This is a genomic window from Faecalibacterium sp. An192, from assembly GCF_002160175.1.
Classification (GTDB): Bacteria; Bacillota; Clostridia; order Oscillospirales; family Ruminococcaceae; genus Faecalibacterium.
Genome location: NZ_NFKB01000027.1, coordinates 1 through 47,758, shown reverse-complemented (window position 1 = coordinate 47,758; position 47,758 = coordinate 1). Strand labels below are relative to the sequence as shown.

Below are 47,758 nucleotides of genomic sequence, written 5' to 3'. Positions count from 1 at the left end.
AGACTGGCCTGGCTCCGCTCTCGCTTCGCCAGGCCAGTCTTTGATTCGCTTGTTCTACCCCTTGCAGGCCTCTTTTTTGTACTGTCCGCACAATATGGGGCGGTTCACAGCGGCCCGGACGGGGGCGTTTTTTGTCTGGATTTCCCGGCGGGGGCCGGACGCTGAAAGAGGTGCAGGCCGCTTCACAAAGAAACACCCCCGGAAACCTGGGGGTGAAAAGCGGCTGAGAACCTGTATACAAAATGTTATATTACAATCTGTTATAGAGGCCGGAGCTCCAGGCCTTCCTTTTCAGCCAGCTTGCGGCCCATCAGGACGCCCATGACGCTGGCCATCATCAGGCCGCGGGTCCAGCCCGAGCTGTCGCCCAGGCAGTGGAGGCCCTGGATGTTGGTGTCCAGGTTTTTGTCCATCTTGACCTTGTTGGAGTAGAACTTCAGCTCAGGGCTGTACAGCAGGGTCTCGTAGGCGGCGAAGCCGGGCACCACCATGTCCAGCATCTTGATGAACTCAATGATGTTGGTCATGGCCCGGTAGGGCATGGCGGCGGTGATGTCGCCGGCCACTGCGTCGGGCAGGGTGGGCCGGACGTTGCTGCGGGCCAGTTCCTCGGGCCAGGTGCGCTTGCCGTCCAGGATGTCGCCGTAGCGCTGGACCAGAATGTGGCCGGCGCCCAGCATATTGGTCAGCTCACCCACCTTCTGGGCGTAGGAAATGGGCTGGTTGAAGGGCTCGGTGAAGTTGTGGGACACCAGAATGGCCAGGTTGGTGTTCTCGCTCTTCTTCTCCTTGTAGCTGTGGCCGTTGACCACCGCCAGGTCGTTGTCGTAGTTCTCCTGGGCCACAAAGCCGCCCGGGTTCTGGCAGAAGGTGCGGACCTTGTTCTTCCAGGGGCGGGGGTAGCCGATCAGCTTGGACTCGTACAGCACCCGGTTGACCTTTTCCATCACCTCGTTGCGGCACTCCACACGGACGCCGATGTCCACGGTGCCGGGCTTGTGGGCGATGTGATGCTCAGCACAGAGCTTTTCCAGCCAGTCGGCGCCCCGGCGGCCGGTGCCGATGACCACCGTGTCGGCGTAGATGGGGCGGGATTCGCCGTTCTTTTCCCGCACCAGGACGCCGCGGCAGACGTCCCCGTCCAGCAGGATGTTCTCACACTCGGTGGAGAACAGCATCTCCACGCCGCCGGCCTGCAGGTGTTTTTCCACCGCCAGATACAGCTGATGGGCCTTTTCGGTGCCCAGATGGCGGATGGGGCAGTCCACCAGCTTGAGGCCGGCCTTGATGGCGTTTTTGCGGATTTCGCGGATGTCCTCGCCGGTGTAGATGCCCTCCACATGGGGGTCTGCGCCGAAGTCCAGATAAATCTTGTCGGTGTAGTCGATGAGCTGCTGGGCGAAGTTTTCGCCGATGAGGGAGGGCAGGTCGCCGCCCACCTCATAGGACAGGCTCAGTTTGCCGTCCGAGAAGGCGCCGGCGCCCGAAAAGCCGGTGGTGATGGCGCAGGTGGGCCGGCAGTTGACGCAGTAGCCCAGCTCGGCCTTGGGGCAGCGGCGCTGCTCCACCGATTTGCCCTTCTCTACCAGAAGGATCTTCTTTTTGCTGCCGTGGCGCAGCAGCTCGACTGCGGTGAAGATGCCGGCAGGGCCTGCGCCCACAATAATCAGGTCGTATTTTTCCATGGTCGTGTTTCCCTTTCTATGCTACTGCCGCGTCTGCAGCAGAAAAACGGGGTTATTCCTGGTTCACTTCGGCGCTCTCGTCCACCGTGTCCAGCTCCCGGGCGGTGGAGATGGTGTCGGTGGAGGCATAGTCGGCCCCCACCACCCCGTCGCCGTTCAGGTCCATGCCGGTGACCGACTCCAGCATGGACTGGGTCTCAGGATGAAGCTTGTTGAACCGGCGGATGGCCAGGGCCGTATAGATGGCGCCGCCCAGGTTGAAGGCGCCCTCGATGAGGAGGATGATGCCGATGCCCATGACCAGAGTTTCCATGGCGCCGAAGGGGTCAAAGATCATGATGCCGCCCAGAACCACGCTGAGCAGGGCCAGCAGGATGAACCATTTCCAGCTGGGATAGCCGCAGCGGCGCAGTTCCAGGGCGTTTTGGATCCGGCCCAGGCTGTCGAACAAAACGAACAGGCCGAACACCACCGGCAGAATCCGCACCACAATGTCGCTGCGCAGGATCAGAAAACCGCCCAGGCCCAGGCAGACCAGGCCCGAAATCAGGGTGAACTGGCTCTGAAAGACCTTGTGTTCCGCGGTGAAATACCGGATCAGCTGGACGGCGGCGCAGGCCAGCACCACGCCTCCCAGGGCGTAGCAGACGATGTTCAGGGCCAGGCCGGGCACGGCCAGCAGGAAGATGCCCAGAGCCAGATACAGCAGGCTCATCAGGATCAGGTTCCATTTGAGATTTTTCATAGTCGGATGCCTCCTTTGGGCGGGTCCCTTTTTCAGTATTCCACGCGGGAACGTCTTTTGCACACCGCGTCTGTACACAAAAGATGGGCAGAATGCACCCGCACCCTGCCCATTGTGCAGACAGCTTTCCGGCGTCAGCCCAGCTGCTTTTCCTTGGCTTCCACTGCGGCCAGAATCATCTGGACACAGGCGTCCTTGCCCAGGGCAGCGTTGACGCTCAGGTCATAGTTGTGGACGTCGCCCCAGCGGTTCTGGGTGTAGTAGTTGTAGTAGGCGGCGCGCTGACGGTCGGTCTTGTCGATCTCGTCCCGGATGCCTTTTTCGGTGGTGGCCTTGACGATGGGGTTGGTCTTGGCGTAGACGCGGCGCCACTCCACCGGGGCGTGGACAAAGACGTGGAGCACGTCGGTCCGCTCCCGCAGGACATAGTCGGCGCACCGGCCCAGAATCACGCAGGGGCCTTCATCGGCCAGCTTCTTGATGATCCGGCTCTGCAGGATGAACACCTGGTCGCTCAGGGGCAGGTCGGTGCCCATGGTGTACAGGCTGTACAGCAGGCTGTGGGTGTGGCGCTTTTCGCTGGCCGCGACAGCTTCCTCCGACAGGCCGGAGTCCTTGGCTGCCATGGTGATCAGCTCTTTGTCGTAGAGCTTGATGCCCAGCGCGTCGGCGACGTCCTGTGCGATATAGCGCCCGCCCGTGCAGTACTCACGGCTCAAAGTGATGATCGTTTTTGCCATAATTGTTCCTCCCATCTTGTTGGGGCGGACCCGGAAAGCGTCTTTGCGCCTGCCTCTGGGCCGGACAGTCCGGGCCGGGGGCAGACAGGACAGTCTTTTTTGGATTCACCCTGGAACCGCCGCCCTGCCGCAGCCGCAGAGCCGCATGGGAGCAGCGCTTCCGTTAAACAGTCGGGCGCGGGGCCCGGCTGCTGTGTTTCAACGCTTGGCCGGCCGGTCAGCCGGCGGAGGCGGCCGTGTGGGGCGGCAGAACCATCTCGGCTACCCGCATGGTGCCGGTCTGATCCACCGCATAGATGCAGCAGCGCCCCTCGGCGCCGGCCAGATCGGCGGGGAACCGCACCCCGCCCGCTGCCGTCCGCTCCATCCGGTGAAAGGTCTTGTGGGCGGTGGTGGCGTGGGCCACTCCGTCGTAGATGGTGCAGGCGATCCAGCCGCTGAAGGAATCGGGCAGGAGGTCCCGCCCGCCCTTTTGGGTAAAGAACCACTCCCCGTCGCCGCCGGCTTCCAGCCCGCAGCGGATGCGGCGGGGCCGGGTGGTGGCGATGGTGCGGGGCTTGGGCCGCAGAATGATGGCCCGCCCGGTGAAATAACGCTGAAAATCCGCCACCGACATGGTGCGGGCTACGCTGCCGCTGTCGGCGGTGGGGTCGTTGAGCAGGACAAAGTTGGCCATGACGTCGTCGTCATGCCCAAAGCCCCGCAGGGCCATCCACACCCGCACCGGCTCTTTCTGGCCGGCCAGGCGGGTTTCCATCTCGACGCCTACCGAGCAGCCGTCGTGGATCTGGGCCCGCAGGTCTTTCAGGTCCAGCCAGCCCAGCCAGCTGGGATAGCCGCAGCAGGCCGCGGCCGCCACCGCATAGGCGGCGTTGTGGACGCTGGTGGTGGCCCCGTCCAGCATGGTGTAGGCCACTTCCTCGGGCAGAATATCCTCGCCCCACCGGTTCATCAGGGACGCCATCACCAGGGACAGGTCCATCTCCCGGCCAAAGCTGGGGTCGCGGCCTTCCAGGCTGTATTCCGGCAGGTAGAGCCGGTGGTTGGAGACGGCGCCGTCCTGCCGGTCCCAGGCCAGGGGCCGGACGGCGGCAGCCAGCAGGCGGACCGCCGGGGTCACCTTGCTGTCGTTGGAGGAGAGGTTCACCTGGAGCTGGATGCCCACCGCTCCGCCGGGGGCGGCCACCGTGACGGTGTCCCCCATCAGAAAGACCAGGCCGTCCTCGCTCTGGGTGTGAACGCTGCGCCGGGGATAATCGGGAGCCCACTTGCCGAAGCTCATCCAGCTGGTCCAGTCCCCGTTGGCATACACCCGGCAGCGGACCTCCAGCATGGTGTTGTCGGGGGCCAGCGCGTTCCAGCTGACGTTCAGGTTGCAGAAGGCCGGCATGGCCAGCTCCGGGGAGGTATAGCTGCCGTAGGGCAGATACCGGCCGGCCGAGCTGTCCAGCACCAGACAGCCGTTTTCCAGGGCCACGTTGTCCAGCGCGCCCCGGGAAAAGGTCTCGGTCCCCTGCAGAATCAGGTTGTTTTTCTGTTCCATCCTGCGCCCTGCCTCTCTGCGGCGCTCATTCGCCGCTGCCGCTGCCGTCGGACGAAGGGTCCTCGTCCTCTGCATAGTCGGCGGCGAGGGCGGCGGACAGCTCGGCGTCCTTCTTGGCGCGGATCTGCTCCTCCACGTGGAACACCCGCTCCAGATCGCCGCTGACAATCTGGCAGCAGATCTCACAGGTGAACCAGAAGCCAAAGACGATCATCAGCAGCAGGCCCAGGGGCATGCACAGGATCACCAGGCCCCAGAACAAAATCTGGACGATGGATGCCGCCAGAGCATGGGGCAGGAAGGCCAGCATGCAGCGGATGCTGTTGGCCAGAGTCTGGTGGAAAGGCTGGTCCAGCAGGACCACCTGGGGCCACATATAGGCGAACAGCATGTGAAAGACCACCAGGTTCAAAACCGCGGCCACCCACATGCCGGTGCCCACGTTGACCCCCTGGGCCAGCATGCTGAAGCAGAAATAGACGATGAAAATCTGCAGGGTTACCACCGCGCAGTAGAGGATGCCGGGCAGGATGCTGGCCTTGAAGTTCTGGCGGAACGCCCGGCGGTAGGTGGTCCACCAGTAGCCCGGCTCATCCCGCAGAGCCCGCAGGACGGTGTCGTACATGCCCGCCAGCACCGGGCCGGCCAGCACGCCGCCCACCACGGCGCTCACCACCATCACCGGCAGGCTGTTCATCAGAAAGCCGATGTACACCAGGCAGATCACCGGGATAAAGCCCAGGCAGGTCAGCAGGTTGGCCAGGAACATGCCGTTCATGTCCCGACCCACCAGCTCGAAGAAACGGCCCAGACCGGTCTTGCGGGGCGTGTCCTTGTCTACGCCGCGGCCGTCCTTGAAGTCATTTGCGCTCGGAAAAAGTCCCATTTGTCTGTTCCCTCTCTCGGGTCTCTGTGCAAAACGCCCAGTCCCCGAAACATATTTCCTTTATTCATCTTACATAATACCCGTATTTGGTGGATTTTGCAAGACCTTGGACCCCGCGCTTTTGTAAAAAAAGTGTTTCGATCTCCCATTTTGCCCCAATCTGTGTTACAATACAAATAAAATCATCAAAAATACAACAAACCAACTGGGAGGGGACCTCGTTGCAGATTCTTTATATTCTGCGAACCATCGCAATGTATGTGTACATGTTTGGCTATATGCTGCTGTTTTACGGCACCCTGCGCCGGGCCGAAAAGGCTGCCGCCGCCGGCGACCGCGAGACGGTGCGCCAGATTGTCAACTACCACATTCCCCGCTGGTGCCAGGGGCTTTTGCGGGTGGCCGGCGTCAAGATGACGGTGGAGGGGGTGGAGAACATCCCCGCCTCGGGCCCGGTGGTCTTTGTGGGCAACCACCGCAGCTATTTTGATATCCCCATCATGCTGGTGGCGCTGGACCATCCCCATGGCATCCTGGCCAAGGAGGAGCTGGCCAACATTCCCCTGCTGAGCCGCTGGATGAACCTGCTGGGCTGCGTCTATGTCAAGCGGGAGGACGTCCGGGGTTCGCTGCAGGCCCTGAAAGACGCCGCCGACGTGGTCAAAAACGGCGAGAGCTTCACCATTTTCCCCGAGGGCACCCGGTATAAAGGGGTGGAAGGCGGCGCAGGCGAGTTCAAGGCCGGCGCCTTCCGCATCGCCATCAAGACCGGCGCCCCGGTGGTGCCGGTGGCCATCAGCGGGGCCCGGGCCCTGTATGAGGACCATAGCTGCATCGTACGCCCGGGCAGCGTCCGCGTCACCATTCTGCCGGCCATCCGTACCGCCGGCATGAAGAAGGAAGAACAGACCCAGCTGCCCCAGGCGGTGCGCCAGAACATTCTGGCGGCCATGAGCCGGTTGGAACAGACCATTTTGTGACGGCGCCGCGCCGCGAGGGAGAGAAACACCTATGGCAAGCTACCGCTATGAACGCGACATCAAAGAGGAGGATATCCGCCCCCTGAAGGAGCGCCAGTACACCCGCAGGGAGCGGTGGAACAACTGGTGGGACTATAACCTGAAATGGGTGATCCTGGGCGCCATCGTGGTGGGGTTTGTGGGGTACTGCTTCATCGGACAGTACTTCTTCACCGTCCACCCCGACTACAACGTGGCGGTGGTGGCCCCCTACTACCTGCCCGAGGACACGGTGGAGGCCCTGCAGCGGGAGCTGGCGGCCTTTGGCGACGACCTGAACGAGGACGGCGAAGTGGTGGTGACGGTAAACGTCTACACCCTGGACTACAGTGAGAACGACGACGCCTATATGACCATGGCGGGCACCACCCGCCTGGCCGCCGACGTGCAGGGGTCTCTCAGCTCCATTTATATCTTGTACGACCCGGCCAACTTTGAGGAGTCCACCGGCGCCCTGCGCTACCTGGACGGCAGCCTGCCCCAGGGAGATTCAGACGATGACTGGTGGAATATGGTCTATCGCTGGACCGACTGCCCGGTTCTCACCGGCCTGGACCTGGGCAGCTACGGCCCCGACGCCACCCAGTCCAACACCGGCGACAGCCAGGAATATATGAGCTCCTTCTATGTGGGCTTCCGGGGCGCGTGGAACAGCGCCTCGGCGGAGAGCATCGCCCCCGGGGAACCCATGTGGGAACAGCTGACCGCCGGAGCCGTCTCGACGGCGGCGGAGGAGCCGTGAAAGGGGCCCGGCTGCGGGTGGTGCGCCGGTGGAAAAAGCCGGCGGCGCGGCCCAGGACGGCCGCCTGTCCCCCGCCCCGCCCCGCCGACCTGGACAATCCCTACAGCCCCTGCTATACCCGGGCCCGCTCCTTTGCGGAGCTGACGCCCCGCCGCAAACCCAAAAGGTGACCAAATGTCCTGTGCGCAGTCTGCGCACAGGACATTTTTTCTTGTGGATTTTTCCGTATTTTGACCCGAAAAGAGGCCTGAAAACTGATTCTCCCGCGATTGTGCACCGGTCCCGTTTATGGTATACTGATGGTGACAAGAAATCAGATGACATTTGAAAAAAATTTGATTTGAAAGGGAGTGATCCGCGATGGATCAGCTGGAACAGGCCCGGCGGGAAATCGACGAAGTGGACGCACAGCTGGCGGCGCTGTTTGAGCGGCGGATGCGGGCGGTGGTGCAGGTGGCCCAATATAAAAAGGAACACGGCCTGCCCATCCATGACCCCGCCCGGGAGGAACAGGTGCTGGAGCGGTCGGCCCAGCGGATTGAGGACCCGGCCCTGCGGCCTTATTATCTGGATCATGTCCGGAACCGGATGGCGGTGGCCCGCCAGTATGAGGCGCTGCTGCTGGGGCAGAACCGGGTGGCCTATCAGGGGGTGGAGGGGGCTTTTGCCCACATCGCCCTGAAAAACCTGTTCCCCCACGCCGAAGCGGTGAGCTGCCCCACCTGGGACGAGGTGTTCAGCCGGGTTTCGGAGGGAGACGCCGCCTATGGCGTGGTGCCCTTTGAGAACAGCCACGCCGGGGACGTGTCGGCGGTGCTGGATTTGTGCTACAACCACCCGGAACTGTGGGTGGTGCAGGTGTACGACCTGCCGGTGCGGCAGAACCTGCTGGTGCTGCCGGGGGTGACCCTGCCCGAGATCCGGCACGTCTACAGCCATCAGCAGGCCATCTCCCAGAGCGAGACCTTCCTGAAACAGATGCGGCTCCCCTGCACCGCCATGGCCAACACCGCCATGGCCGCGAAATACGTGGCCGAGAGCGGCGACCGGACCCTGGCGGCCATCGCCAGCCGGGAGACCGCCGACCTCTACGGCCTGGAGGTGCTGGTGCCCGACATCAACACCGACGGAGACAACACCACCCGCTTTATTGTCATCAGCCGGGAAAAACCCACCCGGGGCAACCGGTTTTCCCTGCTGTTCACGGTGGACAACAAGCCCGGCAAGCTGGCGGCGGTGATCCAGAAGATCGGCGCTTCGGGCTTCAATATGGAGTCCATCAAGAGCCGGCCCATGCCCCGCATGCCCTTTGAATATTATTTTTACGCCGAGCTGGTGGGCGATCCCGCCGGGGCCGAGAGTGAAGCCCTGCTGCGGGACCTCGACAGCACCTGCCGGACCGTACGCATGTTAGGAGTGTATACAAAATGAGTGAAGCGTTTCTCGGCACCAAACTGACCATGAACCTGGGCTCCCGCAGCTATGAGATCATCCTGCGCCGGGGCGCCCTGCAGAACCTCTATCAGTTCGCCAACCTCAACCGCCGGGTGGCGGTGGTCACCGACAGCGGCGTGCCGGAGATCTATGCCCGGCAGGTGGCCGACCAGTGCCGCGAGTCGGTCATCATCACGGTGCCCCAGGGCGAGGCCAGCAAGAGCATGAAAACCCTGGAATCGGTCCTGAACCAGATGCTGGCCTTTGGGATGGGCCGCGGGGACCTGGTGATCGCCGTGGGCGGCGGCGTGGTGGGCGACCTGGCCGGCTTTGCGGCGGCCATCTATATGCGGGGCATCGACTTCATCAACTGCCCCACCACCACCCTGTCCATGATTGATTCCTCCATCGGCGGCAAGACCGCCGTGGACCTGGGGGACACCAAGAACATTGTGGGCGCCTTCTGGCAGCCCAAGCTGGTGATTGTGGACGCCGACACCCTGTCCACCCTGCCCCGCCGCCACTATATCAACGGCCTGGCCGAGGCCGTGAAGGCCGGCCTGCTGGCCGATCCCGAGCTGTTCGGCATCTTTGAAAACGGCGACATCGACGCCGATATCGATACCATCATCTACCGCAGCCTGAAATTCAAGAAGGGCATCGTGGAGCAGGACGAGACCGAGCGGGGCGCCCGCCGGGCTCTGAATTTCGGCCATACCATCGGCCACGGCATCGAGGCGGTGAAGGGCATCAAGGGCCGTCGGACCACCGGCCTGTACCACGGGGAATGCGTGGCTCTGGGCATGCTGCCCATGATCGAGAGCAACGCCCTGCGCAAGCGGACCCGGGCGGTGTACCGGCGTCTGGGCCTGCCCACCCGCGCCGGCTTTGACAAGGAAAAAGTCTACGCCGAAATGCTCCACGACAAGAAGGCCCAGGGCGGCCAGATCACCGTCATCAAGGTGCCGGGTCTGGGCTGCTGGCGGGCTGAGAGCATCCCGGTGGAGGGCCTGCGCGCCCTGCTGGGTCTGGAGGAATAAGGGATGAAAAACACCTTTGGCTCCAGCCTGAGCCTGACCATTTTCGGGGAGAGCCACGGCGCCGCCGTGGGTGCAGTGCTGGACGGCATGGCCGCCGGGGTTCCGGTGGACGAGGCCGCCCTGGCTGCCCTGATGGATCAGCGCCGGGCCCGGGGGGATGGCCTGTCCACCGCCCGGGTGGAGGCGGACGCGGTCCGCATCCTGTCCGGCGTGGTGCAGGGCCACACCACCGGCACCCCCATCACCCTGATGATTGAAAATCAGAACACCCGCAGCGGCGACTATGCCGCCACCGCGGCCCTGCTCCGGCCCGGCCACGCGGATTATACCGCCTACGCCCGGTATCGGGGCTTTCAGGACGCCCGGGGCGGCGGTCACTTCTCGGGCCGGATCACCGCTGGTCTGGTGGCGGGGGGTGGAATCGTCCTGGGGGCCCTGGAACGGGCCGGGGTCCGGATCGTGACCCACATCGCCCAGTGCGCCGGCATCAGCGACACCCCCTTTGACCGGGACCACCCGGAGGTTCTGGCCGCCCAGGCCGATGCCCTGGCCGGGCGGGGCGCAGGCTTTGCCCTGCTGGACCCGGCGGCGGAAGCTCCCATGCAGGCGGCCATCCGGGCCGCCGGCGCCGAGGGGGACAGCGTGGGCGGCATCCTGGAAACCGCCATTCTGGGCCTGCCCGCCGGGGTGGGCGAACCCTTCTTCGACAGCGTGGAGAGCCAGCTGGCCCATCTGGCCTTTTCGGTGCCCGCCGTCAAGGGCATTGAATTCGGGGAGGGCTTCGGCTTTGCGGCCCTGCGGGGCAGCCAGGCCAACGACCCTCTGCGGATGGAGTCGGGCCGTGTGGTCACCGAGACCAACCGCAACGCCGGGATCAACGGCGGCCTGACCAACGGAATGCCGGTGGTGTTCCGCACCGTGGTCAAGCCCACCCCCAGCATCTATAAAGAACAGCGCACCGTGGATTATACCGCAGGGGAAAACGCCCTGCTGTCCATTAAGGGCCGCCACGACCCCTGCATTGTGCCCCGGGCGGCGGTGGTGCAGACCTGTGCCGCCGCAGTGGCCATCGGGGACCTGATGACCGCCCGCTATGGGGAAACCTGGATGGTGCGGCCGGAGGATTTCCGGGCTGAGGAGGGCTGCTGAGATGGAATACGGTCTGATCGGCTCCAAGCTGGGCCACTCCTACTCCAAGATCATCCATGAGCGGCTGTGCGGCTATAAGTATGAGCTGCATCCCCTGCCCACCGAGGCCGAGGCCCGGGCCTTTCTGGAAGCCCGGCCGTTCCGGGCCATCAACGTCACCATCCCCTACAAGCGGCTGGTGATGGAATATTGCGACCAGATCGACCCCCGTGCCGCCGCCATCGGCGCGGTGAATACGGTGGTCCATCGGGACGGCAAACTGTACGGCTACAACACCGACTACATGGGCTTTGCCTGGCTGTGCAGCAGCCGCGGGGTGGAGTTTCAGGGTCGGACGGTGCTGATTCTGGGCACCGGCGGCACCCACAACACCGCCGCCGCTGTGGCCAGGGACCAGGGCGCGGCCCGGGTCCTGACGGTGAGCCGCCATCCCGACCCGGCCAAAGGAGAGCTGTCCTATGAGGAAGCGGCCCGGTCGGGGGCACAAATTGTCATCAACACCACCCCGGCGGGGATGTATCCCGACGTGGGAGTCTGTCCGCTGGACGTGGCCGCCATGACTGGCCTGGAAGCGGTGGTGGACGTGGTGTATAACCCGGCCCGCACCGAGCTGCTGCTCCGGGCGGAGGAGGCCGGGGTCCCGGTGACCGCCTGCGGCCTGGAAATGCTGGTGGCCCAGGCGGTGTACGCCGCGGAATATTTCTTGGACACCCCCTTTGCCGACCGCGCCGGGGAAATCCGCCGGGGTTCGGCGGACCTGCGGGCGGAGATTCTGAATATTTCCCTGGTGGGTATGCCCTCCTGCGGCAAGACCACCCTGGGCCGGGCTCTGGCCCAAAAGCTGGGCCGCACCTTTGTGGACCTGGACGAGGAAATCGTCCGGGCGGCGGGGTGCAGCATCCCGGAGATCTTTGAGGCTCAGGGCGAGGAGGGGTTCCGGGCCCTGGAAGCTGCACAGGCCGCCCGCTTTGGCAAAGAGAGCCGCCTGCTGATTTCCTGCGGCGGCGGAGCCGTCAAGCGGGCCGAAAACGTCCGGGCCCTGCGCCAGAACGGCGTGATTCTGTTCATTGACCGGCCGCTGGAGGCGTTGACGGTGGGGGGCGGACGGCCCCTGTCCTCCAGCCCCGAGGCCCTGCGGACCATGGAAGCCCAGCGCCGGCCCCTCTATGAGGCGGCAGCGGACGCCGTTGTCCGGAATGACGGCACGGTGGAGCAGGCGGTGAGCCGGGCTCTGGCCGCTCTGGACAACCTGTTTGGATAAATCCTTCCTCTGCGGCGCTGGACCGGGCAGACGGATTCAGTGGGAAAGTAGACAAGGCTGAGAGGGAAGCGCCCCAGCCGCCGCCGGGAAGCGATGAATATGACAAAGAAAGGAACGATTCCCCATGATTATTTCCACCAAAAAAGGCACTCCCCAGGAAGAACTGGACAAGATTGTCGACAAGTTCGAGAAACAGGGCCTGTCGGTGACCCTCATCACCGGTACCGACTACAACGTCTTTGGCCTGGTGGGCGACACCACCAAGCTGGACGAGCGGGATATTCTGGCCAACCCCTGGGTGGATAACGTCACCCGTGTGTCGGCCCCCTATAAGCGGGCCAATCGCCTGTTCCATCCCGCCGACTCGGTCATCGACTGCGGCGGCATCAAGATTGGCGGCCATGAGAAGATCGCCGTCATGGCCGGTCCCTGCAGCATTGAGAGCGAGGAGCAGGCCAAGCGGATCGCCGCCGGCGTCAAGGCAGGCGGCGCCACCCTGTTCCGCGGCGGCGCCTATAAGCCCCGCACCTCTCCCTATGCCTTCCAGGGCCTGGAGACCGAGGGCATTCTGGACATGGTGAAGGCCCGGGAGGCCACCGGCCTGCCCATCGTCTCCGAGCTGATGAGCGAGGACCGGATTCCCGAGTTTGAGGAATACGTGGACGTGGTCCAGATCGGCGCCCGGAATATGCAGAACTTCCAGCTGCTGAAGGCAGTGGGCAAGATGCACAAGCCGGTTCTGCTCAAGCGGGGCCTGTGCAACACCATCGAGGAGTGGATCATGAGCGCCGAGTACATCATGGCCGGCGGCAATGAGAACGTCATCCTCTGCGAGCGCGGCATCCGCACCTTTGAGAAGTACACCCGCAATACCCTGGACCTGTCGGCTGTGCCCATCATCCACGAAAAGACCCACCTGCCCGTGGTGGTGGACCCCAGCCACGCCACCGGCAAGGCCAACCTGGTGGAGCCCATGATGATCGCGGCGGTGGCCGCCGGCGCCGATGGCCTGGAGGTGGAGGTCCACTATGACCCCCGCCACGCCTGGAGCGACGGCGCCCAGTGCCTGACTCCCGATGCCTTTGCCCAGGCCATGGCCAAGTGCCGCCAGGTTGCCTGGGCCATCGGCCGGGATATGTAAGGGGTGCGGGCCCAGATCAGGCCGGGGCCGGCTCCGGCCGGGGTCCTGGCTGCCCCGCCCAGCAAGAGCATGGCCCACCGGGCGGTGCTCTGTGCGGCTCTGGCGGAAGGAACCTCCCGCCTGTCCAACCTGGCCCACAGCCAGGACATTGACGCTACCCTGGCCGCCGCGGCCGCCTTTGGGGCGGCGGTGGAGCCGGGGGAGCATCAGGCCCGCATCACCGGCGTGGGTTTTCCCCGCCCGGCGGCCGGGCCGGTGGACTGCTGCGAGAGCGGCAGCACCCTCCGTTTCTTGATTCCGATGGCGGCCCTCACCGGGGCGCCGGTGACCTTCACCGGCCGGGGCCGTCTGATGCAGCGCCCCCAGAGCGTCTATCAGGAGCTGTTTGCCCGGCAGGGCCTCCGCTTTGAACCGGCGGGGGATGCCCTGACGGTGGCGGGCCCCCTGCAGGCCGGCCGGTTTGAGCTGGCGGGGGATGTGTCCAGCCAGTTTGTCAGCGGGCTGCTGTTTGCTCTGCCCCTGCTGGCGGGGGACAGCACCCTCTGCCTGCGCCCGCCGGTGGAAAGCCGCAGCTACATCCAGATGACCCGGGCGGCCCAGGCCGCCTTTGGGGTGGAAAGCCGCTGGCTGGACCAAAACACCCTGCTGGTGCCGGGAAACCAGCGCTATACCGCCCGGGATGCCGCCATTGAGGGCGACTGGAGCCAGGCAGCCTTTCCGGCGGTGCTGGGGGCTCTGGCCGGGGACGTGACCGTCACCGGCCTGGACCCCGACACCCTCCAGGGGGACGCCGTCATTCGGGAGATCCTCCGGGACTGCGGCGCAGAGATTCATCCGGCGGCGGACGGGGTCCGCTTTGTCAAACGTCCCCTGCATGGGGTGGAGATCGACCTGGCCGACTGCCCCGACCTGGGGCCCATCCTGATGGTTCTGGGCCTGTTCTGCAGCGGGAAAACTGTCATCCGCAACGCCGGCCGCCTCCGGCTCAAGGAGAGCGACCGGATTGCGGCCATGGAGCAGGAATTGCGGAAGTTCGGCGGCAAGATCGAGAGCGAGGGGGGCACCATCACGATTTGGGAGAGTGCCCTCCATGCCCCGCAGGAACCTCTGGACGGCCACAACGACCACCGGGTGGTCATGAGCCTGACGGTGCTGGCTGCGGCAGCGGGACTGCCCGCCGTCATCGAGGGGGCCGATGCGGTCCGCAAGAGCTGGCCCGATTTCTTTGCCGCCGTGCGGCAGCTGGGTGTGGAGGTGGAATACCATGCTTGACCGATCCAAACGCTATCTCGTGGTGGGTCTGGGCCTGCTGGGGGGCAAATATGCCCTGGAGCTGACCCGGGCCGGCTTTGTGGTGGACGGCATCAACCGCAGCGAAAAGCATTTGCAGTATGCCCTGGACAAGGGCTACATCCGCAGCGGCAAGACCCGGGACTTTGAGGACCTGGTGTCGGGGGCCGACCACATCATTTTTGGCCTGTACCCCACCACTTTGCTGGAGTGGTTCGAGACCTACGGGCATCTCATCAAGCCCGGCTGCATCTTTACCGATGTCTCGGGCGTCAAGACCGGTCTGGTGGACCGGATTCAGGACATGTGCCCGCCGGGGGTGGAGTTCATTGCCAGCCATCCCATGGCGGGCCGGGAGACCTCCAGCGTGGAGCACGCCGCCGAGGTGAACTTTGCCCCGGCCAACTTCATCATCACCCCCACCGCCCGAAATACCCCCAAAGCCATTGTCTGGGCCACCGAGCTGGCCCAGGTTCTGGGGTTTGAGCACATTTCCACCCTGACGGTGGAGGAGCACGACCGGATGATCGGCTATGTCAGCCAGCTGTGCCATGCCATTGCGGTGAGCCTGATGTGCGCCAACGACAACACCGCCCTGTGCGAGTATACGGGCGATTCCTTCCGGGATCTGACCCGCATCGCCAAAATCAACGAGACCATGTGGTCGGAGCTGTTTTTGTGGAACAAGGACAACCTGATTGCAGAGATCGACCAGTTTGATGCGGCGCTGGCCCAGATGCGGGCCGCGCTGGCAGCCGGGGACCGGGAAGGGCTGGAGGAAATGTTCCGGCTGTCCACCCGGCGGCGGGCCATGTTCGACAAAAAGACACCCGGCTGAACCTGGAAAGGAGGGTCCGCCCGTGGCCAGACAGGAAAAGCAGAAGCACAAGCTGCTTGCCCTCGCGCGCATTTTTGAGACAGAAACCGACGAAAACCACCGTCTGACGGTGCCGCAGCTGGCCCAGATGCTGGAGGCCCAGGGGATTCCCTGTGAGCGCAAGAGCATCTACACCGACATCGACGCCCTGCGGGAGATCGGCTACGACATTGTCCTGCAGCGGGGCCGGGGCGGCGGATACTGGCTGGCCCACCGGGCCTTTGAGCTGGCCGAGCTCAAGCTGCTGGTGGACGCAGTCCAGAGCTGCCGGTTTATTCCCCAGGAAAAGACCGGCGCCCTCATCAGCAAGCTGGAACAGCTGGCCTCCCATCATGAGGCGGCTCAGCTGCAGCGTCAGGTGTATGTGGCGGGGCGGCCCCGCAGCCAGAATCCCCAGGTCCTCTACACCATCGACGCCCTTCACGAGGCCATCAACACCGGGCGGCAGGTGTCCTTTCACTATGCCAACGGCAAGGACCACACCGTCAGTCCCTGGCAGATGGCCTGGGACGGCGGCAGCTATTATCTGATCGCCTACCAGGACTACAGCCAGCCGGCGGGCATCCGGCATTACCGGGTGGACCGGATGAGCCATGTGAAGGTTCTGCAGGATCAGCCCTGCTGCGGCAAAGCCCTCTACGATCAGTTCAGCCTGCCGGTGTATTTGAAAAAGCACTTTAATATGTATGGGGGCCCGGAATACCGGGTGACCATCCGGTGCACGCCGGATCTCCGGGAGACCATGATCGACCGGTTTGGCCGGGACGTCATTTACATCGACGAGGCGGACGGATTTTTCCATTTCACCACCCCGGTCTGCGTCAGCGGGCCTTTCCTGGGCTGGGTCTGCGGTTTTGAGGGCAAGGTCACCATCGTGGCCCCCGCCGAAGTCCAGGCCCGTCTGGCCGCCCTGGGCCGCACCCTCTCCTCCACCTACTTTTTCGAGAAAAAGTAGGCAAAAAGCTTTTCACCTGGTACCATTGGCTGCTGTGGTCCTCACAAGGCCCTGCCGGCGGTGGGGTTTCAGCCGCTTTATGAGGTTCCCGGGCTGCGCCCCGGTGAGTCCAAGGTTTTGTGCGGTTTAATCCATCTTTTGTTCCGGTGTGTAATGCCTCGGACGCCAAAAAGCTCTATTAAAGACAAAATCCTCGCTTCTGCTTATTGCAGGGGCGGGGATTTTTTGGTTTTAAAGTTCAGTTTTAGCTATTTTTCTGCCGTTCGGGATCATATTGCTCTTTGCGAATTTGCTGCCGCAAATTTTTGAATCAGAGGGCAGAATCGGGGAAATCTCCTCCGCCCCTCCCGTCCTCAAAACAGCTTGTATCCAAGGTGGGTCTTTCCCGACTATATAAAATTAAGCAAAAATGGGAAAATTTGAAATCGGGTCTTGACACCGGGGGGGGGTATGATATTATAGGCACACAAAGGAAAGGACCTTCCTTTGAAACCTGTTTTGGGTCTCTATCTTTTTACACCATTAAGGAGGAAAAATTCATTATGAAACTCAAGAAGATTGCTTCTCTGATGCTCGCTGGCGTTATGGCCATCAGCATGCTGGCTGGCTGCGCTACCACTACCCCTGAGCAGCCCGAGCAGCCCGAGACTCCCGCTACTTCCAATGCTGCTGATATGCTGTACAGCGAGCTGACTGGTTCCGCTAAGGGCAAGGTCTCTGCTGTTGCTAACGCTGATCTGGACGAAGCTCTGGAGAACGCTGTTGACAAATACTTCGACTACACTTCTATCGTTGATGATGTGTACGGCTACAACTATCTGACTGAAATCAGCAACTCCAAGCTTGGCACTAGCGTCAACAGCGCTATGAAGGCAAGCTATGCTCCTGGCATTAAGTTCTCTGGCATCAATAGCGCTAATGACGACAGCGACAAGGTTGCTGTTGCTGTTTACGCAATCAATGCTAGCACCAGCGATGCTTACGTTATGGAGCAGATCGCTGGCCAGCTGGATAGCTACCTGAGCAAGCTGCCCACTAGTGGCGACTTCGATGCTGACCGCGTTGCTAACTGCAACTACACCTACAGCGTCTCTGCTAGCGTCACTACTCGTACCGTGAACTTCGCAGGTGTTGACACCGGTGTGAAGTACGTTGCAGTTGCTCTGACCAAGACTGTTGCCGAGAAGGGCTAATCCGAGCTCTATCTAAAAAATAATACTTATAACACCCCCGGCAGCACCATGGCCAGGAGTGATGTAAGGGATCTTGGGCAAGAGACCGCCTGAGATTCGGGTAAATAACCCATCCGATGTGGCGACAAAGGGGAATGTCTAACCAATATTCCTTCTGTTGTTGATCGCACCAAAACAAAAGAACTTTTGCGTCACGAAAGATAGGGTCCCTCTGCGAGGGCCGGCTCTCACGAGCTGGCCCTCGCATTGTTTGTTATGAGGGAAACGTACAGAATAGAGAATGTACCCTGTGTCTAGAGCCCCGCCAGGGCGGCGGCACAGCCGCGGGGGAAGTAAAAATCCCCGCTCCTTTTGCAGGAACGGGGAGTTGTGATTTTATAGAGCTTTTCTGCGGGTCAGAAAATCAGGCGATGAGGCAGTTTGCATCGTACCGGGGCACAGCCCCAAACGCCGGGAACGAGCCTAAACGTAACGGCTCCGCGGAACTGCCGGAGACCCGGAAAGTGTATGGTACCCAGTAAAGCTTTTTGCCAAGCTTTTTCTCGAAAAAGCGGGAGGTTATTGGAAGGCGCCGGTGATGCTGCTGATGAAACCGCCGGTGCCGGATGTGCCGCGGGCCACCTGAATGCGGAAATTAAAGGCGGGGCTTTTCTCCGCATCCTTGTTGTCAAACAGGATGTTGTGGCCTTCCCGGACGGCGGCGGTGGCGTCCTGCCAGACGGGTTCGGGGTCCAGGGCGTTGTTGGTGACCTCCACCCTGTAATCGGCGTCGGCCGGGATGGTTCCGCCCACCGTGAGGGCGGCCACCGAAATGGGCGAGGATGCCACTATGGGCTGGACCATGGTCAGGCTGGCCGAAGTGGCCGCCCGGGTAAACAGCAGGGACAGGGAACTGGAGGCCATCCCGTCGCTGGCGGTGACTTTCAGGGTGTGAGAGCCGTTGGCCAGCTGCAGAAAGGTTTTGCTGTCGTTGACGGCGCCGAAATGCTGCGGCGCGCCGGAGGCCGCCGTCAGGGTGCGGGTGGTCTGGGTGTCCAGCTGTTCGGTCAGGGTGACGTCGGCGCCCTCGGGATCGGTGGCGGTGTATTCCAGCACAAAGGGCGTATTACGGATGCCCAGATTGGTGCCGTTGGTCCCGCTGGGACTGGTGATGGTGGGGGCGGTATTGGGCTGGAGGTTGCCGCTGTCGTCCACCAGCAGCGAGGAGGGGAGGATAAGGATCGGCCGGATGCCGTAGCTGCTGGATGCTTCACGGTAGGTACAGTCGCCCGAGGTGCTGGAAACAATCCAGACGCTTTTGCTCTCCTCGGCGTAGGGCGAACGGGTCCAGTACCAGGTGGGGGTGCCGTTCAGGCTGGCGATGCGGCGGGTGTCGGCGGTGCTGAACCCCTCAAAGTATTTCAGGCACTTGCCGTCGGCGGTCATGCCGGTTTTGTCCTCGGAGGTCCAGCCCAGCTCGTAGGCCGAGAGCAGAAAAATCCGGGTTTCCAGGCCGTCGGCGGCGCTGTGAAGGACGGCGTCCTCCAGATAGGGGATTTTCACCGTCTTGACCTGGGCCTGGACGGTGCTGTCCAGAAGGGGCAGAAAATTCTCGTTCAGCCAGGTATGGATGCCTGAGGACCCGTACTTGTTGGAGCTGCCCCAGAGCCGTTTGGTGTGCAGGTCTTTCATCATCAGCCAGGTGCCGTCGCAGCTGGCGTCGTAGAGGGCGGAATCGGGGTTGCCCTGGTGCACAATGATGAATTCCTGGGCGGTGCCGTCTACCTTTAAAGAAATGGTGCTGCCCACAGAGAGGGCAGACAGAATGGATGCCATAGCAGAAACTCCTCCTTTCAGAATTCGATGCGGGCTTCATCGGCGTTCCAGATGCCGGTGACCGTCAGGTTGTCCAGGGTGCGCAGATCCGCCGTAAAGGCGTGCTCGGTCACAATGGTGTCGTATTTCAGCTCCAGAGTTTCCACCCGCTGGCTCAGGCTCTCCATGCTCTGTTTCAGAGCATCCAGGGCGGCGGTGTGGGCGGCGCCCAGGGTGGAGCGGGCCGCAGCCCGGTCCTCGTCGGTCCAGGCGGCCCCCTCCCAGAGGGTGGCCAGGGCCAGCTTGACCGCCAGAGGCACCAGACTGGGAGTCAGGGGCGCCCAGCCGTTCTCCATGGCAGCCAGCTGCTGGCTGGTGGCGGGGGTCAGGCGGAGTTCGCCCTGGGCGGTGAGGGTCAGGCCATAGCCGGACCCCAGTTTGATGGGACCGGCCTCCTGGGCGGTGGGCTTGTCGGTACGGCGGACAAAGCTGGTGAGGTCGGATTCGGGGATGGTCTCGGTGGTGACGTCGCCGGTCTCGCTGTCGATGGCCTGGATGCGCAGCAGGCACCCGGCGGCAGGGGCGGCGGGCAGGGGCAGGGCTCCCACGTCGCCGGCGTCCAGCTGAACCCGTCCGCCCTTGCCGTTGACGCTGATAACAGAGCCCTCCCCGGGGGCGACGGCTTCCGCCCGCTGGGCGGCTGCCTCGGCCCGGTCGGCGCTGGCACTGGCCGCCTGGGCCTGGGCGGCGGCCGCCTCAACCTGTTCGCCTGCGGCGGACACAGAGGCCTCGGCCTGCCCGGCGGCATCGCCGGCTTTCTGGGCGCTCTGGGCCGCGGCCTGGGAGAAGTTTTGGGCCTCCTCGGCGCTGGCCATGACCTGGGCCACGAACTGTTCGTACAGGGAGGAAGAAGGCGGCTCGGCGTCGCCGTCGGTGGGGAGGGTTTCCCAGGTGTCGTAGCTGCCGGGCTGGGTGTAGGCGGTGTAGCCTGCGCCGTCGGTGGCGGTGAGCATCCACCGGCCCGACCGGGCCGCCGTCAGCCGCCGGTCCACCTTCACCTGGCCGGAGCCGTCCAGCAGCAGGGGAGCCGGCAGGGCGCCGTCGGCCTGTTCAATGTGGAGGGAAACGCTCTTGCCGGCCCATTCCTCCGGCAGGGTGAAGGCCAGGGTATCCACCCCTTCGGCGTTCTGGCTGCCCAGATGGAGCCGCGCGGGGCAGGGGATGAAATCGGTACAGCCCGAGAGCTGCCGGACTGTGATCTCAATGTGCATCATGTTGGGTGTGATCCTTCCTTTCCCGGGGCGCGGCGGGCGCGCCCCGCTTGGTGGGTGTTGAGGGGGAGAAGAACCGGCCGGTCCGAAATCGCCGCCCGCTGGTTTCGGAGGAGGAAAACCGGGCGGAATACAGCCGGCCTGCCCCTATTGTAACGGCCCGCCGCCCGGAGGGACAGCGTGTCCTTTTGGCGGGCAAAAGCTGCGCGAAAAAGTGGATTTTTTTGCCGCTGGCAGGGCCTCCCATGGGAAAAATTGCATCCAAATGGAAAAATAAATGTTAAATTTCTGTTACAGTATTGCGGGGGCTTTTCGATCGAAAATCGGAGGATGGAGACGGAAAAACCAAAGTTGTGAGAAAAAGATTGTATAAATTGCACGAAAAAGAACGTCAAAAAACTAACGATTTGCCGATGGCCGATTTGACAAATCGCGGCTCGTCTGCTAAGATAGGACAGCTGCCTTGATGTGTCCAACGCACGATGCAGCGAATAAAACAGACAAAGAGAGATGTTAAGCGCCGTCCTTTTGGCGGCGGCGCCCGGCGGCGTTCCGGGACATTAAACCGGCCAACAGCGGGCGGAGGAAGCAGCCCGCAAACAAAGCCAAACTGTAAAAAGAGAGGAGTTGTTTCGTATCACTTCCGAATGTAAGCGTGAAAAGAGACCGACGGCCCGTCACCGTATGTTTGCCCTGGGCATCCTGAGCCTCGGCCTTGCACTGACGCTGATCCTGACCACGGTCAGCATCCGCGTAACCTATGTAACCGATTCCAATGGAGCCAGCCAGCTGCTTCTGACCAGCGAGAGCGACCCCACCCGTCTGATGAGCCTCTCCGGCATCGAAGCCGCCGAGGGCGACCGCGTCTACTATACCGCTTTCGGCGACAGCCTGGCGACCCTGAATATTGAGCGTGCCTTCACCGTCACCGTGGAGGCCGATGGACAGGAGATCCCTGTCAAAATGGTCTACGGTACCGTGGCCGAAGCCCTGGAAAAGGCCGGCATCACCCTGGGACCCGATGACTACACCGTCCCCGAGCAGGATTCCCTGGTGGGCATCGGCAGCCGCATTGAGGTCCACCGTGTCCGCTATGAGGAGACAGTGGAGTACCAGACCATCCCCTACGAGACCGAGTACGTCTACACCAGCCTGTACTTCCGTGACACCGACCGTGTCACCACCATCCAGGCCGGCTCCAACGGCCAGTGCGCCATCACCACCCGCCATCGCTGGGTGGACGGCGAGCTGGAGAACAGCATCGTCACCGACGTGACCACCACTGTGGAGCCCCAGGACGCCCTGCTCAAGACCTATGGCGCAGGTGCGCCCGTCTCTCCCGTCACCGGCCCCGACGGCACCACCAACCCGCCCTCCAGCTACAGCAAAGTGCTGAACGGCAAGGCCACCGGCTATTATTCCCGCACCGGCAATGGTGCTTCGGGCCTGGGCCTGGGCTACGGCACCGTGGCCGTGGACCCCGATGTGATCCCCTACGGCACCCTGCTGTATATCACTTCCACCGACGGCCGGTTTGTCTACGGCTATGCGGTGGCCACCGACACCGGCATCGCCCTGCAGGACGGCCACGTCCTGGTGGACCTGTTCTATGAGACGTACGCTGAGTCGGTCATCAACGGCGCCATCAATGTCAACGTCTACGTCGTTGGCTGAAGCTTCTGAATAAATATTCCATAAAAACCCTGTTCCTTTTTTGTGAAAAGAGGAACGGGGTTTTTCGCGTTTGGGGAAAAGCTATGTCAGGTTTGCATAGAAAAAAAGTCAAAATTTGTGCTATCTGTCTATTTCCGGTTTTTTCAGCGAAAAGATTATGGCGGATTTTATGAAAAAGGCCTTGAAAAATCCCCTTGAATTATTTAATATAGTAATGTAGAGACAACCGGGGCCCTGAACTGCGCCGCAGCAGGGCCTGTGGAGTTTTACAGAAAATGCGGGCTGGCGTCAGTCTGCGCCAGGGAGGAGCTGCACATATTATGAAACAGACCGATGAATTGAAACAGACCACTGAACAGATGATCCAGGCAGCGGAGAAACCGGCGGCAGAAAAGCCGGCCGAGGAGACAGCGCGCAACCCGGAGGACGATCTGCCGGTCTATCTGTATAAGCAAGGCAACAACTACGAGGCCCAGCGCTTCTTTGGCTCGCACCTGACCGAACAGGGCGGCGAAAAGGGCGTTCTTTTCCGCGTGTGGGCGCCCCACGCCACCGCTGTGAGCGTGGTGGGCGACTTCAACAGCTGGAAGCCGGGCAGCCACCCCATGAAAAAGACCGACGGCGCCTCCATCTGGGAGCTGTTTATCCCCGGGATGAAGGAATTCGACGTCTATAAATATTGCGTCACCACCCGGGCCGGGGATCTGGTCTTTAAGGCCGACCCCTACGCCCTCCACGCCGAGACCCGGCCCTCCAACGGCAGCAAGGTCTATGACCTGTCCGGCTTCGGCTGGACCGACAACGAGTGGATGGACGCCCAGAAGGCCAAAGACAGCATCAATGGCCCCATGAACATCTACGAGATGCACGCCGGCAGCTGGAAGATGAAACAGGATGGGGAGAACTACATCTCCTACAACTACTCCGAGCTGGCCGACCTGCTGATCCCCTACCTGACCGACATGGGCTACACCCATGTGGAGCTGCTGCCCATCATGGAGTATCCCTTCGACGGCAGCTGGGGCTATCAGGTGAGCGGTTATTTCGCACCCACCAGCCGCTACGGCACCCCCAAGGACCTGATGGCCTTTGTGGACAAGATGCACAGAGCCGGCATCGGCGTCATCATGGACTGGGTGCCCGCCCACTTCCCCAAAGACCAGTTCGGCCTGTACATGTTTGACGGCGAACCCTGCTATGAGGACCCCAACCCCCGCCGCGGCGAGCACAAAGAGTGGGGCACCATGGTCTTCAACTTCGGCATGAAGGAAGTCCAGAGCTTCCTGATCTCCAGCGCCCTGTACTGGCTGGAGCAGTATCATATCGACGGCCTGCGGGTGGACGCGGTGGCGTCCATGCTGTACCTGGACTACAACCGCCGGGACGGCGAGTGGGAGCAGAACGTCAACGGCGGCAAGGAAAACCTGGAAGCCATTGAGTTCCTGCGCAAGCTCAACACCGCCATCCTGACCCGTCACCCCGAAAAATACATGATCGCAGAGGAGTCCACGGCCTGGCCCAACGTCACCAAGCCCGCCGCGGACGGCGGCCTCGGCTTCAACTTCAAGTGGAACATGGGCTGGATGAACGACATGCTCAGCTACATGAAGACCGATCCCCTGTTCCGCTCCTACAACCACAACAAGGTGACTTTCAGCTTCTTCTACGCATTCAGCGAGAATTTTGTGCTGCCCATCAGCCACGACGAGGTGGTCCACGGCAAGTGCAGCCTCATCAACAAGATGCCGGGCGAGTACGACGACAAGTTCGCCAACCTGCGCACCTTCTACGGCTACATGATGGCGCACCCCGGCAAAAAGCTGCTGTTCATGGGCCAGGAGTTCGGCCAGTTCAACGAGTGGTACGAGGCACGGCCTCTGGACTGGATGCTGCTGGACTACGACAAGCACAAGGAGCTGCAGAATTACGTCAAGACCCTCAACCAGTTCTACAAGAACACCCCCGCTTTCTGGCAGGTGGACTACAGCTGGGAGGGCTTCCAGTGGATTGTCCCGGACGACTATCAGCAGAGCATCGTGGCTTTCCTGCGCAAGGACGCCGCGGGCAAGCAGATCCTGATCGTCTGCAACTTCACCCCCATCCTGCGTGAGGGCTACATCATGGGCGCGCCGGTGTCCGGCAGCTACAAGGAGATCCTCAACAGCGACGATGCGGCATTCGGCGGCTCGGGCCAGCACCACAACAAGAATATCCGCTCCAAGAAGGTTCCGATGCACGGATTTGACCAGAGCATCACCCTCACCCTGCCTCCTCTGAGCACCCTCTACTTCGAGGTGCCCGCCAAGAAGGAGACCAAGCCCAAGACCACCCGCACCACCAAGGCCGCGGCGGAAAAGGGCGAGGAAAAGACCACCGCCAAAAAGACCACTACCCGCAAGACGGCCGCCGCCGGTGAGAAAAAGACCACCACCCGGCGCACCACCAAGTCCAAGGTAGAGAAGGGCGCGCCCGCCAAGGAAACCAAGGCGGAAAAGGCTGAAAAAGAGGCCAAGGCTGAGAAGAAGCCCGCCGCCAAGCGCACCCGCAAGCCGAAGGCGGAGAAGGCTGCCGAAGAATAAGGCGGCCAGCCCGGCCGCCAGGCTCCGGGCCTGAGAGGCTGGTTCTGAATTGTTGATTTTCGCCCCTGACCGACAGGGGCGCAAAGCAAAAGGGGAGAATAAAGTTATGGCAAAAGAAATCGTGGCAATGATCCTTGCCGGCGGACGTGGCTCGCGTTTGTACGCGCTGACACAGAAAACGGCAAAACCTGCGGTGTCCTTCGGCGGCAAGTACCGCATCGTGGACTTCCCGCTGTCCAACTGCGTCAATTCCCGCATCGATACCGTCGGTATCGCAACTCAGTATCAGCCCCAGAAGCTGAATGAGTACATCGGCAACGGCCAGCCCTGGGACCTGGACCGCCTGTACGGCGGCGTCCACACCCTGCCTCCGTACGAGCAGGCCAAGGGCACCGACTGGTACAAGGGCACCGCCAACGCCATCTACCAGAACATCAGCTTCATCGAGACCTATGATCCCAAGTACGTCATCATCCTGTCCGGCGACCAGATCTGCAAGCAGGATTATGCCGACTTCCTGCGCTTCCACAAGGAAAAGGGCGCCGACTTCTCGGTGGCCGTCATGGAAGTGGACTGGAAGGAAGCTTCCCGCTTCGGCCTGATGGTGGCGGGCGAGGACGACCGCATCACCGAGTTCCAGGAGAAGCCCCCCGTACCCAAGTCCAACCTGGCTTCCATGGGCATTTACATCTTCAACTGGGATATCCTGAAGAAGTACCTGGAGGAGGACGAAGCTGACCCCAACTCCAAGAACGACTTCGGCATGAACATCATTCCCGCCCTGCTGCGCGACGGCCGCAAGATGTACGCCTACCACTTCAAGGGTTACTGGCGTGACGTCGGCACCATCGACAGCCTGTGGGAAGCCAACATGGAGGTCCTGGACCCCGAGAACTCCGGCATCGACGTGTTCGATGAGGAGTGGAAGATCTACAGCCGCAACCCCGTCCTGCCCGCCCAGAAGATCGGTCCCCGCGCCGTGGTGCAGGATTCCCTCATCACCGAGGGCTGCCGCATCTATGGCAACGTCACCCACTCTGTGCTGTCGGCCGGCGTCATCGTCGAGGACGGCGCTACCGTTGAGGATGCAGTCCTGATGGACGGCGTCGTGGTCAAGGCCGGCGCTGTGGTCAAGCGCTGCATCCTGGCAGAGGATGTCGTGGTGGGCGCAGGCGCCAAGATTGGCGGCGACGGCCCCATCGCACACGTGGGCACCGGCCTCACCGTCGGCGCCGGCGCAGTCGTCAAAGAGGGCGCCAAAGTATTTGATTCGGTCAAGGAGGGCGAGGAAGTATGCTGAGCCAGAACAACAATGCGTTGGGCATTATTTTCCCCAACAGCTATGATAACACCGTACCCGAGCTGGTGACGGAGCGCACCATGGCGTCCATCCCCTTCGCGGGACGGTACCGCATGGTGGACTTCATGCTCTCCAGTATGTCCAACTGCGGCATCACCAATGTTTCCATCGTGGTGCGCAAGAACTACCACTCCCTGATGGACCATCTGGGCACCGGCCGTGAGTGGGATATGGCCCGCCGTCACGGCGGCCTGAACATCGTGCCTCCCTTCGCTGAGAAGGGCGTCCGGATTTATTCCGGCCGCGTCGAGGCTCTGGCCTCCATCCTGGGCTTCCTGGAGCACCAGAAGGAGCGCTATGTGGTCATGTGCGACGCCAACATCGCCGTGAACTTTGACTTCAACGCCCTGCTGGCTGCTCACCAGGCCAGCGGCGCCGACGTCACCGTCGCCTACCAGAAGACCGAGATCCCCGAGGGCCGCAAGGATGACAACTACACCCTGACCATCGACGGCGACGGCCGCGTCACCGAGCTGCTGCTGAACGATTACCGCCCCGGCATCCAGAATCTGGACCTGAACATCTACGTCCTGGAGCGTGAGACCCTGATCCGCCTGGTGAAGGACGCCACCTCCCGCGGCCTGATCTACTTCGAGCGGGACATCCTGGCCCACAACGTCAACATCCTGAACGTCCAGGCCATGGAGTACACCGGCTATGTCGCCCACATCTGCGACATGAAGAGCTATTTCGACGAGAACATGAAGCTGCTGGATGAGAAGAATCTGGACGCTCTGTTCCCCAAGAACAGCCCCGTTTACACCAAGATCCGCGACGACAACCCCACCCGGTATGTCTCCGGCTCCAAGGTGAGCAACTCCCTGCTGGCCGACGGCTGCACCATCGAGGGCACCGTGGAGAACTGTGTTCTGTTCCGCGGCGTCAAGATCAAGAAGGGTGCTGTGGTCCGCAACTGCGTCCTGATGCAGGACACCGTGGTCGAGAAAGACGTGGAGATGGAGTACGTCGTCACCGACAAGAACGTCAAGATCACGGCTGGCAAGAAGCTGTCCGGCACCGGCAGCTTCCCGGTTTACGTTCAGAAGAACCACATGGTCTGAGCGGCCGCCACCCAAAATGAAGGAGGGAACACCCCTATGAGAATTCTGTATGCTTCGTCGGAGGCTACGCCCTTCGCCAAGTCCGGCGGTCTGGCTGACGTGGCGGGCGCCCTGCCCAAGGCCCTTGTCCGGGATGGCGTGGACGCCCGCGTGATTATGCCGCTGTACGGCGATCTGGGCTTCCGTGATCATCTGGAGTACGTCACCAACTATTCTGTTCCTGTGGGCTGGCGCAGCCAGTACTGCGGCCTGTTCAAGGCAGAGTGGGACGGCGTGACCTACTACTTCCTGGACAACGAATATTATTTCAAGCGCCGCGGCCTGTACGGCTTCTACGATGACGGCGAGCGGTTCGCATTCTTCTCCCGCGCGGTGCTGGAGACCCTGTTCTATCTGGACTTCACCCCCGACATCATCAACTGCAACGACTGGCAGACGGCTCTGGTGCCCGTGTACCTGAACCTGTACTACCGTCACCTGGATAAGTTCAACCGGATCAAGACCATCTTCACCATCCACAACATCGCCTATCAGGGCAAGTATGGTCTGGACATCCTGGAGGACACCTGCGGCATTGGCCGTCGGGATCAGCACATTGTGGAGTACGACGGTTGCGCCAACTTCATGAAGGGCGCCTTCGAGACCGCCGACAAGATCACCACCGTCAGCCCCACCTACGCACAGGAGATTCTGGACCCCTGGTTCAGCTATGGTCTGGACGCTCTGCTGCGGGAGAAGCAGTATAAGCTGTGCGGCATCCTGAACGGCATCGATCAGGACGCCAACAACCCCGCCACCGATCCCTCCATCCCCTACAACTACAGCACCGCCAACTTCCGCGAGGGCAAGGCGGCCTGTAAGGCAGCCCTGCAGGATCAGTTCGGCCTGCACAAGGACGGCAGCCCCGTCTTTGCCATGGTCAGCCGTCTGGTGGGTATGAAGGGCTTCGACCTGGTCCAGAGCATCGCCGATGGCCTGGTGGATCTGGGCATCGAGCTGGTCATCCTGGGCACCGGCGAGAGCCAGTATGAGGGCTTCTTCTCGGATCTGGCCGCCCGCCGTCCCGGCCGTGTAGGCGTGTACATCGGCTTCAACAGCGCCCTGGCACAGCAGATCTACGCTGGCGCAGACTGCTTCATGATGCCGTCCAAGAGCGAGCCCTGCGGCCTGGCCCAGATGGTGTCCTGCCGTTACGGCACCCCGCCCATCGTCCGCGAGACCGGCGGCCTGCGTGACTCCATCCACGACTCCAGCAAGGGCAGCGGCAACGGCTTCACCTTTGCCGGCTACAGCGCTCATGAGCTGTACGACGCATGCTGCCGCGCCAACGCCGCCTACTACGACAAGGAGAACTGGGAGCACCTGGTGGAGTACGCCATGAACTGCGACTTCAGCTGGAGCGTCTCGGCCAAGAGCTACGAGGGCCTCTACAACGAGACCGCCAACCTTTGGTAATGTCTTTTTGGGCGGACAGAAGGCGGGCCCCTGCATCCTCTCGGAGATCCCTTTTCAGGGAGAGACAGCATGCAGCCGCTGAGAACCCGGCAGGGGAACGCATCTGACCGCGCACCAACATAAAAAGCCCGCCGTTCCGAAAGGAGCGGCGGGTTTTTGCGTGTTCAAAGGGGTTATTTGCGGCGAATGGCCACGGCGTACATCCCCTGGGCCTGGTGGCAGGCCTCCACCAGGGCTTTGGGCTGGGGACATACCCCGTGGTTGTGCCAGGGGTCGTTGAACCAGTAGTTTTCCTCGTCGTAGCCCACCAGCAGCAGGCAGTGTTCGTTCAGCTTCCAGTCAAAGACTTCGCCGTTGGGCAGACGCCACCGGTCCACTCCGGGCACCGGCTGAAAGTCCAGGGTGGCCCAGAACACCACCGGCAGCCCGGCGTCGATGTACCGGGCGCAGAGCTCGGCGGCGGTGCGGCCGGTCTCGTCCACCACTTCCAGGCTGTCCGACGCGCCGGCGGCGTCCAGCGCGCTCTGGAGGGCCTGGCAGATGCAGGGGGCGTAGCAGCCGTAGCCGGTGTGGTCGTGGGGGTCGCCGGGATAGACGTAGTGGGGGTCGGGACCCCAGAGTTCCCCGTCCTGCTCCCAGAAGGGGGCGTGGGGCAGGTCCCGCTGGATGAAGGTGTCGGGGTCTACCGAGACCCCCACAGCCCCCAGGGCCATCACGGCGCTGATGCTCTCGCAGCCGTTGACCCAGCGCTGGGTCTGGTCGATGTAGGGGGCACAGACAATCTTTTTCATGCAAATTCCTCCTGAGGCGTGGGATAGACTGTCAAAACGGAACGTTTTGTGGTATGATTACAGGTAGAATATACAGCGGCTTTACCTTTGGGTAACAAAAGCGCTGGGACCAGTATACTACAAAGCGGTCTGCTGCGCCAGACCACGCAGGGAGGTACATGATGAACAGTCTGATTATCGGCATTGCGGGTGGTTCGGGCAGCGGCAAAACGACCCTGGCCCTTCGCCTGAAAGCACGGTTTGGGGAGGAAGAAGTGCGGCTGATCCCTCACGACAGCTACTACAAGCGCCACGACGAACTGCCCTATGAAAAGCGGTGCCTGCTGAACTACGACCACCCCGACGCCTTCGACAACGACCTTCTGGTTCATCACCTGAAGGAGCTGAAGGCAGGCCGGGCCATCGACTGCCCGGTCTACGACTATTCGATTCACAACCGGTCGGACGAGGTGCGGCACATTGAGCCGGCGCCGGTCCTGATTGTGGAGGGGATTCTGCCCTTTACTGAGCCGGCCCTGCTGGAGCTGTTTGACTACAAGATTTTTGTGGACACCGACGCCGACGAGCGGATTCTTCGCCGCATCCTGCGGGATGTAAAGGAGCGGGGCCGCTCTCTGGACAGCGTCATCACCCAGTACCTCACCACCGTCAAGCCCATGCACGAGGCTTTTGTAGAGCCCAGCAAGCGCACCGCCGACATCATTGTCCCCAACGGCGGTGAGAACGGCCCCGCCCTCGAAATGCTGGTCCATCACATCCGCAGCCTCATCCAGCAGTCCCGCACCCTCTGACCTACTTTTCTGGAAGAAAAGTAGGCAAAAGACTTTTCACTGGGTACCATGCACTCTCCGGGTCTCCGGCAGTTCCGCGGGGCCGTTACGCTCTGGCTCGCTCCCGGCGTTTGTGCCTGCGGCACGGTACGATGCAAAGTCTATCGTAAACCGATTGGCAAACACAGCAACCGCGTCCAGTGGACGAAACAGGGAGCCGCCGTTGGCAACGTAGGCGAGGTGCTGCCCGCGGCAGAAACAGCCGAGCCGGAGTTGGGGCCGTGGTCTGTCTTTTGCGAGAGCGCGGCGACGCTCGAAGCAAAAGCAGGGCACCACAACCCGGAGCAGCGCTCCAATTTTCACAAGAGCATTCATACCCGCAGAGAAAATTGGCTAAGCACAAGAGGGTTCACCTGGTACCGCGGACTGCTGTGGTCCTCACAAGGCCCTGCCGGCGGCGAGGTTTCAGCCGCTTTGGGAGGTTCCCGGGCTGCGCCCCGGCGAGTCCGACGTTCTACCAGGCCCTACAGATGAAACCGCCACAGAAGGACCAAATAAAAACCCAAATCCCCGTTCCTGTTCATTGCAGGGGCGGGGATTTGATATTTTATGAAACTCTGTTGCGGGTCAGAAAACCAGGTTTTGAGGCAGTTCGCATCGTACCGGAGCGCAGCTCCGAACGTAACGAACGAGCCGGAGCGGAACGGCCCCGCGGAAGTGTCGGAGACCCGGAAACTGTATGGTACACAGTGAAGCTTTTTCACGAAAAAGCCGGGAAACCTATTTGTCAAGTGGGATTTTGATTGTGAAAATAGCCAAGAATCTTTGCCGCAAATGTGCTTTTTGCCAATTTTAGGGTTTGGATACAAGTTTTTCTTGCAAAAAGACACAAATGCTGTATGATAAATGTATACAAGCTCTGCTGCGCGTATGCCAAATGAAAGCGGCAGCAGGGAAGATGCAAGGCCTGCATCAGGCAGGCGGCAAGGAGGAATTAAGGAATGAGGAAGCAGAGAGCACCGCGCCGTGGGCGCGGGCGTCGGCTGGCCGCGGCACTGCTGGCGGCAGCCATGATGGTCAGCGGGATGCCGTCCGCGCTGGCCGCTGCGCCGTCCAGTGCAGAGAACAGCGCGGACAAGAGTTGGACTTTCACCTATTTTGGTCCGTCCACCAGCGACAGCCTGAACACCGTCCAGGCGGATAACGGCATCAACGGCAACATTGTGATGACGTCCTGCACCTACAACGAGGATGGCACCATCAACAAGAAGGGCGGCAAGTTTGTTTCGTCCGATCCTGCCGACGGCATCAGCCTCTATTACACCACCATTGACCCCAGCAAGGAGAATTTCTACCTCCAGGCCGATGTCACCATCGACTACGTCAACCCCACTCCCGACGGACAGGAGGGTTTTGCCCTGATGATCCGGGACGCCATCGGCAAAACCGGCGAATCCGCCAGCTTTGAGTCCAATCTGGTGTCGGTCACCGGCACCAAACTGCCCTACGACGCCATGAACGGTTCCAGCGAGACCAAGGACATGGTGGGCGTCCGCAGCTATACCGGCATCAGCGACCCTTCCAGCATCGACAGCGACGCCCTCAAGGTTTACCGTCAGGGCTTTGATCCCAACGGCGCCACCATCAAGCAGGGGGACACCTACCGCGTCAGCCTGGAAAAAACCGATTACGCCTACATCGTGACCCAGTATGCCATCAATGCCGACGGCACCACCGGCAGCGTTCTGGGCCAGCATACCCTCTACATCCCCGCCAAGGACCCCAACGCCGAGAGCGTTTCGGCCTACAGCGAGCTGAATGATCCCATGATGGTGCAGGACAAGACCGCTTATGTGGGCTTTGCAGCAGCCCGGGGTATGAATGTGACCTATTCCAACATCACCTTCACCACCAGCGCCTGGAACGCCAATGGCTGGCATCCCCAGGAGGCGGAGAAGGTTCCCACCGACTACCAGATCACCAGTCCGGCCACCGCCGCCGAGACCAGCTACACCCTGGTGTTCAAGGCCAACGCCAACGGCACCGCCAACGTGTACCAGGACGGCGTCCTGCTGGAGCAGGGCCTGGCCGTCACCGCCAACACCGATCTGGCCCGGACTTACCCCATCGCCGGGACCACTACCTTCCGGGTGGAGTTTACCCCCGACCCGGCCTATAAAATTTCGGCCTTTGAGGTGCTGGACAGCTACGACACCGCCTCGATCGAAAAGACGGTCAGCGTCCGCACCGTGGGCAACGGCAGCACCGTCTACGTCACCCCCGCCGGCCAGAGCACCAACGGCGGCTCCAGCTATGAGGACGCCGTGGACCTGCAGACCGCTCTGGATTACGCCGCCGCAGGCCAGACCATTCTGCTGCAGCCCGGCAGCTACGACCTGAGCGGCAAGCTGCTGAAGGTCTCCCGCGGCCGCAATGGCTCGGCCGAGCAGCCCATCACCCTGAAGGGCGACAACGGCTACGCCATCCTGGACTTTGGCCGCAGCGGCACCGGCTTTGAGCTGTGGGGCAATTATTGGAACGTCAGCTTTGTGAACGTCACCAATACCGCCGACGGTTCCAAGGGCATGCAGCTGTCCGGCAGCTGGTGCACCCTGGACCGGATGAACTTCTACAACAACGGCAATACCGGCCTGCAGGTGTCGGGCTCCTCGGCCGAGACCATTGCCCAGTGGCCCAGCTACAACACCATCCGCAACTGCTCTTCCATGAACAACGCTGACTCCCAGATGGAGGACGCCGACGGTTTCGCCGCCAAGCTCACCACCGGCGAGGGCAACGTCTTTGACGGCTGCATCGCCGCCTACAACGCCGACGACGGCTGGGACTTCTTCGCCAAGGTGGCCACCGGCTCCATCGGCGCCACCACCATCCGCAACTGTGTGGCCTACCGCAACGGCTGGATCAAGGTGACCCCCGACAGCACCGAGAAGGACTGGACCTTTGCCTCGGTTTCCTGCGACGCCAACGGCACCCTGACCATTGATTCCAAGGCCCAGCAGATGGATGCCGGCAACGGCAACGGCTTCAAGATGGGCGGCTCCAACATGGCGGGCGCCCACGTCCTGGAGAACTCTATCTCCTATGAGAACAAGGCCAAGGGCATCGACTCCAACTCGGGCCTGGACATCAAGGTCTACAACTCCACCAGCTTCAACAACGGCAGCTACAACGTGGCCCTGTACACCAGCGACAAGAACGCCGTCACCGGTTATGAGGCGGAGGGCGTCCTGTCCTTCCGCACCGACGGCAAGGACATCGGCGAGCAGCTCAGCCCCCAGGGCCAGTCCAGCACAGCTATTTATGGCCGGACCAACTATTATTGGGACACCGAGACCCAGTCCAGCCACAACACCTCTTCCTCCGAGACCAAGGTGTCCCGCTTCTGGTTCTGGAACCTGAACACCCGCTGTGAGCCCACCCGCAACGCCGACAGCTCCATCAATATGCACGGCCTGCTCCTGCTGAACCAGATCGGCAAGAGCTTTACCGGCGGCAATGCCGGCGCAGGCGGCGAGGCCTGGGGCCAGTCCGAGCCGGACAAGGCCACCATCTGGGTGGTGGGCGACTCCACCGTCTCGGGTTTTGAGGACGACTACTATCTGCCCCGCGAGGGCTACGGCGAGGAACTGGACAACTACCTCAACGCCAACGTCTACAATCTGGCGGTGTCGGGCGCGTCCAGCAAGGACTTCCTCACCATGGACAGCTACAAGACCCTGCTGGAGGGCAGCGACAAGGTCCCGGCCATGGGCACCGCCGCCGACACCCAGCAGTTCCTGCTGATCGGCTTCGGCCACAACGACGAAAAGACTGAGACCGCCCGCTACACCAACCCCAACGGCGACTACACCACCCCCGGCAGCTTTGCCAACAGCCTGTATGTGAATTACATCCAGCCGGCTCTGGCTGCCGGCGTCACCCCCATCGTCTGCACCCCCATTGTCCGCCTCACCGATGACAACACCACCGAGAGCTACAGCGGCGAGTCGGGCCATGTCACCCAGACGGTGGAGGCCTACGGCAACATCTTTGAGGGCGGCGACTACGCCCAGTCCATCCGTAATATGTGCGCCCAGCTGGGGATTCCCTGCATCGACCTGACCCAGCTCACCCGGGACCTGAACGTCAAAATGGGTGAGGACGCCCAGTGGATGCACGCCTTCACCGGCGCCAAGTATGCCGCCGACGGCGTCACCCTGGTCCCCACCGGCCTGGACAAGACCCACACCAACAGCTATGGCGCCAAGATGAACGCCTGGCTCATCGCCAACGCCGACAGTCCCCTGAAGGCCTACAGCCGCAACAAGTCCCAGCCCAGCTACAAGGCCGACTTTGCCGACGCTGCCAACCCCGACTATGAGGTCAGCAGCTACCAGGCCCCCGCCGCCGCCAGCACCCTCTGGCCCGCTTACACCGACGCCTCGGGCCGTGTGTGGAACGGCACGGTCTTTGGCGATGTGGGCGGTCAGGACAAGATCAGCGGCGGTGATTTCACCGCCCAGGTCAACGCCGACGGCTCCATCACCCTGAGTGTAGCCAACAACCGCGGCAAGATTGCCGGCAGCTCGGACGGCCTGATGATGTACTATGTCCAGCTCCCCGCCGGCACCACCTTCACCCTGTCGGCCACCGCCACCGTCCACAGCATGGCCGCCAACAACCAGGTGTCCTTCGGCCTGATGGCCCGGGATGACCTGTACATCGACACCTATGTTCCCGAGACCATGGGCGACTATGTGGCCGCCGGCACCCGGAACCAGGGCGCATTCAGCGGCTTTGGCCGCAAGAGCGGCGAACTGTACGATGGTCCCGCCGCCCAGAACGTCTACACCGCAGGGGATACGGTGGACCTGAAGATTGTGGGCACCGCCGACGGCTATACCGTCACCTACGGCGCCAATGCCCCGGCTTCGGCGGGCTTTGACTACCCCCTGACCGCGGTGGATTCCGATTACATCTATGTGGGCTTCTATGTCTCCCGCAACTGCAGCGTGACCTTCAGCAACGTCAGCCTGGAAGTCACCGGCTCGGCTGCGCCCGGCGCAGGCGCCGGCACCGGCACCGATGTGGCCGTCAATGTGCCCCGTCCCCTGACCATCCCCGAGAAGATTCTCCGCACCGTTCAGGGCTGGTTTGGCGTTCAGCCCCTCTGATTCCTGCCATCTCTTCCTGAGATAAACACAAAACACCCCATCCGCCTCCGTGCTCTGTGCGCGGGGCGGATGGGGCGTTTTTATGGGAAAAGGGTCAGGATGCGGCCTGCAAAGTTTCGCGCGGACAGGTTGCCGAAGAACGGTCGGAGGCGCTTCGGGGGACAATGCGCGCTTTGCGGCGGCGGGCGGCCTGACGTTCCGCCCGCTGTTCCATGGCCCAGAACCAGCGCATGGCATACACTGCGCCGAGGATGCAGGCGGCAGTCGCCGCCAGCCCGAGGGTGCCTTCTGCAAGGGCGCCCAGCGCCATCAGGATACCCAGGGCTGCTGCCAGAATGGAGCACTTCCAAAACATGCACTTCATATCCAAGATACCTCCTCAGCACAGATCCACAACCACGTGGACAACAGTAAGTTGTTCTTGCACTTTTATGATAAACCATAACTTGGTCGTTGTCAAGAGCAAATACAACTTTTATTTGATTTTTTTGGAAGATGCTCTTTACATGGACACTTTTTAGTTGTATAATAAAACCATCAATAACCGGCGCAATGCCGATGAGCAAAGGGGAGTTTTCCATGTCGTTTTCTGAGTTACTGAAACAGTGCCGCAAAAAGCAGGGGCTCAGCCAGGCCGAACTGGCTGCAAAACTGGGGGTGACCCAGCAGGCCGTGGGTAAATGGGAGAGCGGAAAATCTTCTCCCGACCCCTCCACCGTGGCGTGCATTGCCGGGATTCTGGGCACCACCGCCGACTATCTGCTGGGGCTGTACCGGCCCGCTGCTGCCCTCACCGAGACCGAGAGCCGGTTTTTCGGCGGCTACGCCGAGAGCCTCATCCCGGTGATCGGCACCGTCAAGGCCGGGTATGGCGCCCTGGCCTTTGAGGAGGACTACGGCAAAGAGTATGCCCGGGTGAAGGACCCGGCCAACTATTTCTATCTGGTGGTCCGCGGAGACAGCATGGAGCCCCGGATTCAGGACGGCGACCTGGCTCTGGTCCACCGCCAGGACACCCTGGAGAGCGGGGACCTGGGGGTCATCGTCTATGGAGATGAGGGCGAAGGCACCCTCAAGCGCTATATTCAGCGGGGAAACTGTGTGGTGCTGCAGCCCTTCAACCCCAATTACAGCGAGCTGGTGATCAAGGGCGAGGACCTGAACCAGCTGCACATTGCCGGACGGGTGGTGGAAACCAAGACCAAGTGGTGAGCCGCCCCGGTCAGGGGGAGTGAATCATGGAACAGTCGGTGATGGAAAAGCTGACCATCCTGGCGGACAGCGCCAAATACGATGTGGCCTGCACTTCCAGCGGCTCGGGCCGCCGGAGCGGGCCGGGAGGCCTGGGCAGCTGCTATGCGCCCGGATGCTGCCACGCCTTCACCGCCGATGGGCGGTGTGTCAGCCTGCTGAAGGTGTTGATGACCAACTGCTGTTCCTTTGACTGCGCCTACTGCGTCAACCGCCGCAGCAACGATGTGCCCCGGGCCACCTTCACCCCCAGGGAACTGGCCGACTTGACCATCGCCTTTTACCGCCGCAATTACATCGAAGGGTTGTTTTTGTCCAGCGCTGTGCTGGGCAGCGCCGACTATACCACCGAACGGATGATCGAGGTGCTGCGGCTTCTGCGGGAGGAGTATGGCTTTCACGGCTATATCCACGCCAAGGCCATCCCCGGCGCCAGCCCGGCCCTGATCCAGCGTCTGGGCTGCCTGGCGGACCGGCTCAGCGTCAACATTGAACTGCCCAGCGAGGGCAGCCTGAAACGTCTGGCCCCCGACAAGGGCCGCAGCGATATCCTGCGCCCCATGGGCCAGATTGCCGCCTCGGCCGCCGCCAGCCGGGAGGCCATGACCCTGTACCGCCATGCGCCGGCCTTTGCGCCGGCGGGCCAGAGCACCCAAATGATTGTGGGGGCCACCCCCGAGAATGACTACCAGATTCTCCGGCTCACCGAGGGCCTCTACCACAAATACAGCCTCAAGCGGGTCTTTTACTCGGCCTATATCCCGGTGACCGAGGACAGCCGCCTGCCTGCCCTGGACACCAAACCGCCCCTGGTCCGGGAGCACCGGCTGTACCAGGCCGACTGGCTGCTGCGGTTTTACCGGTTCCGGGCGGATGAGATTCTGGATGAGTCCAGCCCCTATTTCAGCCCCTATCTGGACCCCAAGTGCGGGTGGGCCATCCGTCACCTGGAATTGTTCCCGGTGGACGTCAACCGTGCCCCCTACGAAATGCTTCTGCGGGTGCCGGGCATCGGGGTCAAGAGCGCCCAGCGGATCCGCACCGCCCGCCGTCAGGGCTCTCTGGGTCTGGAGGAACTCAAGCGGATGGGCGTGGTCCTCAAGCGGGCTCAATATTTCATCACCTGCCGGGGCTTCACCGGGGCCCAGGGAGGCCGCGGCGCCGCCCGGCGGCAGCGGATCGCCCACGCCCTCATTGATCCCGGGGTATTCAACGCGGGCTGTGAACAGCTGAGCCTGTTCAGCGCGCCCGCCGTCCAGCAGCTGGCCGCCCAGGGCACCCCGCCTCAGCTGGCGGGCCGGCTGGTGAAAGAGGAGGCGGTCCGATGCCTGGTCAACGCCCTTTGAGGGAAGCGGATATTATCTACAGCTATGACGGCAGCCTGGCGGGCTTCTTCTGCTGTGTGTTTGAGAGTTTTGCCCGGCGGGAACTGCCCTTCGCCATCTGGGACCCCGAGGCGGAACAGCCCTCGCTCTGCCCGGTGCGGGATATCCTCACCGACCCTGAGCAGGCAGCCCGGGTCCGCCGCGGCATCCGGACCAAACTGGGCCCCGCCGCCGGCGAGAAGGTGGCCGTGGCGTTTTTGTCGGGGCAGGAGGACAAAGAACTGGTGCTGCTCCGGTTCCTGCACCATGCCTTTTCGGTGGGGCCGGGAGCCCTGCGCCAGCTGGGCCGCCCCGAAGTGGCCGCCGTCAACAACCTGGAGCGAAACGTCCAGTGGGAGGCGGAAAAACTCCGCGGCTTCGTCCGGTTTGAGGAGAGCGGCGGGATGCTGGGCGCGGTGATTCACCCCAAAAACCATGTTCTCCCCCTGCTGCGGCCCTTTTTCTGCGCCCGCATCGGCGGGGAGGACTTTTTGATTTATGACGCGTCCCACAGTGAGGTGCTGCTCCATCAGGGGGGCCAGACCCGGCTGGAAAAGCTGTCCGCGCCCCTGACTTTGCCGGCGCCGGACGCCGCCGAGGCCGAGTATCAGCGGCTGTGGAAACAGTTCTATGAGACCCTGGCCATTGCCAGCCGCCGGAACGAACGGGGCCGGATGAACCACTGTCCCAAGCGGTATTGGGCCGACATGACCGAACTGCGGGACCAGGTTTAAGGATTTGTCAACCCCGTCGGGTTGTGTTATACTGAACCCACCAAGACAACGGGAGGGCAGGCGAGATGAAAGAAATTCTGATACTGGGCGCGGGGGCGTCGGGCCTGGCGGCCGCCATCGGGGCGGCCCAGACCGGGGGCAAAGGGGTGCGGGTCACCCTGCTGGACCAGAACCCCGCCCCCGGCAAAAAGCTGCTGGCCACCGGCAACGGCCGCTGCAATCTGGACAACCAGGCCAGCGGCGACCCTCAGCGATATTTTACCGCCTCGCCCGGGGAGCTGGCGGTCCTGCTGGAAGGCATCGGCCGGGCGGACGTGCTGGGCTGGTTCCAGGAGCTGGGGCTGGTGACCCGGGCCGACGAGGAGGGCCGCCTCTATCCCTATTCCAATCAGGCCGCCGACCTCACCGGGCTGCTGCTGCGGTGGGTGGAGCGGCTGGGAATTTCCTGCCGCACCGGCTGCCGCATTCTGGAGCTGGGGCAGAAGGGCCGCCGCTATGCCGTCCAGGTGGAGGAAGGGGGCGCCAAGCGCCTCCTGACCGCCGACCGGGTCATCTGTGCGCTGGGCGGCAGCGCCGGGCCCCAGTTCGGCACCGGCGGCTTTGGGCCTGCCCTGGCCAAACGGTGCGGCGGGGCCTGTGAGCCCCTTTACCCCTGCCTAACCCCTCTGCGCTGCGGAGACCCGGCCCGGATGCAGAAGCTGTCGGGCCTGCGGGCCCGCGGCGTGGTCACCCTGCTGGACGGGGAAACCCCGCTGGCCCGGGAAGAAGGGGAAATCCAGTTCGCCAACTACGGCCTGTCGGGCATCTGCGTCATGCAGCTGTCGGGGCTTTTGGCGCCGGGGCGAGGTCCGGCCCGGCCGGTGCTGTCCCTGGACCTTTTCCCCCAACAGGAAGCCGATGCCCTGGCCGGATGGTTTGCCCGCCGCGCTGCCCATCTGCCCGACCCCGGCGCGTTCTGGCAGGGCCTGATGGACCAGCGGCTGGGAGAGGCCCTCTGGGCCGACGCAGGGCTGGCGGCCTCGCCCGACCGGGTTCCGGCGGCGGGCTGGCAGGCATTGGCCCGGGTCTGCAAGGGCTGGCGGTTTGAGCAGCCCACCCTCTGCGGCTGGAAACAGGCCCAGACCACCGGCGGCGGCCTCTCCTTGAAAGAGGTGGAGCCGGATTTCCAGCTCAAGGGATGCAGGGGCCTCTACTTTGTGGGAGAGACTCTGGACTGCGCCGGCAGCTGCGGCGGCTTTAATCTCCACTGGGCCTTTGGGTCCGGACTGGTGGCGGGCCGGTCGGCGGCAAAAAGCGAGACAACATAAAGAAAACCCGGCCAGACCGGCGGTGTGAACCGCTTGTCTGCCGGGTTTTTGCTTGTTCAAGATGGGATGAGGTGCGGGGAATTAGTCCTCGTCGTCCTGGTCTGCCTCTTCTTCCTCGTCGTCAGCGGCCAGGGGCTTCTTGTAGAAGATCTTGCACAGGACCGTGCTGATACCATACAGCAGGCACATGGGCAAGGCCACCATGGTCTGGGAGACGATGTCGGGCGGGGTGATGACCGCCGCCACAAAGAAGATCAGAACGATCATCACACCCCGTGCCTTCCGCATGAATTCAGGGCTGACAATGCCCATGCGGGACAGGATGATGACGACCAGGGGCATTTCAAACACTGCACCGAAGATCAAAAAGATGGTGATGCAGAAGCTGACGTAGCTTGCAATACTGGTGGTCTGAACGATGTAGTCTGCGCCTTCCAGGGTGCCCATGAAGTTGAGCATGAAGGGCAGCGAAATGAAGTAGGCGAACATGACGCCCACCACGAACAGGCCCAGGCCCATCACCAGAACCAGACCAAAGAAGAAGCTCTCGCTTTTCTTCAGGCCGGGTCTTGCAAAAGCATATACATGATAGGCGATGAAGGGGATGGTGACGACCAGTGCTGCGATCAGAGCCACGCGGAAATACTGGATCAGTTTTTCCTGGGGATCGATGGAGATGAAGTTGTACACTCCATCCGCCATGGCTGTCAGAAAGTTGATCAGCTGATCGGAAATGGTCAGGAAACCGACTGCCGCCACGATGTAGATGACCGCACAGATCACCACGCGATTGCGCAGTTCCTTCAGATGGCCGCTCAGGGTCATATTCCCTTCCGGGTCCATCGCCTTAGTGCCTTTTCTGTGCTTAATGTTCGTGGCCACAATTACTCCTCGTTGTTCTTGCTCTCGGTCTTGGTCTCAGCCTTCTTGGAGGCGTCCTCGTCCTCGTCGTCGATGCCTTCCTTGAAGCCCTTCATGGTCTGGCCGAACATCTTACCCAGCTTGGGCAGGTTCTTGGGTCCAAAGATGATCAGGACGACAATGAGGATCATAACTATTTCAGTGGTACCGATACGCATAATCTGTTACTCCTTTTTGCTTTCCGGGCTTTGGGCCCGTATCACTACTCTACACAGCCGCATTCTGCGGCCTGCTGCTTGGTTGGTGGACTGCCTCAGACCGGCGCAGCGGTCTTTTCGGGGTCAGCGGGGGCCTTGTCCGGGTCAGCCGGGGTTTCGGCAGCCTGGGCAGGGGCAGCGGCCTCGGCGGGCGCTGCGGCAGGGGCGGCTTCGGCGGCGGGAGCAGCTTCCGCAGTGGGTGCGGCGGCTGTCTCAGGGGCGGCGGGGGCGGCAGCCTCGACGGACTCCTCGCTCAGCTCCTCCAGCTCTTCCACCGGCTCCTCGACGGCGGCCTGGGCCTCAGCTTCCGCCTTGCTGGTCTTGCCGATGCCGGCAAAGCTCTTGGTCACGTCCTTGACGCTGTTGTCCAGGTCCTTCTTGATGTCGGTCAGGGGAGACATGGCCTCCTTGATGGGCTGCTGGATCTCGTTGAGGGGCTCGACGATGTTCTCCTGAATATCCTTGGACGCGGTGCTGGTGTACTTGCGCAGGTCGCGGAGCATCTTGCCCAGCTTGCGGGCGTATTCAGGCAGCTGATTCGGCCCGATGAATACGAACGCCACGATCACGATGACCACCAGCTCGGTAAATCCGATCTTCATGTTTTACACGATTCCTTTCCGTCTCCTTGCCGGCCGGAAACCGGCTGCTTTGACTGCGTTGATACGCCCTGCCTGTGCCGGCTGGGAACCCTCCCGGCGCCGGCCGAATTGCGGACAAAGCAAGTATAGCATATTCCGCGTGTCTTGACCAGATGTTTTTCTATGTTTTTCTCGGCTGACAGGTAAAATTTCTGCATAATGGGCGGAAAGCTCTGTTTTTTGCTTTGTATGCAGCTGGCAGGAAGTTCACTAATCTTGTACCAAAAAAATAGAGACGGATTATGAGGCGTGTATGAATTTTTTGTGAATAATAGAAAAAACGTCGTAACGGTGCGAGAAATGCCAAAAATGAGAAAAAACAGCGGAGAAATCTTGTTTTCTCCACATTGGAATATAAATACAAAATTATACAAAAAGACCGCAAGAGGGACAGGCCGCCGGGCCCCGCCTGTCCGGCGCAAAAAAGCCCCCGTCCGGCCGGGAGGCCGGGCAGGGGCGGGAAGGCATGGTGCAGGGGGTAACCAGCGGGGAAAAACGCCGCCTGCTATTACAAAAAGGAGTGTGGAGAGACGGCTCAGTTCAGCTTCAGGTCGCCTTCCTTGATCCAGCCCATCCGGCGCTCGATCTCGCAGAACAGAACGCTGAGGACGGCGGGCAGCACGAAGCAGAGCAGAAGCATCCCGATCCAGTCCCAGGAGGTGATAGCCGCCTTGGCTCCCGAGGCCAGATCGCTGACCCAGCCGGTGTACACACCGATGGGGCCCACCAGGCCGCAGGTGCCCATGCCCGAGGAGACGGCGGCGCCGTTCATCTCAAAGTGGAACAGACAGGTGGCCAGAGGTCCGGTGATGGCGCTGGCCAGGGTGGGTGCGATCCAGATGCGGGGATTGCGGACGATGTTGCCCATCTGGAGCATGCTGGTGCCCAGGCCCTGGCTCACCAGGCCGCCGACCCCGTTTTCGCGGTAGCTCATCACCGCAAAGCCCACCATCTGGGCGCAGCAGCCCGCCACCGCGGCGCCGCCGGCCAGACCGGTCAGGCCCAGGGCGGCGCAGATGGCCGCCGAGGAAATGGGCAGGGTCAGGGCCACGCCCACAATCACCGACACCAGAATGCCCATCACCAGGGGGGACTGCTCGGTGGCCCACATGATCAGGGTGCCCACCCGGTTGGCGGCCTCGCCGATGGGGGCTGCAATCAGCAGGGCCAGGGCCACGCCCGAAAAGATGGTCACCAGCGGGGTGACCAGAATGTCGATGCGGGTCTCTTTGCTGACGGCCTTGCCCAGCTCAGCCGCCACAATGGCGATGAGCAGCACCGCCAGAGGGCCGCCGGCGCCGCCCAGAGAGTTGGAGGCCCAGCCCACCGTCACCAGACTGAACAGCACCAGGTTGGGGGCGTGGAGGGCGCAGCCGATGGCGCAGGCCATGGCGGGACCGCTCATGGCCGAGGCGTATCCGCCAATGGTAATCAGCATCTCCACCCCCAGCTGCTGGCCCAGGGTGTTCAGGATGGTGCCCATCAGCAGGCTGGCAAACAGGCCCTGCGCCATGGCGCCCAGCGCCTCAATCAGGTAGCGCTGAGGGGTGATGATAATATCTTTGCGTTTTAAGAAATCTTTCACATTTTCCATCTTCCTACCGCCTTTCCGGTCCAAGGGCCGGCCTCCGGCCCGCAAATGTTCTGCATCAGATGGCCCATAGTATATCATACAGGTGTCAAGACAACAAGATGCCGCCGGAAAATTGGGCGATATGCCAGAAATTGCCGGAAAAACGTGCAATAATTCTGTCTCCGGAAGCGTTTTACTCCCAGTGAGCCTCTGTCTTGTGAAACCCGGCCGGCAGCCGGGACGCTCCCGGGAGCGTCCGGCGGACCCCTTTAAAGATTGACGGCAGAGCGCATTCTGGTGTATACTTAAAACATAATTTTTGGATGTTATGGAGGCTGAGCGAAACGGAATGAGACGAAAGATTTCGACCTTGTTTTCAAGAAAATCAGGAAGGGGCCGCGATCTGGGCCAATGCGTAGCCGCACTGGTCATTGCTCTGACCCTCACTGTGACGGGTGCCGCAGGGTATGCGGCGTCCATTTTTGAGCCGCAGACCCTGCTGGTGGAGCCCGCGGCGGTATATGATGAGGAAAACGACCTTTACACCGTCCCGGAGAAGGACGCCGAAGAACCGGCTGCTGAGGCTGAGGATCAGGTGTCTGAGAGCCAGCAGGCCGCTTCGGAGGCCGCTGAGCCGGTGAAGGAAACTGCCCCCGAGACGGCAGAAGAACCCGCCGAACCGGCCGTGCAGCCCCAGGAGCCCGCAGCGGAAGAGCCCGCTGCCGCACCCCAGGACAGCGAGCCTGTGACCGATACCAACGCCGCCCCGGCGGAGGATGTGGAAGCCGCCGCCGAGCCGGTGGAGCCCGATGTCCCGGCGGCTGAGCCGGTGAATCAGCCGGTGCTGGAAGAAGAAAACGGCCTGACCGAGATGGAAGTGCCGGTGGTTTACGCCACCAACGGCGAGAACGTCTGGCAGGAGATGGACAGTGCCCTGGCCGCCGAGGACCCCCTCCAGGCCCGGTATGAGGCCACCACCATCACCCCGGACAGCAACGGCCGCATCACCCTGACCCCCGAGGAATTCAACCTGATGCTGGAAAACCAGAGCATCGACTGGGACAAAGAGAACTGCTTCACCTGGTTCTTCAACTGGCTGTTCAACTGGCTGTTCCCCGAGAAGGAGACCCCCTCCTATTCCGGCTGGCGCACCGAGGGCGGCAAGACCTATTATTATGACCCCGTCACCCACGAAAAGGTGACCGGTCTGCAGACCATCGACGACAAGATCTATTACTTCGACGCCAAGGGCGTCCGTCAGGACAACGTGACCTTCGGCATCGACGTGTCCCGCTACCAGCAGAAGGTGGACTGGAAGAAAGTCAAGGCGGCCGGCGCCTCCTTTGTCATCATCCGCATCGGCTACCGCGGCTATGAGACCGGCGCCCTGGTGCTGGACTCCATGTTCGAGAACCATTTCGCCGGAGCCAAGGCCGCAGGCCTGAAGGTGGGCGTGTACATTTTCAGCCAGGCCATCAATGAGGATGAGGCACGGGAAGAGGCATTTGCCTGCGCTTACGTCCTGAATGGCCGCAAGCTGGACTACCCTGTCTACTTCGACAGCGAGTACAGCACCTCCTCCCACACCGGCCGCGCCGACAACCTGTCCAAGGCGCAGCGCACCGCCTGTGCTGTGGCCTTCTGCGAAGAGCTGAAGAAGTACGGCTATGAGCCCGGCGTGTATGCGTCCACCAGTTGGTTCCAGAATCATCTGGACCTGTCGGCCCTGAAGGGCTACCGCATCTGGAACGCCCACTACGGCATCAGCGCCCCCGCCATGGATTGCGATATGTGGCAGGGCAGCTGTACCGGCAAGCTGACCGGCGTGAGCAGCAGCGGCCTGGATCTGAATATCAGCTACATGGGATAATCAGCGCGCTGCAAGCGCGTCACAAAGAGAAAAAGATGGTTTGGGGGCAAACGCTATGGACCGCGACCACATCGGCCTGATCGCCTCAGATATGGATTACACCCTGCTGGATGAAAACGGACAGCTGCCCGAAGGCTTTACCGAGCTGGTACGGGCGCTGGAAGAGGAGGGGATCTACTTTGCCGCGGCCAGCGGCCGGCCCCTCTACACCCTGGAAGCCATGTTCCCCGATCTGCGGGACCGCATGGCCCTGATCGGGGACAATGGCGGAGCCATCCGCTGGCGGGGCCGGGACATCTACCAGTCCCGGATGCCCACCGCCGACTATCGGGAAATGGCCATTGCCACCCGGGAGGCGGGGGACATCGGTGTCCTGTGCGGGCTGGAGAGCGCCTATGTGGAGCGCCAGTACCAGAGTTATGCCCGGGTGCTGGGCCAGTTCTACACCCGCGTGACCTATGTGGACGACCTGACGGTTCTGGACGTCCCGGCGGACAAGTACACCATCTACCTGCCCCGGGGCAATTCCCAGGAGGCCTACGACAAGATCTACGGCGACCTGTACGGAGAGCGGTTCTCGGTGGCGGTAGCCGGGGCCAACTGGGTGGACATCATGAACCGGGGGGTGGACAAAGGCGCCGCCCTGCGGGCGCTGGGCCGCAGCCTGAACCTGACTTCGGCCAACCTGATGGCGTTTGGCGACACCTACAACGACGCCGAGATGCTCTGCACCGCCAAATACGGGTTCCTGATGGCCAACGGCAGCCAGGATCTGCGGGCCCGGGTGTCTTTCCTGGCCCCGCCCCACTGGGATCAGGGCGTCATCCGCATCATGCGCCAGGTCCTGGACCAGGGCGGCTGGGTCTCCCCCACCGACTTCAACCCCGCCCACTGACATCCTTTTTCTTGAAAGAAAAAGGATGCAAAAAGAACTTTACTGGGTACCATCAAGTTTCCGGGTCTCCGACACTTCCGCGGGGCCGTTACGCTCCGGCTCGTTTGTTACGTTTGTGCCTGCGGCACGGTACGATGCAAACCCCGACATGGCCTGTTTATCCCAAGTTTCAGCGGTGTTCTGCACCGGTATGCCCCCAAAATCGATCAAAGACAAAATCCTCGCTCCATTTGGGGCGGGGATTTTTTATTTTCAAGTGCAGTTTTGATTTGGTTTTGGCCGTTTTTCTGCCGCTCGGGATGAAACGGCTTTTTGCCCGTTCACCGCCGTAAATTATTGAATCAGAGGGCAGAACCGGGGAAATTTCCTCCGCCCCTTCCACCGCAAAACGACTTGTATCCAAGACGGGCCTTTCCAAACTATATAAAATTAAGCAAAAATGGGAAAATTTGAAATCGGCTCTTGACACGGGGGGGGGTATGGTATTATAGGCACACAAAGGAAAGGACCTTCCTTTGAACCTGTTTTGGGTCTCTATCTTTTTACACCATTAAGGAGGAAAAATTAACTATGAAGCTCAAGAAGATTGTTTCTCTGGCACTGGCCGGCATCCTGGCCGTCAGCATGCTGACCGCTTGTGGCGACAACAGCAATAGCAACAGTGGCAACGGTGAGACTGATGTTACTCCTACCAGCACGACTGCTTCTGTTCTGCGGGAAAATCTGAGTGGCAATTCTCGCCGTAATGTCGAGGCAGTTGCTAATAGCAGCCTGGATGCCGCTCTGAAAGATGCTGTGGCTGATTATTGCAACAACTACACTGTGAAAAAGTTTGTAGGCCAGTACGGTCTGCAGGATGTCCGCGAATGGGAGCTTGGCAAAGATGTTATTTCTACTATGAAGGCAGAAGATACCATTACTAAGCTGGGCGATGGTAAGACCAAGACTACCACTGCTGTTGAAGTGTATGCCATTGATAAGAGCATCAGCGATAATTATGTTCTGGAAATGCTGGCAGATAAGATCAATGCTTACTGCGATGCAACTCAGCTGCCTGACAAGTCTAAGGATGGCGAGTATGATTACGACTATGACATCTCTGCTACCATTGTGACTGTTGATGGCAACAATAGCGTGGTTGACCAGGGCGTTAAGTTTGTTGCTTTTGCCGTTACTCAGAACGTCGAGAAGTTTGCCTAATTCATTGACTTTTTGTTACTTATAACACCCCAGTAGCACCATGACTGGGCGTGATGTAAGGGATCTCGGGCAAGAGACCGCCTGAGATTCGGGTAAATAACCCATCCGATGTGGCGACAAAGGGGAATAATTAACCACTATTCCTTCTGTTGTTGATCGCACCAAAACAAAAGAAC

Annotated in this window: 40 protein-coding genes; 26 read left to right on the top strand and 14 right to left on the bottom strand. The window is 61.7% G+C overall.

Annotated elements, in window-relative coordinates; all coding sequences use genetic code 11:
- Nucleotides 1–260: 260 nt before the first annotated feature.
- The 5 genes from B5F27_RS09420 to B5F27_RS09400 all read right to left on the bottom strand — a co-directional run bounded on the left by B5F27_RS09420 (nucleotide 261) and on the right by B5F27_RS09400 (nucleotide 5,599).
- Nucleotides 261–1,685, bottom strand: a complete 1,425-nt coding sequence (locus B5F27_RS09420; RefSeq protein ID WP_087246009.1) for an FAD-dependent protein — start codon at nucleotides 1,683–1,685, stop codon at nucleotides 261–263.
- A gap of 52 nt (nucleotides 1,686–1,737) precedes the next feature.
- On the bottom strand, nucleotides 1,738–2,430 hold the full coding sequence (locus B5F27_RS09415; RefSeq protein ID WP_087366893.1) for a DUF308 domain-containing protein: 693 nt from the start codon (nucleotides 2,428–2,430) through the stop codon (nucleotides 1,738–1,740).
- 134 nt (nucleotides 2,431–2,564) lie between these two features.
- Nucleotides 2,565–3,170 (bottom strand): cytidylate kinase-like family protein, encoded by a 606-nt coding sequence (locus B5F27_RS09410; protein ID WP_087246006.1) that lies wholly within the window; start codon nucleotides 3,168–3,170, stop codon nucleotides 2,565–2,567.
- Nucleotides 3,171–3,387: 217 nt separating this feature from the next.
- Entirely contained in the window at nucleotides 3,388–4,713 is a 1,326-nt protein-coding gene (locus B5F27_RS09405; protein WP_087246004.1) for a hypothetical protein, read from the bottom strand.
- Between the two features lie 25 nt (nucleotides 4,714–4,738).
- On the bottom strand, nucleotides 4,739–5,599 hold the full coding sequence (locus B5F27_RS09400) for a DUF624 domain-containing protein (RefSeq protein ID WP_087246002.1): 861 nt from the start codon (nucleotides 5,597–5,599) through the stop codon (nucleotides 4,739–4,741).
- 221 nt (nucleotides 5,600–5,820) lie between these two features.
- Between B5F27_RS09400 and B5F27_RS09395 the strand changes: the two genes are divergently transcribed.
- From B5F27_RS09395 to B5F27_RS09345, 12 genes are all read left to right on the top strand, one after another.
- Nucleotides 5,821–6,579 (top strand): lysophospholipid acyltransferase family protein, encoded by a 759-nt coding sequence (locus B5F27_RS09395; RefSeq protein ID WP_242962145.1) that lies wholly within the window; start codon nucleotides 5,821–5,823, stop codon nucleotides 6,577–6,579.
- A gap of 31 nt (nucleotides 6,580–6,610) precedes the next feature.
- Entirely contained in the window at nucleotides 6,611–7,360 is a 750-nt protein-coding gene (locus tag B5F27_RS09390) for a hypothetical protein (RefSeq protein ID WP_087366890.1), read from the top strand.
- The gene (locus B5F27_RS16800; protein WP_158098225.1) at nucleotides 7,357–7,530 is read left to right on the top strand and encodes a hypothetical protein; all 174 of its coding nucleotides are present in this window, start codon (nucleotides 7,357–7,359) and stop codon (nucleotides 7,528–7,530) included. The genes B5F27_RS09390 and B5F27_RS16800 overlap by 4 nt, the downstream gene beginning before the upstream one ends.
- Nucleotides 7,531–7,720: 190 nt before the next feature.
- On the top strand, nucleotides 7,721–8,791 hold the full coding sequence (locus tag B5F27_RS09385) for a prephenate dehydratase domain-containing protein (RefSeq protein ID WP_087366887.1): 1,071 nt from the start codon (nucleotides 7,721–7,723) through the stop codon (nucleotides 8,789–8,791).
- Nucleotides 8,788–9,834: a 3-dehydroquinate synthase family protein gene (locus B5F27_RS09380; RefSeq protein ID WP_087245995.1), complete on the top strand. Its 1,047-nt coding sequence runs from the start codon at nucleotides 8,788–8,790 to the stop codon at nucleotides 9,832–9,834. The genes B5F27_RS09385 and B5F27_RS09380 overlap by 4 nt, the downstream gene beginning before the upstream one ends.
- 3 nt (nucleotides 9,835–9,837) lie before the next feature.
- On the top strand, nucleotides 9,838–10,983 hold the full coding sequence (gene aroC / locus B5F27_RS09375) for a chorismate synthase (RefSeq protein ID WP_087366883.1): 1,146 nt from the start codon (nucleotides 9,838–9,840) through the stop codon (nucleotides 10,981–10,983).
- 1 nt (nucleotide 10,984) lies between these two features.
- Entirely contained in the window at nucleotides 10,985–12,244 is a 1,260-nt protein-coding gene (locus tag B5F27_RS09370) for a shikimate kinase (RefSeq protein ID WP_087366879.1), read from the top strand.
- A gap of 124 nt (nucleotides 12,245–12,368) precedes the next feature.
- Nucleotides 12,369–13,385, top strand: coding sequence for a 3-deoxy-7-phosphoheptulonate synthase (gene aroF / locus B5F27_RS09365; RefSeq protein ID WP_087245989.1), 1,017 nt, complete (start codon nucleotides 12,369–12,371; stop codon nucleotides 13,383–13,385).
- Nucleotides 13,386–13,388: 3 nt separating this feature from the next.
- The gene (gene aroA / locus B5F27_RS09360) at nucleotides 13,389–14,657 is read left to right on the top strand and encodes a 3-phosphoshikimate 1-carboxyvinyltransferase (RefSeq protein WP_087366876.1); all 1,269 of its coding nucleotides are present in this window, start codon (nucleotides 13,389–13,391) and stop codon (nucleotides 14,655–14,657) included.
- Nucleotides 14,650–15,513, top strand: coding sequence for a prephenate dehydrogenase (locus B5F27_RS09355; protein WP_087366873.1), 864 nt, complete (start codon nucleotides 14,650–14,652; stop codon nucleotides 15,511–15,513). Before aroA ends, B5F27_RS09355 begins: the two co-directional genes overlap by 8 nt.
- Nucleotides 15,514–15,535: 22 nt before the next feature.
- Nucleotides 15,536–16,507 carry a transcriptional regulator gene (locus B5F27_RS09350; RefSeq protein WP_087366870.1) on the top strand — a complete coding sequence of 324 codons (972 nt, stop codon included), beginning with the start codon at nucleotides 15,536–15,538 and terminating at the stop codon, nucleotides 16,505–16,507.
- 542 nt (nucleotides 16,508–17,049) lie between these two features.
- Nucleotides 17,050–17,700, top strand: coding sequence for a hypothetical protein (locus tag B5F27_RS09345; RefSeq protein WP_087366867.1), 651 nt, complete (start codon nucleotides 17,050–17,052; stop codon nucleotides 17,698–17,700).
- Between the two features lie 558 nt (nucleotides 17,701–18,258).
- Here B5F27_RS09345 and B5F27_RS09340 read toward each other — a convergent pair.
- Both B5F27_RS09340 and B5F27_RS09335 read right to left on the bottom strand, forming a co-directional pair.
- Complete coding sequence (locus B5F27_RS09340; RefSeq protein WP_087366863.1) at nucleotides 18,259–19,515, bottom strand: DUF6273 domain-containing protein; 1,257 nt, start codon at nucleotides 19,513–19,515, stop codon at nucleotides 18,259–18,261.
- 17 nt (nucleotides 19,516–19,532) lie between these two features.
- Nucleotides 19,533–20,768: a hypothetical protein gene (locus B5F27_RS09335; protein WP_087366860.1), complete on the bottom strand. Its 1,236-nt coding sequence runs from the start codon at nucleotides 20,766–20,768 to the stop codon at nucleotides 19,533–19,535.
- A 624-nt stretch (nucleotides 20,769–21,392) separates the two neighbouring features.
- Here B5F27_RS09335 and B5F27_RS09330 point away from each other — a divergent pair.
- The 5 genes from B5F27_RS09330 to B5F27_RS09310 all read left to right on the top strand — a co-directional run bounded on the left by B5F27_RS09330 (nucleotide 21,393) and on the right by B5F27_RS09310 (nucleotide 28,894).
- Entirely contained in the window at nucleotides 21,393–22,439 is a 1,047-nt protein-coding gene (locus tag B5F27_RS09330) for a 3D domain-containing protein (protein ID WP_242962144.1), read from the top strand.
- A gap of 359 nt (nucleotides 22,440–22,798) precedes the next feature.
- On the top strand, nucleotides 22,799–25,018 hold the full coding sequence (glgB, locus tag B5F27_RS09325) for a 1,4-alpha-glucan branching protein GlgB (protein ID WP_087366896.1): 2,220 nt from the start codon (nucleotides 22,799–22,801) through the stop codon (nucleotides 25,016–25,018).
- A 106-nt stretch (nucleotides 25,019–25,124) separates the two neighbouring features.
- Nucleotides 25,125–26,318: a glucose-1-phosphate adenylyltransferase gene (locus tag B5F27_RS09320; protein ID WP_087366854.1), complete on the top strand. Its 1,194-nt coding sequence runs from the start codon at nucleotides 25,125–25,127 to the stop codon at nucleotides 26,316–26,318.
- Nucleotides 26,312–27,439: a glucose-1-phosphate adenylyltransferase subunit GlgD gene (gene glgD / locus B5F27_RS09315; protein WP_087366851.1), complete on the top strand. Its 1,128-nt coding sequence runs from the start codon at nucleotides 26,312–26,314 to the stop codon at nucleotides 27,437–27,439. The genes B5F27_RS09320 and glgD overlap by 7 nt, the downstream gene beginning before the upstream one ends.
- 36 nt (nucleotides 27,440–27,475) lie before the next feature.
- Nucleotides 27,476–28,894, top strand: a complete 1,419-nt coding sequence (locus B5F27_RS09310) for a glycogen synthase (RefSeq protein WP_087366848.1) — start codon at nucleotides 27,476–27,478, stop codon at nucleotides 28,892–28,894.
- 173 nt (nucleotides 28,895–29,067) lie between these two features.
- On the opposite strand, the gene B5F27_RS09305 is transcribed toward B5F27_RS09310, so the two are convergent.
- Nucleotides 29,068–29,685 (bottom strand): C39 family peptidase, encoded by a 618-nt coding sequence (locus B5F27_RS09305; protein ID WP_087366844.1) that lies wholly within the window; start codon nucleotides 29,683–29,685, stop codon nucleotides 29,068–29,070.
- A 161-nt stretch (nucleotides 29,686–29,846) separates the two neighbouring features.
- Between B5F27_RS09305 and udk the strand changes: the two genes are divergently transcribed.
- Together udk and B5F27_RS09295 are read left to right on the top strand one after the other, a co-directional pair.
- Nucleotides 29,847–30,476 (top strand): uridine kinase, encoded by a 630-nt coding sequence (udk, locus tag B5F27_RS09300; RefSeq protein WP_087245968.1) that lies wholly within the window; start codon nucleotides 29,847–29,849, stop codon nucleotides 30,474–30,476.
- Between the two features lie 980 nt (nucleotides 30,477–31,456).
- A complete protein-coding gene (locus B5F27_RS09295) occupies nucleotides 31,457–35,629 on the top strand; it encodes a right-handed parallel beta-helix repeat-containing protein (RefSeq protein ID WP_087366841.1) in 4,173 nt (1,390 codons plus the stop codon).
- A gap of 94 nt (nucleotides 35,630–35,723) precedes the next feature.
- On the opposite strand, the gene B5F27_RS09290 is transcribed toward B5F27_RS09295, so the two are convergent.
- Nucleotides 35,724–35,993 carry a hypothetical protein gene (locus B5F27_RS09290; RefSeq protein WP_087366838.1) on the bottom strand — a complete coding sequence of 90 codons (270 nt, stop codon included), beginning with the start codon at nucleotides 35,991–35,993 and terminating at the stop codon, nucleotides 35,724–35,726.
- A gap of 215 nt (nucleotides 35,994–36,208) precedes the next feature.
- Between B5F27_RS09290 and B5F27_RS09285 the strand changes: the two genes are divergently transcribed.
- The 4 genes from B5F27_RS09285 (at nucleotide 36,209) to B5F27_RS09270 (ending at nucleotide 40,285) form a co-directional block, all read left to right on the top strand.
- Complete coding sequence (locus B5F27_RS09285) at nucleotides 36,209–36,841, top strand: XRE family transcriptional regulator (RefSeq protein ID WP_087245960.1); 633 nt, start codon at nucleotides 36,209–36,211, stop codon at nucleotides 36,839–36,841.
- A gap of 26 nt (nucleotides 36,842–36,867) precedes the next feature.
- Nucleotides 36,868–38,226: a putative DNA modification/repair radical SAM protein gene (locus B5F27_RS09280; RefSeq protein WP_087245958.1), complete on the top strand. Its 1,359-nt coding sequence runs from the start codon at nucleotides 36,868–36,870 to the stop codon at nucleotides 38,224–38,226.
- Entirely contained in the window at nucleotides 38,205–38,978 is a 774-nt protein-coding gene (locus B5F27_RS09275; RefSeq protein WP_087366835.1) for a TIGR03915 family putative DNA repair protein, read from the top strand. Before B5F27_RS09280 ends, B5F27_RS09275 begins: the two co-directional genes overlap by 22 nt.
- A gap of 65 nt (nucleotides 38,979–39,043) precedes the next feature.
- A complete protein-coding gene (locus B5F27_RS09270) occupies nucleotides 39,044–40,285 on the top strand; it encodes an aminoacetone oxidase family FAD-binding enzyme (RefSeq protein WP_087366832.1) in 1,242 nt (413 codons plus the stop codon).
- An 81-nt stretch (nucleotides 40,286–40,366) separates the two neighbouring features.
- On the opposite strand, the gene tatC is transcribed toward B5F27_RS09270, so the two are convergent.
- The 4 genes from tatC to B5F27_RS09250 form a co-directional block, all read right to left on the bottom strand.
- Entirely contained in the window at nucleotides 40,367–41,167 is an 801-nt protein-coding gene (tatC, locus tag B5F27_RS09265; protein ID WP_087366829.1) for a twin-arginine translocase subunit TatC, read from the bottom strand.
- A gap of 2 nt (nucleotides 41,168–41,169) precedes the next feature.
- Entirely contained in the window at nucleotides 41,170–41,364 is a 195-nt protein-coding gene (tatA, locus tag B5F27_RS09260; RefSeq protein ID WP_087245950.1) for a twin-arginine translocase TatA/TatE family subunit, read from the bottom strand.
- 95 nt (nucleotides 41,365–41,459) lie between these two features.
- Nucleotides 41,460–42,005 (bottom strand): Sec-independent protein translocase protein TatB, encoded by a 546-nt coding sequence (gene tatB / locus B5F27_RS09255; protein WP_087366826.1) that lies wholly within the window; start codon nucleotides 42,003–42,005, stop codon nucleotides 41,460–41,462.
- A 574-nt stretch (nucleotides 42,006–42,579) separates the two neighbouring features.
- A complete protein-coding gene (locus B5F27_RS09250) occupies nucleotides 42,580–43,638 on the bottom strand; it encodes a PTS sugar transporter subunit IIC (protein ID WP_087366823.1) in 1,059 nt (352 codons plus the stop codon).
- A 328-nt stretch (nucleotides 43,639–43,966) separates the two neighbouring features.
- On the opposite strand from B5F27_RS09250, the gene B5F27_RS09245 reads away from it, so the two are divergent.
- On the top strand, nucleotides 43,967–45,487 hold the full coding sequence (locus tag B5F27_RS09245; protein ID WP_087366820.1) for a GH25 family lysozyme: 1,521 nt from the start codon (nucleotides 43,967–43,969) through the stop codon (nucleotides 45,485–45,487).
- A 55-nt stretch (nucleotides 45,488–45,542) separates the two neighbouring features.
- Nucleotides 45,543–46,382 carry an HAD family hydrolase gene (locus B5F27_RS09240; RefSeq protein ID WP_087366818.1) on the top strand — a complete coding sequence of 280 codons (840 nt, stop codon included), beginning with the start codon at nucleotides 45,543–45,545 and terminating at the stop codon, nucleotides 46,380–46,382.
- 169 nt (nucleotides 46,383–46,551) lie between these two features.
- On the opposite strand, the gene B5F27_RS16530 is transcribed toward B5F27_RS09240, so the two are convergent.
- Nucleotides 46,552–46,785, bottom strand: coding sequence for a hypothetical protein (locus tag B5F27_RS16530; protein ID WP_144066505.1), 234 nt, complete (start codon nucleotides 46,783–46,785; stop codon nucleotides 46,552–46,554).
- 167 nt (nucleotides 46,786–46,952) lie between these two features.
- Here B5F27_RS16530 and B5F27_RS09235 point away from each other — a divergent pair, with 167 nt between their 5' ends.
- Nucleotides 46,953–47,582, top strand: coding sequence for a hypothetical protein (locus B5F27_RS09235; protein ID WP_087366815.1), 630 nt, complete (start codon nucleotides 46,953–46,955; stop codon nucleotides 47,580–47,582).
- The last annotated feature ends 176 nt before the right edge of the window (nucleotides 47,583–47,758 follow it).

What these genes read in the sequence shown, in the direction of transcription:
- B5F27_RS09420 (WP_087246009.1), bottom strand. Translation starts at nt 1,685, where the DNA reads ATGGAAAAATACGACCTGATTATTGTGGGCGCAGGCCCTGCCGGCATC.
- B5F27_RS09415 (WP_087366893.1), bottom strand. Translation starts at nt 2,430, where the DNA reads ATGAAAAATCTCAAATGGAACCTGATCCTGATGAGCCTGCTGTATCTG.
- B5F27_RS09410 (WP_087246006.1), bottom strand. Translation starts at nt 3,170, where the DNA reads ATGGCAAAAACGATCATCACTTTGAGCCGTGAGTACTGCACGGGCGGG.
- B5F27_RS09405 (WP_087246004.1), bottom strand. Translation starts at nt 4,713, where the DNA reads ATGGAACAGAAAAACAACCTGATTCTGCAGGGGACCGAGACCTTTTCC.
- B5F27_RS09400 (WP_087246002.1), bottom strand. Translation starts at nt 5,599, where the DNA reads ATGGGACTTTTTCCGAGCGCAAATGACTTCAAGGACGGCCGCGGCGTA.
- B5F27_RS09390 (WP_087366890.1), top strand. Translation starts at nt 6,611, where the DNA reads ATGGCAAGCTACCGCTATGAACGCGACATCAAAGAGGAGGATATCCGC.
- B5F27_RS09385 (WP_087366887.1), top strand. Translation starts at nt 7,721, where the DNA reads ATGGATCAGCTGGAACAGGCCCGGCGGGAAATCGACGAAGTGGACGCA.
- B5F27_RS09380 (WP_087245995.1), top strand. Translation starts at nt 8,788, where the DNA reads ATGAGTGAAGCGTTTCTCGGCACCAAACTGACCATGAACCTGGGCTCC.
- aroC (WP_087366883.1), top strand. Translation starts at nt 9,838, where the DNA reads ATGAAAAACACCTTTGGCTCCAGCCTGAGCCTGACCATTTTCGGGGAG.
- B5F27_RS09370 (WP_087366879.1), top strand. Translation starts at nt 10,985, where the DNA reads ATGGAATACGGTCTGATCGGCTCCAAGCTGGGCCACTCCTACTCCAAG.
- aroF (WP_087245989.1), top strand. Translation starts at nt 12,369, where the DNA reads ATGATTATTTCCACCAAAAAAGGCACTCCCCAGGAAGAACTGGACAAG.
- B5F27_RS09355 (WP_087366873.1), top strand. Translation starts at nt 14,650, where the DNA reads ATGCTTGACCGATCCAAACGCTATCTCGTGGTGGGTCTGGGCCTGCTG.
- B5F27_RS09345 (WP_087366867.1), top strand. Translation starts at nt 17,050, where the DNA reads ATGAAACTCAAGAAGATTGCTTCTCTGATGCTCGCTGGCGTTATGGCC.
- B5F27_RS09340 (WP_087366863.1), bottom strand. Translation starts at nt 19,515, where the DNA reads ATGGCATCCATTCTGTCTGCCCTCTCTGTGGGCAGCACCATTTCTTTA.
- B5F27_RS09335 (WP_087366860.1), bottom strand. Translation starts at nt 20,768, where the DNA reads ATGATGCACATTGAGATCACAGTCCGGCAGCTCTCGGGCTGTACCGAT.
- glgB (WP_087366896.1), top strand. Translation starts at nt 22,799, where the DNA reads ATGATCCAGGCAGCGGAGAAACCGGCGGCAGAAAAGCCGGCCGAGGAG.
- B5F27_RS09320 (WP_087366854.1), top strand. Translation starts at nt 25,125, where the DNA reads ATGGCAAAAGAAATCGTGGCAATGATCCTTGCCGGCGGACGTGGCTCG.
- glgD (WP_087366851.1), top strand. Translation starts at nt 26,312, where the DNA reads ATGCTGAGCCAGAACAACAATGCGTTGGGCATTATTTTCCCCAACAGC.
- B5F27_RS09310 (WP_087366848.1), top strand. Translation starts at nt 27,476, where the DNA reads ATGAGAATTCTGTATGCTTCGTCGGAGGCTACGCCCTTCGCCAAGTCC.
- B5F27_RS09305 (WP_087366844.1), bottom strand. Translation starts at nt 29,685, where the DNA reads ATGAAAAAGATTGTCTGTGCCCCCTACATCGACCAGACCCAGCGCTGG.
- udk (WP_087245968.1), top strand. Translation starts at nt 29,847, where the DNA reads ATGAACAGTCTGATTATCGGCATTGCGGGTGGTTCGGGCAGCGGCAAA.
- B5F27_RS09295 (WP_087366841.1), top strand. Translation starts at nt 31,457, where the DNA reads ATGAGGAAGCAGAGAGCACCGCGCCGTGGGCGCGGGCGTCGGCTGGCC.
- B5F27_RS09290 (WP_087366838.1), bottom strand. Translation starts at nt 35,993, where the DNA reads ATGAAGTGCATGTTTTGGAAGTGCTCCATTCTGGCAGCAGCCCTGGGT.
- B5F27_RS09285 (WP_087245960.1), top strand. Translation starts at nt 36,209, where the DNA reads ATGTCGTTTTCTGAGTTACTGAAACAGTGCCGCAAAAAGCAGGGGCTC.
- B5F27_RS09280 (WP_087245958.1), top strand. Translation starts at nt 36,868, where the DNA reads ATGGAACAGTCGGTGATGGAAAAGCTGACCATCCTGGCGGACAGCGCC.
- B5F27_RS09275 (WP_087366835.1), top strand. Translation starts at nt 38,205, where the DNA reads ATGCCTGGTCAACGCCCTTTGAGGGAAGCGGATATTATCTACAGCTAT.
- B5F27_RS09270 (WP_087366832.1), top strand. Translation starts at nt 39,044, where the DNA reads ATGAAAGAAATTCTGATACTGGGCGCGGGGGCGTCGGGCCTGGCGGCC.
- tatA (WP_087245950.1), bottom strand. Translation starts at nt 41,364, where the DNA reads ATGCGTATCGGTACCACTGAAATAGTTATGATCCTCATTGTCGTCCTG.
- tatB (WP_087366826.1), bottom strand. Translation starts at nt 42,005, where the DNA reads ATGAAGATCGGATTTACCGAGCTGGTGGTCATCGTGATCGTGGCGTTC.
- B5F27_RS09250 (WP_087366823.1), bottom strand. Translation starts at nt 43,638, where the DNA reads ATGGAAAATGTGAAAGATTTCTTAAAACGCAAAGATATTATCATCACC.
- B5F27_RS09245 (WP_087366820.1), top strand. Translation starts at nt 43,967, where the DNA reads ATGAGACGAAAGATTTCGACCTTGTTTTCAAGAAAATCAGGAAGGGGC.
- B5F27_RS09240 (WP_087366818.1), top strand. Translation starts at nt 45,543, where the DNA reads ATGGACCGCGACCACATCGGCCTGATCGCCTCAGATATGGATTACACC.
- B5F27_RS09235 (WP_087366815.1), top strand. Translation starts at nt 46,953, where the DNA reads ATGAAGCTCAAGAAGATTGTTTCTCTGGCACTGGCCGGCATCCTGGCC.